Below are 55757 nucleotides of genomic sequence, written 5' to 3' on the forward strand. Positions count from 1 at the left end.
ATGGGTTGCCGCCTGCCCGGCGGCAGCACCACCCCGGAGGCGTTCTGGGAGTTCCTGCGCGCGGGGGGCGACGGTGCCGTCGAGGTGCCCGCCGACCGCTGGTCGATCGACGAGCTGTACGACCCGTCCGGCGATGTCCCCGGCACGGTCTACGTGCGGGAGGCCGGGTTCCTGACCGAGGACGTCGGTGCGTTCGACCCGCACTTCTTCGGCATCTCGCCGCGCGAGGCGATGGAGATGGATCCCCAGCAGCGGCTGGCGCTGGAGGTCTGCTGGGAGGCGCTGGAACGCGCGGGCATCGCACCCGACCGGATTCGGGGCAGCCGGACCGGCGTGTTCTTCGGGCAGATCGGCTCGGAGTACGCGAACCTGCCCAGGGAGCGCAAGCACGGCAACCCCTACACGCTGACCGGCACGATGTCGAACATCACCTCCGGTCGGATCTCGTACGTGCTCGGCCTGACCGGGCCGTCGATCTCGATCGACACAGCGTGCTCGTCGTCGCTGGTGGCGGTGCACCTGGCGTGCGAGAGCCTGCTGCGCGGCGAGTCGGAGACCGCCCTGGCGGGCGGCGTCAACCTGCTGCTGACCCCGGAGGGGTTCACCTCCCTGTGCGACATGGGCGCTCTGTCCCGGGACGGGCGCTGCAAGTCGTTCGACGAGGGCGGCGACGGTTACGGCCGGGGTGAGGGCTGCGGCGTCGTGCTGCTCAAGAGGCTGTCCGACGCGCAGCGCGACGGGGACCCGGTGCTGGCGGTGGTCCGGGGGACGGGTGTGAACCAGGACGGTGGCGGCAGCGGGTTGACCGTGCCCAACGGCTCCGCGCAGCGCGCGCTGATCCGCCGCACGTTGGAGGAGGCCGAGGTCGCGCCCGCCGACATCGGGTACTTCGAGGCGCACGGGACAGGCACCGCATTGGGCGACCCGATCGAGTTCCAGGCGCTCGTGGACGTCTTCGGCGGTGACCCCGATCGGGAAGCGCCGCTGCACCTGGGCTCGGTCAAGAGCAACATCGGGCACCTGGAGGCGGCCGCGGGCATCGCGGGCCTGATCAAGCTGGTGCTGTGCCTGCGGAACCGGGAGATTCCGCCGAGCCTGCACCTGGACAACGTCAACCCGAAGATCCGGCTGGCGGCCGTCCCGGCGGTCGTGCCGAAGGCGGTCGTGCCGTGGGAGTCGGCGGACCGGCCCAGGACCGCCGCGATCAGCTCGTTCGGGTTCAGCGGGACCAACGCGCACGCGATCGTCGCGGAAGCGCCGCCCGGCCCGGCCCCCCGCGGGCTGCCCGCCGGTGTACCGACCGCCGACCGGCCGGTACACGTGCTGGCGCTGTCCGCGCGGAGCACCGGTGCGCTGCGCGACCTCGCGGCGACCTACGAGAGGCTGCTGCTGTCCGCGGACGCGCCGCGACTCGGAGACGTCTGCCACACCGCGGGCGCGGGCCGCAGCCACTTCGCCCACAGGCTGGCGTTCGTCGCCGCGGACGCCGCGGGGATGGCCCGGCGGATCGCGGAGCACGCGCGGGACGCGTTCGGTGCGCCGGACGGGGGCGCGGTCGCAGCGCGCCGCAGCGCACCGAAGCTCGCGTTCGTCCTCGGCGGCGCGTCGGATCTGCGGCAGGCCCTGCTGCTGCGCGACACCCAGCCCGCGTTCCGGGATGCGGTGGACGAGTGCGAGACCGCGTTGATCGAGCTGACCGGCCGGGGCGTGGTCGACGGGTGGTCGACCGGCGCCGCGCCGACGGAGGTCGACCAGTTCTGCGTGCAACACGGCCTCCTCTCGATGTGGGCGAGTTGGGGTGTCCGGCCGCGTGCGGTGTTGGCCGCGGGCGCGGCTGAACTCGCCGCGGCCTGCTCGGCGGGCGTTCTCCACGTCAGGGCGGCTCTGGAACTGCTGACCGGCGTGGTGCCGATCCCCGACGGGAGCCACCTGACCGCCCCGAGGCTGCGGCTGGTGTCGGCGGCCACCGGCGGGCCGGTGAGCAGGGCCGAGGCGTTGTCGGCCGAGCACTGGGCCGGTGTGCGCACCGCCCGGCCGCTGCTCGACCAAGCGGTCGACGCGCTGCTCGGCCAGGGGTGTGACGCCTACCTGGCACTTGCGCCCGGTGACGCCGCCACCGCCGTCGCCGCGCGGGTGCGCGCCGCGACCGGGCACCTCCTGCCCCCGCCGTCCCCGGAAGACCTGTGGCACGGGCTCGCCACCGCGGTCGCGGAACTCTACGAGGCGGGCGTGGACGTCGACTGGGCCGGGTTCGACGCGGGTCCACCGCGGACCCGGGTCGTGTTGCCGACCTACCCCTTCCAACGCAAGCGGTACTGGACCGAGACAGCGGACCGGACCGCGCCCGCGCAGGTCGGTCCGGTTCCACCGCGGGCCGGGATCGACGCGGACCGAGGCGACCCGCTGGACGGCCGGGTTGTGCTGTCACCGGTCAGCACCAGGCAGATCGAGTTCGTGCTGCCGCTCGACGCCGTGCCGGACGTGCGCGCCACGCACGGCGTGCTGCACACCGGCTACTACCTGGAGATGCTCAGCCGCGCCGCACGGCAGGTCCTCGACTCCGCGGTCGAGGTCGAGGACCTGCTGTTCACCAGCGCGCTGGTCCTGCGCGAGGACCGGGAGAACCGGATCGTGCTCACCCTCGACCGACTGCCCCAGGGCGATGTCGCCTTCGCGTTCCACCTGCGCGCAGCGGACGGGGAGTGGACCGGCCACGCGAACGGCCGGGCTCGCCTGGTCCCGGCGGGCGCCGCGCGCAGCGGGGACCGCACCCGCCCGTTGGACGCACGGGGACGCGCCCTGGTGGAGCGGAGCACCGGTGTCGAGTTCTACCGGTACATGGCCGACACCAAGCGGATCGCGCTCGGCGAGGGCGTCCAGTGGGTCGCGGAGGTGCGGACCGGGCCGGGGGAAGCGCTGGGCAGGCTCACCCCACCCACCTCGGTGGGCGCCGGTGCGCCGTTCGGACTCGGCGTGCATCCGGGCGCACTCGACGCCTGCGCGCAGTTGTTCCACGCCGCGCTGCCCGGCACCGTCGAGACCGATGTCCGGTTCATGGTGACGCGGTGGCGGGACATCACCTGGTCGGGGGAGGGAATTGCGCCCGACGAGCTGTGGTGTCACGCCACCGTCACCGGGTACGACCGCCGCGCGGGAGAGTTGAAGGGCGGCTTCGAGCTGCTCGACGGCGACGGGCGGGTGCTCGTGAGCGTCGCCGACGGCGTCATGAAGGGCATCAGCGCCCGGACGGAGGAGGCGTTCCGGGAGCTGGCCATGGGCCCGTCCGAGCAGTCCGGGACCGTGGCCGCCTCCCAGGTCGTCCGATCGCTGTCCGAGGCGCCCGAGGAGCAGCGGCACGCGTTGCTCGAGGACTACCTGCGCGCCTGCTTCGCCGACTTGCTGAAGATCGATGTCGACGAGTTGGACGTCGGGGAGTCGCTGGCCGAGCTGGGTCTGGACTCACTGGTCGGCGTTACCGCGAAGAAGATCATCGAAGACGAGCTGAGGGTCTCCCTGGCCATCGAGACCCTGATCGAGGGTCCCAGCGTGCGCGAGCTGACCGAGGCGGTCCTCGGTCGGGTCGAGCTCGTGCCCGCCGAACCGCGGCGGTCCGCGACCGGCAGAGCGGACAACTCGCGCTGGTTCGGTCACCGCAAGCGCAATCCCGCGGCCGAGGTCAAGCTGTTCTGCCTGCCGTACGGGCGGGGGCGCGGCGCGTCGGTGTTCCGGGGCTGGCAGCAACTGCTGCCGGACGCGGTGGAGGTCTGCCCCATCCAGCTCCCCGGCAAGGAGACCCGGATCAAGGAGCGGTCCTTCGAGCACATCGACACGGCGATCGACGCGCTGACCGAAGCGGTGCTTCCCGAGCTGGACCGGCCCTACGCCTTCTACGGCCACAGCGCGGGTGGCCTGTTGGCCTACCGCTTGGCCCACCGGTTGTGGGAGGTCGCCGACCGCAAACCGCGCCACCTGTTCATCGGTGCCTACTCGGCGCCGCCGGTGCACCCCAACCCGATGATCGCGCTGACCCGGAACCTGTTCCGGGAGATCGGCCTGGACGACATCCCGTCGCCGGACGAGTTGGCGAGCGCTTCGCCCGAGCTGCGGGAGGCGATCCTGGGCGTCATCACCTCCGAGGCCGACCTGAGCGACGAGCTGGCCAGGGTGCTGCTGCCCTCGCGGCTGGCGGAGCTGAAGCTCGTGCAGAGCTACCGGCCCGACGGCAGCCGGTTCGACGTGCCGATCACCGCCTTCCACGGCCTGCGGGACGACCGGGTGGACGAGGCGCACATGAAGGCGTGGTCAGAGGTCACCGACGGCGAGTTCACCCTGCACCTGCTGTCGGGTGACCACCTGTTCCTGCGCGAGGATCAGGACCAGCGCCTGCTGCTGCACCACATCGCCCGAGGACTGGGGTGGTGAGGTCGCGGTGAGCGCCGACCGCAGGGCAAGACCGACCACTTTCCGAGCTTGAGAAATGAGCAGGGCAACGATGTCTTCACTGTCGCTGAAGTACGGCACCAACCCGCACCAGGACCCGGCGGAGGTCCTGGTCGAGGGAGGGGAATTCCCGTTCACCGTGGTCAACGGACGACCCGGTTACATCAACTTTCTCGACGCGCTGAACGCGTGGCAGCTCGTCCACGAGCTGCGCGCGGTGCTGGACCTGCCCGCCGCCGCTTCGTTCAAGCACGTCAGCCCCGCGGGCGCGGGCGTGGCGGTGCCGCTGGACGAGGCGTTGCGGCAGGCGTACCGGGTGGGTGACAAGGAGCTGTCCCCGCTCGCCCAGGCGTACGCCAGGGCACGCGGTGCCGACCGGCTCTCGTCGTTCGGCGACTTCATCGCGCTCAGCGACGTGGTCGACGCGCAGACCGCGGCCTTGATCGCGCCGGAGGTCTCCGACGGCGTGGTGGCGCCCGGCTTCAGCGACGAGGCGTTGGAGGTGCTGCGGCGGAAGAAGAAGGGCGGGTACATCCTGCTCGCGATGGACCCCGACCACGAGCCGCCGCTGGTGGAGAGCCGAACCGTGTTCGGTGTGACCATGCGGCAGCGGCGCAATGACCGGGTGATCGACCCCGGTATGCTCGAAGACCGGGTCACCCGGCGCACCGACCTGCCCGACGAGGCGCGACGCGACCTGCTCCTGGCGCTGGTCACCCTCAAGTACACCCAGTCGAACTCGGTGTGCTTCGCCCGGGACGGTCAGGTGATCGGCAACGGCGCAGGGCAGCAGTCCCGAGTGCACTGCACCCGGCTGGCGGGCGCCAAGGCGGACCGGTGGTACCTGCGGCAGCACCCGGCGGTGCTCGGCCTGCGCTTCCGCGGCGGCGTGCCGCGCGCCGAGCGGGACAACGTGGTCGACCAGTTCCTCGACGACGACACCACCGAGCGGGAGCGAGCGGGCTGGGACGGCGTGCTGGAGGTCGTCCCGGAGCGGCTGACAGCTGTCGAGCGCCGCGAGTGGCTGGACACCCTGACGGGCGTTTCGCTCGGCTCGGACGCGTACTTCCCGTTCGACGACAGCATCCACCGCGCTGCGGCGACCGGCGTCGAGTACGTCGTCCAGCCGGGCGGCTCCGTCCGGGACGACGCGGTGATCGAGGCGTGCGACCACTACGGGATGGTCATGGCCTTCTCCCGCACCCGGCTGTTCCACCACTGACCCGCGCGGCGCCCGGCCGAACGGACCACGACACGAGAGGGGAGCGGTGGACACCTTCCTGGACCTGCGGCGGTACGGCGACGCGCCTGCCGTCGTGGACGACGAGGGCGTCGTGTACTCCTACGAGCGGTTGCACCGGCTCGTGTCGTGGTTCGGCGGCCTGCTGCCGACCGGGCGGCGGAGCCTGGTGCTCGTGCGCACCGCCAACCGGATCGAGTCCGTGATCGGGTTCCTGGGCACGATCGCGGCCGGGCACGTCGTGCTGCCGGTCGACCACTCGGTCGACCGGCAGCAGGTGCGTCGGTTGGTGGACGCCTACCGCCCCGACCACGTCTGGTCCGAGGACACCGCACCGGACGGGGCGCCCGCCCTGGGCCCGTACGCGCTGGTACCGACCGGCCACCGGGCCGAGCCGGAGCCCCACCCGGCCCTGAGCGCGGTGCTGCTCACCTCGGGCAGCACCGGTTCGCCCAAGGGCGTCCGCCTGACCAAGGACAACTTCCTGGCGAACGCGGCCTCGATCGCCGGGTACCTGGAGCTGGAACAGGGCGAGCGCGCTGTCACCAGCCTGCCGATGAGCTACTCCTACGGCTTGTCGGTGATCACCAGCCACCTGCACGCGGGCGCCACCGTCCTGCTGACCGACCGGTCACTGGTCAGCCGCGGCTTCTGGGACTTCTTCCGGGAGCACGGCGCGACGTCGTTCGCCGGTGTGCCCTACACCTACGAGATGCTGGACGCGCTCAGGTTCACCAACCTGGAGCTGCCCAGCCTGCGTTCCTTCACCCAGGCGGGCGGGCGGCTCGCGCCGGATGCGGTGCGGCGCTACGCGGCCGAGGCGTGTCGTCGCTCAGCGCGGTTCTACGTGATGTACGGCCAGACCGAGGCCACGGCCCGCATCTCCTACTGGCGGGCAGACCTGCACCCGGACCGCGGCGAGGGCATCGGCACGGCGATCCCCGGCGGCGAGCTGTGGCTCACCGACGCGCGGGGTCGGCCGGTGACCACCCCCGGCGAGGTGGGCCACCTGCACTACGCGGGGCCCAACGTGATGCTCGGCCACGCCGCGGGCCGCGCCGACCTCGCGCGGGGCGACGAACTGCGCGGCGAGCTGGACACCGGTGACCTCGCCCGGGTCGACGAGGAGGGGCACTACGTGGTCGTCGGCCGGGCCGGGCGGTTCCTGAAGCTGTCCGGGGTGCGCGTCGACCTCGACGAGGTCGAGCGGCGGCTCGCCGAGCAGGGGTTCCGGTGCGCGGTGGCGGGGCGGGACGAGGAACTCGCGGTGGCGGTCGAGGACGGTGGTGCGCCCGGCCGCGGCGCGCTCGACACCGCGGTCAGGAAGTACCTGAGGCAGGCGTTCCACATCGACCCCGCGCAAGTGCGGCTGGTCGCGGTGGAGCGGATCAGCCGGGCGACCAACGGGAAGGTCGCGTACGGGCAAATCTTCGGTTCCGAGAGCGAGGGATGGGTGTGGACGCCAACGCCGTGATCGTCGAGCAGTTCGACCGGGGCGCCGCGTGGTTCGACACGTGGTCGGTCACCGGGGACGAGCGGATGCTCGAAGGGCTGGCCGAGTTCTGCGGGCTCACCGAGGACGACGACGTGTTGGACGTCGCGTGCGGCACCGGCGCGTTCGCGCTGCACGCGGCGGGCCGCGTGCGCTCGGTGACCGGGGTGGACATCTCGACCGGGATGATCGGGGTGGCCCGGGACAAGGCCGTCGCGCTCGGCCTGGGCAACGTCGAGTTCGTGCGGTCCGACGTGGCGCGGCTGGACCTGGGGGCGGACCGCTTCTCACCGGTGGTGTCCCGCTCCGCGTTCCACCACATGCCACTGGTGGCCGAGGTGTTCGCGGGCATGGTGCGCTGTGCCCGCCCCGGTGGCGTGGTGTGCGTGCAGGACGTCATGGCCTACGGCGACGAGAAGGTGGACGCCTTCTTCGAGCGCTTGGAAGCGGTGGTCGACCGCAGCCACCACCGCTCCCTCGGCAAACGGGAGTTCTTCGACCTGTACCGCGCCAACGGTGTGGCGCTGGAGGCGCTGTTCGAGTCGGAGTCGCTGTTGGACGTCGCCCACTACATCGAGCACGTCGAGCAGACGGAGGAGAACCGCGCCCAGGTCGATCGGCTGGTTCGCGAGGGGCTGGGCGACCCGGACATCGCCCCCTGGTTCGTCCAGGACGGCGACCGCCTGCGCTGGCGCAGGCGGGTGTGCACGATCAAGGGCCGCAAGGCCGAGGCGGACCAGAACCACCGGATTGGGTGACGATGACGGAACGCGTTGCGGATGCGGTCAGGACCGCGGTCCGCGAATTCTTCGAGCGGGAACTGCTGGTGACCTTCGACGACGAGGTCAAACCGGACACCGATCTGTTCAAAGCGGGGATCATCCGGTCCCGCGACTACCTGAGGATCCTCGTTTTCCTGCAGCGGGACCTCGGCGTGGTGATGACCGATGAGGAGTTGTTCGCCAACGTGTTGGTGTCGCTGGACGGCGTCGCCGAGTTCGTCGAGCGCAAGCAGGCCGCGTAGCGGTCCGGTCGGAACCAGGGAGGGCGTTGTGGACAGCGGATCGGTGGGCGGCGGCATCGCGGTCGTGGGAGTGGGGCTCCGGTTCCCCGAGGTGGAGTCGATGGACCAGCTCTGGAGCCTGCTCGCAGGCGAGCGGTGCGTCGTGGGTGAGTTGCCCGCCCGGCGGCGGGAGACCGATCCCGGCTACCGGGAAACCGGTGGTGAACCGATCCGTGGTGCCTTCGTGGGCGACGCCGACGCGTTCGACGCCGCCTTCTTCGGGATCACCCCGCGCGAGGCGGCGTTCGTGGACCCGCAGCAGCGGTTCGCGCTCGAACTGTCCTGGCACGCGGTGGAGGACGCGGGCTATCGGCCGGACGCGCTGCGCGGCACGCGCGCCGGGGTGTTCATGGGCGTGGCCAACTCCGACTACACCGAGCTGATCGAGGTCGCCGGTGGCGAACCGGACTCGTACGTGCCCACCGGCACTTCGGCGGCGTTGATCGCCAACCGGGTCTCCCACTGGTTCGACCTGACCGGGCCGAGCATGACCGTGGACACCGCGTGCGCCAGTTCGCTGGTGGCCCTGCACCAGGCGGTGCGCGCCATCGAGGCCGGTGACTGCGACATCGCGCTGGCGGGCGCGGTGAACCTGTGCTGGTCGGCGCGGCGGTTCGCGGCGCTGCGGCGCAACGGGATGTTGTCCGACACGGGTGTGTGCCGGGCGTTCGACGCCGACGCCGACGGGTACGTGCGCGCCGAAGGCGGTGCGGTCGTGCTGCTCAAGCCGCTGGCCAGGGCGGTTGCCGACGGAGATGCCGTGCACGCGGTCGTCATCGGCAGCGGCACCAACCACGGTGGCCGCACCGGGTCGCTGACCATCACCAACCCCCGGGCGCACGCCCGGTTGATCGCCGACGTGCACGAGCGGGCAGGCGTGCGGCCGGGCGAGGTCGGCTACATCGAGGCACACGGGCCGGGCACACCACTCGGGGATCCCATCGAGGTGCACGGTCTGAAGGCGGCCTTCGAGCACCTCGCCGAGAGCTGGGGGGAGCCTGCGCGGGCGGCCTCGTGCGGGTTGGGCTCGGTGAAGACCAATCTCGGGCACCTGGAGTCGGCGGCGGGCATGGCGGGCCTGCTGAAGGTGATCGCGGCGATGCGGCACCGCACGCTGCCCGCGACCCTGCATCTGGAGCGGCCCAACCCCATGGTCGACCTGCGTGGCGGGCCGTTCTACCTGGTGGGCGACACCCGCCCGTGGACGCCCTCGCACGGTGTGGACGGCGAGGAGCTGCCGCTGGTGGCGGGGGTCAGCTCCTTCGGGTTCGGCGGCAGCAACGCGCACGTGCTCGTGCGCGAACACGTGGCCGCGCGGGCCGCGGCCACAGAGGGGCCTGTGCTCGTGCCGCTGTCGGCCCGCAGCGAGGGGGCTCTGCGCGCGTGCGCGGCGCGGTTGCTGGAGCACGTGCGGAACGCGGCGGAGGTCGACCTGGTGGCGATCGCCCGGACCCTCCAGGAGGGCAGGGCGGAGATGGCGCACCGGGCCGTGCTGCTCGTGGCGAACGGCGCCGAGCTGGTCGACAGGCTGACCCGACTGGCTCGGGGCGACGAGGCCGTCGAGGGAACCTGGCGCGGTCTGGTCGCGGACTCGGACCCGCGGGTGGAACTGCTCGTGGACGACGAGGACGCGGCGGTGATGGTGCGCAACTGGTCGGTGAAGGGGAAGCTCGCCAAAGTCGCGGAACTGTGGGTGATGGGGTGGGTGGTCGCCTGGTCGGAGCTGTACCCGGATGGCCCGCCGCGTCGGGTGCACCTGCCCACCTACCCGTTCGAACGCGAGCGGCACTGGCTGCCCGAGACCGGCACGGCGGTGATCGGGACCGCGGATCGGGGGGGCGCGGGATCGGGGGTCGCTGAGGCGGAGGTCGTGGCGGCAACCGTGGACCCGAGTGGACCGGGGCTTGGGTCCACCGCCGCCAAACCCACCGGTGTCCGCCTGCTGCCGCTCGACGCCGTCGTGCCCACCGGGGTGCGGGCGGGAACCGTGGGCGATCCCGTCGGCCCGGTGGCGGACGCGGCCCCTCCCGCGACCGGAGCGCCCGCGACCTCCCGGGATGTCCCCGACCACGCGGCTCTGGAGCAATTGCTGGTGAGCACTCTCGCCGATGCCCTCTACCTGCCCGCGGACACCCTGGACGCCGGAACGCCGTTCGTGGACATGGGCCTGGACTCGATCATTGTGGTCGAGTGGGTGGGTGCGGTGAACGCGCGTTTCAGCGGTGCTGGGCTGGTCGCGGCGGACGTGTACGACTTCCCGACCGCGCGTGGACTCGCTGTCGAACTCCTGCGTCGGTCGGGGGGGACGGCACCCGCACCCGCCGCCGACTCCCCGCCCGCGCGACCGGTGGAGCGGTTCGCGCCGGAGAGCGGGCCCACCACCTCAGCGGGGCTGGGATCCGTGCTGGAGGAGGAACTCGCCACCAGCCTGGCGGAAGTGCTGTACCTGCCGCGCGCGGACATCGTGGTGGACCGCAAGTTCGTCGACATCGGCCTGGACTCGATCATCGCGGTCGAGTGGGCGCGGTTGATCAACAGCAGGCACCGGACCCGGTTGACCGCCACGGCCGTGTACGAGCACCCCACCGTGCGTGAACTGGCGGCCCACTTGGCGGATCAGGTGGGCGAGGTGGATGTCGACGAGGTGCTGCGCCAGGTCCAGGCCGGGACCATCGACGTCGACCGGGCTGAGCAGATGCTTGAGCTGGCCGGGCGGCTGTCGTGAGCCCACCCGGAGTGGGCCCGTGGCTGCGGCGGTTCCACCGGGCGCCGGGGGCGGGGACGAGGTTGGTGTGCCTGCCGCACGCCGGTGGCTCGGCCACCGCCTACTTCGCGCTGTCCGCCGCGTTGTCGCCCCGGGTGGAGGTGCTGGCCGCGCAGTACCCCGGCAGGCCGGGGCACCCCGACACGGGTGATGCCGAGTCGATCGACGAGCTGGCCGACCGGATCACCACGGCCACCCTCGCCCACGCCGACAGCCCGATCGCCCTGTTCGGCCACAGCATGGGTGCGACCCTGGCGTTCGAGGTGGCGCGGCGACTGGAGGCGCAGGGGGTGCCGCCGGTGGCGCTGTTCGCCTCGGGGCGGCGGGCGCCATCGGTGCACCGGCCCGGCTCGGTCCACCTCTACAACGACGAGGAACTGCTGGCCGAGCTCAAGGAGGTGGGTGGCCCGGACACCGGGCCGCCGGTCGACGAGGAAGTCCTGCGCGCGTTCCTCCCGGCGATCCGCCGCGACTACCGCGCGATCGAGACGTACACGTACCGCCCGGGTCCCGGACTCCGGTGCCCGATCGTGGCACTGACCGGGGACCGCGATCCGCGGGTCGGCGTCGATGACATGCGGTCGTGGCGATCGCACACCACCGCCGCCTTCGACCTGGCCGTGTTCCCCGGCGGCCACTTCTACTTGGTCGAGCAGGTGGAGGCGGTGGCCCGCGCCATCCGTGGCGGACCCGCCCAGCAGTTGCGTGGGGTGGTGGCAACCGGGGACGTGGGGTGAGCAGCGCTGTCTGCCTCACCTGCTTCCGCGCAGTCCACCGGGAGCGTCACCTGATCGGTTGGTCATCCGGGTGAGCCGCTGTGGCGGCATGGCTGGGGGCGTCGGGGTCCGGAACTATCGGCGTGTGGTGGACAAGATCGCGGTCGTGGGTGTGTCGTGTCGTTTTCCCGGTGGGGTTGATGGGCTGGAGGGGTTGTGGTCGCTGCTGTCCGAGGGGCGGGAGGCAGTGGGGGCGCCACCTTCGGGGCGGTTCGACATCGGGCGGTACTGGGACTCGAACCAGGTTCGGCCGGGCAAGACCTACACGTTCGCGGGGGGCTACCTGGATGACATCGCCGGGTTCGACGCGGACTTCTTCGGGATCAGTCCGCGTGAGGCCGTGTGCATCGACCCGCAGCAGCGGTTGGTGCTCGAACTGGCGGTCGAGGCGCTCGACGACGCCGGGATCGACCCGCGGGCGCTGTCGGGTACGGATGCCGCTGTCTTCGTCGGGGTGTCCGCCCTGGACTACGGCGCGCAGCAGATGGTGTTGCGGACCTCGATCGGGCCGTACACGAACTCCGGTTCCGCGCTGTCCAACACCGCGAACCGGTTGTCCTACCACCTGGACGTGCACGGGCCGAGCCTCAAGGTGGACACCGCCTGCGCCTCGTCCCTGAACGCGGTCCACCTGGCCTGTGAGCACCTGCGCCACGGCGGCGGGCGGGTGGCGTTCGCGGCGGGGGTGAACCTGCTGCTCAACCCCATGACCTACGTCGGGTTCGCCAAGGCCGGGTTCCTCTCGCCCACGGGGCACTGCCGCCCGTTCTCCGCCGACGCGGACGGGTACGTGCGCGCCGAGGGTGGGGGCGTGCTCGTGCTCAAGCGGTTGGCGGATGCGGTCGCGGACGGGGATCGCGTGCACGCGGTGGTGGCCGGATCGGGGACGAACAGCGACGGGCGCACCAGTGGGTTGGTGCTGCCCAGCGGCGACGCGCAGGAGGCGTTGCTGCGCCAGGTCTACGACGGTTTCGGGTTGGACCCCGATGACCTCGCGTACCTGGAGGCGCACGGGACCGGCACCCCGGTCGGCGACCCGGTGGAGTGCCGGGCGATCGGGCAGGCGCTCGGGGTCCGCCGCTCCGGTGGGCCGCTGCCGATCGGGTCCGTCAAGGGCAACCTCGGGCACCTCGAACCGGCGTCGGGCATGGCGGGGCTGTGCAAGGCGATCCTGGTGCTGCGGCACGACCTCGTCCCGGCGACCCCCTACGCCGAACCGCGCAGTACCGGGATCGACTTCGACGGCCTCGCCCTGACCCCGGTGGCGCAGCCGAGGCCCGCGACCGGCAGGCTGGTGGGGGTCAACTCGTTCGGGTTCGGTGGTGCGAACGTGCACGTGGTCTTGGAGAAGCCGCCCGCGCCCCCGCGGCCCACGCCGGGCACCGGTTCCGTGGTGCCGGTCGTCGTCTCCGCGCACACCGAGGCGGCTCTGGCCGAGGCGTTGTCCCGCATGGACGAGCGGCTGGCGGACTGCCCCGACTTCACCGACGTCGCCTACACCTCCCACCAGCGGCGCGGTCACCACGCCCACCGCCGGGTGGTGCTCGCCGCCACCGCGGAGGAGGCGCGGCAGCGGCTGGCCCAGCAGGTCGGGCCGCAGCGGGCCACCGAGCGGGGGCGGGTGGCCTTCGCCTTCTCCGGGCACGGCGCCCAGTGGCCGGGCATGGCCGTCGACCTGCTGGACGCCGATCCGGGGTTCGCGCGGGTCATCGCCGAGGTCGACGCCGCCCTGGTTCCCCGCGTCGGCTGGGCGGTGGCCGACGAACTGCGCTCGGCCGAGCCGAGGTTGCACGACACCGCTGTGATCCAGCCGCTGCTGTTCGCCGTGCAGGTGGGCATCGTGGCGGTGTTGGCCGAGGCCGGTCTGCACCCGGAGGCCGTGTACGGGCACAGCGTCGGTGAGGTCGCCGCCGCGTTCGCCGCCGGGGTCTACGACCTGGACCAGGCCGTGGAGTTGGTGGTGGCGCGCAGCGCGGCCCAGGCGGGCACTGCGGGCTCGGGCGGCATGGCGGCCGTCAACCTCGCGCCGGGGGAAGCGGAGGGCGTTCTCGCGCGCTACGGCGGGCGGGTCGAGGTCGCCGGGATCAACAGCGCCGGTGACATCACGGTCGCCGGGCCCAAACCGGACCTGCTCGACCTCGCGGACCGGTTGGCCGAGGACGAGGTCTTCTGCCGCGTGCTGGACCTCGACTACCCGTTCCACAGTTCGGCCATGGACCCGCTGCGCGCGTCGCTGTCGACGGCGTTGGCGGAGCTCGCGCCCAAACCGGCCACGGTCGAGTTCGTCTCCACCGTCACCGGTGAGCCGCTGGCAGGCGAGGAACTCGACGCCGAGTACTGGTGGCGCAACGTCCGCGAGCCGGTGCTGTTCGCCGCCGCCACCGACCACCTCGTGGCGGCGGGCTTCGACACGGTCATCGAGATCGGGCCGAAGCCGGTGCTCCAGACCTACCTCAAGCGGGCCGCGAAGGACGGCGTGCTCGCCGTGCTGCCCACCCTGACCAGGTCCGAACCCGGGTCGGCCGCCCTGCGGGCGACGGTGGAGTCCGCGCTCGCCGCCGGTGTGCGCATCGACGGGTACTTCCCGCAGCCGGGGGCGGTCGTGCCGTTGCCCGCGTACCCGTGGCAGCGCGAGCGGTTCTGGATGGGCAGCCAGTACACCTGGAGCGACACCGGGGCATCGCCGGACCACGTGCTGCTCGGTGACCGGGCCCCGGTCTCCGACCCCACCTGGCAGTCCACGGTGGACCCGGCGAGGCTGCCGTGGCTCGCCGGGCACCGCGCGGACGGGATGCCGATCATGCCCGCGGCCGGGTACCTGGAAATGGGCTGGGCGGCCGGGCGGCTGGTCTTCGACGGGCCAGCGGAGGTGTGCGAACTGCACATCACCAAGCCGATGATCGCCCCCGACGACGAATCCGCGCTGCCGCGCACACAGGTCTCCTTGTCCGAAGAGGACGGTGTCTTCCGGGTGGCGACCCGCTCGGTCGAGGGGCAGCCGTGGCTCACCCACGCGCGGGGCCGGGTGCGCCGCAGGGTGGCCGCGCCCCCGCCGCCGCTGGACCTCGCGGCCCTGCGCGCCCGGTTCGCCGAGCGCGGCGGGCACGTCGACCGCGACACGCTGTACGCGGACGGCGAGCGCCTCGGGCTGGGCTACGGCGCGGACTTCCTCGTCCTGTCGGGGCTGTGGGTGGACGGCGCGGAGGTCCTGGGGGACTACGACTGCACCCACCTGGACGTCACCGGGTTCCACGCGCACCCGGCGTGGACCGACGTGGCCTTGCAGGTCGGGATCGAACTCGGTCGGATCCGCCACGGCCACGTCGCCGACGAGGACTCCTACATGCCGGTGGCCATCGGCGCCGCGCGCCTGTGGGGTACGCCGACCGGGACGGGTGCGGTGCACTTCCGCTGCCGCACGGTCTCCGAGAGCTGGGCGTCGGCGGACATCGTGCTCACCGACCCGGCCGGGGCGGTGCTGCTGGAGCTGGTCGACTGCCGGTTCCTCCGCGTCAAGCTGCCCAGCCGCCGCCCGGTCCTGCGCCAGCACACCGAACTCCGCGCCGCACCGCGCGGGCTTCCGGCCGCCTCAGAGGTGGTGTGGGAGCCGCCTGCGGTCGACGCGCCCCCGGCCACCGGCCACGCGGAGTTCCGGCGACGACGGCTCGCGACCACGGCCGCCTACGCGGTGCGCGCCTTCGGCACCCTGCTCGACGGCGCGGAGGTGTTCTTCACCGAGGACCTGCCGGCAGCCGGGGTGCGGCCGGAGTTCTCCCGCCTGCTCGACCTGCTCACCGGGCTGGCTGCCGACCACGGGCACCTGGACTGGCTCGGTGAGTTCCAGGGCCGGACCCGCTGGCGGTTCCGCGCCGCGGACGTCGACCCCGGGTTCGCCGAGCTGGTCGCCGACTTCCCCGAGCACACCCCGGAACTGACCCTGGTCGGCCGCTGCGGGATGCACCTGGTCGAGCTGCTGCGCGGTGACCGGGACGCGCTCGACATCCTCTCGCCCGCGCACGGCAGCGACACGCTCGCCCACTACCACGACCTGTCTCCGGGGCTGCTCGCGGGCAACCAGGCAGCCGCCGAGGTGCTGCGGTCCCTGGTGGAGGAGTGGCCCGCCGACCGCCCGCTGCGGGTCCTGGAGGTCGGCGGCGGCACCGGCGCCCTGACCGCGGCGCTGCTGCCCGTCCTCCCACCGGACCGCACCCGTTACGTGTTCACCGACGTCTCGCCGGTCTTCCTCGCCCCGGCCGAGGCGCGGTTCGCCCGCTACGACTTCGTGGAGTACCGGACCCTCGACCTCGACGCACCCGAGGTCGAGCCCGGTGCTTTCGACGTCGTGGTCGCCGGGCACGCCCTGCGCGAGGCCGAGGACCTGCGTTCGGCGCTGCGCGCGGTGTCGGAGGTGCTGGCAGACCACGGTCGGCTGGTGTTCACCGAGGTGCACGACCCGCTGCTGCTCGCGCTGCCGTTCGGCCTGGTGCCGGGGTTCTGGTCGATGTCCGACTTCGACCTGCGCCCCGCCTCGCCGGTGCTGCCCGCGCGGCAGTGGCGGGAACTGGTGCGGGAGAACGGCTTCCTCGATGTGCACACCGTCGTGGAAGACGACCTGTGCTCGGTGACGACGGCGAGCCTGGCACCACGCGACGCGGCGCTGCCGAAGGCCCCGACCACCGAAGCCACCCCTCACGTCGTGGTCGTCACCGAGGACGGCGCGAAGGCGGACCTGGCCACCGCGCTCGCCTCAAGCCTGGCAGGACTGGGCGCCGGTGCCGTGGCGACGACGACCGAGGCGGACCCGGGCACCTGGCTCACCTCACCTCGGACCGACGTCGTGTTCGTGCTCGACGGGTCCGACCCGGATCCGGCGGCTGCCGTCGACACCGCCACCAGGCGGTTCGAGTTCGTGCGCGGGCTGGTGCTCGCCGCGGCCGAGCTGCCCGCGGGCGCGGTGACCCGGCTGTGGCTGGTCAGCGGTTCCCCGGGGGTGAACCCCGCGCCGGAACGGGCGGACGACCCGGCCGCCGCCGCCCTCTGGGGTGCCACCCGCGCGGTCGCCGCCGAGGACAGCCTGGTGCAGGTCCGGCGCGTCTCGGTCGGGCGGGGCGTGTCGGTCGACCGCGTCGCCCGCGAACTGCTCGACCCCACCGACGAGGACGAGGTGGTGCTCACCGCGGCCGGTCGGTTCGTGCCCCGCCTGCGCGACCTGCCACCGCCCCCGGCCGAGGACGGCTCCACGCCCTACCGGCTCGTCGCCCGCGACGCGGGACCGTCCTACGAGCTGGCGTGGGTGGCGATGGACATGCCGGAACCCGCCGCGGACGAGGTGCTCATCGAGGTGCGCGCGGCGGGCATCAACTACCGCGACGCGCTGCTCGCGGTCGGGATGCTGCCCGGCTGGGTGGTCGAGGCGGGCATGACCGGCATGCGGCTGGGCGGCGAGTGCGCGGGTGTGGTCACCGCGGTCGGCTCGGGAGTGACCCGGGTCCGCCCGGGTGACGAGGTGTTCGGGTCCGCCCCGGGTGCGTTCGCCTCGCACGTGCTGACCCACGAAACCCTGGTCACCCGGGTGCCGTCCACGATCGGCATGGCCGCCGCCGCGACGATGCCGGTGGCGCTGCTGAGCGCGAGCCACGGCCTGCTGCACCTGGCCGAGCTCGCCGCGGGCGAGACGGTGCTCGTGCACGGCGCGGCCGGGGGAGTGGGCCTGGCCGCGCTCCAGTGCGCCCGGCACGCGGGGGCGACGGTGATCGCCACCGCCGGGACCGAGGAGAAGCGGGACTTCCTGCGGCTGCTCGGCGTCGAGCACGTCTTCGACTCGCGCAGCCTCAGCTTCGTCACCGACGTGCTCGCCGCCACCGGCGGGCAGGGCGTCGACGTCGTGCTCAACTCCCTGGGCGGGGAATTCATCGGCCGCAGCATGGAGCTGCTGCGGATCGGCGGGCGGTTCGTCGAGCTGGGCAAGCGCGACCTCTACAGCGACCGCAACGTCTCCCTGTTCCCGCTGCGCAACAACATCAGCTACTTCGCGGTCGACGTCGACCAGCTCAGCGGCCTGCGCCGCCGGGACATGGCCGAGTGGCACGACAAGGACGCCGAGCACCTCGAAGCGGGGGCGGTGCGCCCGATCCCGTACCGGGCGTTCCCGGCGGCCAGGGCGGCGGAGGCGTTCCGATCGTTGCAGCACTCCCGGCACATCGGCAAGCTGGTCCTCACCTTCGACCAGCGGCCCCCGGTCGAGCAGGTCGCGCCGGAAAGCGGGTTCACGCCCGACCCGGCGGGCACCTACCTCATCACCGGTGGCGCGGGCGGGCTCGGCGCGGAGGTGGCGCGCTGGCTGGCCGAACGCGGCGCCCGGCACCTGGCGCTGGTCAACCGGCGGGGCGTGGCCGCGCCGGAAGCCCACGACCTCGTCGCCGAGCTGACCGCGCTGGGTGCGCGGGTGTCCGTGCACGCCGCCGACGCCACGGACGAGGCCGCGATGCGCGCTGTCGTCGAGTCCACCGACGCGCCGCTGCGCGGGGTCGTGCACGCGGCGATGGTGCTCGACGACGTGATGACCGCGGACCTGACCGCCGACCGGTTCCGCGCCGTGCTCGCGCCGAAGGTGGCCGGGGCGATGGTCCTCGACCGCGTCACCGAGGGCCACGAACTCGACCTGTTCCTGGTGTTCTCCTCGGCAGCGGCCGTGGTGGGCAACGCCGGTCAGGCGGCCTACTGCGCGGGGAACCTGTTCCTGGAGGCCCTGGCCAGGGCCCGGCGGCAGCGGGGGCTGGCCGGGCAGGCGATCGCCTGGGGTGCCCTCGGGGAGGTCGGCTACGTGGCCCGCAACGCGGCCACCGCCCGGACCGTCACCCGCGCGGGTCTGGGCCTGCTGTCGCTGCGCCACGTGCGCCGGGCGCTGGACGACCTGGTGGGCGGGCCGGAGGTCGCGGTGGTGTGGCGGCACGACGGGGAGTTCCTGGGCAGGCTGTACCCGCACCTGAGCACGCCGCGCCTGGGGCAGCTCAGCGCGGGCGGGCACGCGGCGACCGCCGAGGACGACGACCTGCGCGACCGGGTCCGGGAGGCGTCGGTGGAGGAGGCGGCCGAGTTGGTCGCCGACAGCATCGTGAAGACGCTCGCCGAGGTCCTGGGCGTCGCACCCGAGCGCATCGACCGCAACCGCCCGCTCGACCAGTTGGGCGTGGACTCGCTGATGGCCGCGGAGCTGGTCACGAAGATGCGGCGCCGGTTCGGCAGCGAGATCTCGATCATGCGCTTCGCCGCCAGCAGCGGGATCGACGACCTGTCCCGCTCGCTCGTCACCCACTTCAAAGCCGAGGACGACAAGTGACCAAGACTGCGGTCCGGCACTTCCCGCTCTACATCGGCGGCGAACGGGTCGACACCGACGAACGCGCGTACGGCATGAGCGTCCGCACCGTCCTGGACCCGGGCGGGACCGACGCGGCGACGCTGTTCCGGCTGCTGCGAGAGGGCACCGAGGAGGAGTTGCACGCCCACCCGCACATCCTCTGCTCCGTGGCGCTGTCCACCCCCGAACAGGGGCGGGCCGCGCTGCGGGCGGCGGCCGACGCCGCGCCGCGGGTGCGCGCGGTGCCCCTGGCCGACTGGATCACCTGCGTCGGCGACCTGTTCGCGGCCTTCCAGGAGCACCGCGAGGAGCTGTCCCGGATCCTGCGCATGGAGGGGTGCCCGCGCGTGCTGGCCGAGGCGCAGATGAACGTGGTGCTCGACCTGGTCCGGCCGGAGAGCCTGGAACTGGCGCGGTCCCTGCTGCGGCAGGAGATCACCACGCCCCACCACCGGATCGTGCTCCAGCGCAGGCCCGACGGGGTGGTCTGCATCGACCCGCCCGCCAACGCGCCGCTGTTCGGGTTGATCGCCTCGCTCGTGCTGCTGGCGGGCAACAGCGTGGTGATCCGCGTTCCCCGTAGCTGTGCCAGTTCGCTGAGCTACGCCCTGCACACCATCGTCATCCCCGTGCTCGAAGCGCACGGGGCACCCGCCGGGACGCTCAACGTGGTCTGCGCCGACTACGAGGTCACCATGCGGCAGTGGCTGGACAGCCCGCTGGTCGACACCGTCTACTACTTCGGCTCCAGCGAGAACGGGCTGGACCTGGAACGCCGGTGCGTCGAGCGGGGCAAGCGGGCCATCCTGGAACTGTCCGGCAAGGACGGGGTGCTCGTGTGGTCCGACGCCGACCTCCCGCACGCCACCGCCGCGCTGCTGGAGGCGTTCTACGCGTCGGGCCAGACTTGCTTCAGCCCCAAGTACGCCATCGTCCACCCTGCCGTCGCCGAGCGACTGCTGGCGCGGCTGCGCGAGGCGGCGTCCGCCCTCCGGCCGGGCGACCCGGAGGACTCCGACACGGTGCTCAGCCCCGTCCTGCGCGCCACCGCCTTCCGGCGCACCCTCGACGAAGCGCTGCGCGCGGGCGCCACGAAGGTCTGCGGCGGCACGCAGGTCGATCTGCGCGGCGAACCCGACCCCCACGGCGTGTTCCTCGAACCGACGGTCCTGCGCGTCGACGGGTTCGGGCTGGCCGAGACCATCGCCGCCGTGCGCGAGGAGTCCTTCTTCCCACTGCTGACGGTCGTCGTTCCCGAGGACGGCCCGGACCTGCTCGACCGCTGCGTGGCCTTCCTCAACGGCAACCGGTTCGGCCTGCGGAACTCCCTGTGGGCGGAGGACCCGCAGGTCATCGAGCGGTTCACCGGCGCGGTCACCAACGGGGGCGTGCTCAAGGTCAACGACTCGCACATGGCGCACGCCCCGCACCTGCCCGGCCTCGGCGGCACGGGCCGCAGCGGCGGCACCCACGGCGAGGCCGCCTACCCCTTCCTGCGGGCCAGCCGCCTCCAGGCCGTGGCCATCGCCACGACCAGGAGGCACCCGGGGGAGGCGGTCCTCGGCGCGGGCTGACGGTCAGGCGGGCAGGTTCGGCAACGGCCACGCCCGGCCGGTGCCCGACGCCGTGAACACCTGGTCGGTCACGGCGAACAGCGCCACCCCGAAGGCCTCGGTGAAGGCGTCCACGCCCTCCTGGGTGGGGGTGATCGGGATGCCGCTGCCCTTGAGCGTGGTCGGCTTGCCCGGCGCCCCCGGCTCCACGGACAACCGCACCGCGCCGGGGTCGGCGGCGTACAGCGGCTGCTCACCGATCCACTCGTCGTCCACCTTCAGGAAGGCGGAGATGCGACCCTCCGGCATCGAACCCCGGATACTGGTGATCTCCATCCGCGCCTTCGAGTTCTGCAACGCCACCCCGCCCGACACCCGCGCGGAACCCTTCGTGGGCTGACCGAGCGGGCTGACGGTGCCGGTGGCGTACTCGGGCGGCAGCGTCACGCCCACGACGGTCGTCCCGTCGGCCCCCACCAGCGCGGTGGCCGGGGCGACCGCCTGGACCTCGATCTCCTCCTCCGCCAACCGGCTCAGCGCCAACTCGGTCAGCCGGATCTCGCCCAACCCGTCGAGCAGGCTGAACGTCGTGTCGAGGGGGGCGCTCGCGGTCGCGGACGCCGCCCCACCGAGCTGCGCGAGGAACGGTGCCGCCATGGCACCGCTGACAAAAACACGTCGGGTGACCGTCATGGGCCCAAGTCTCGCGTACCCCACCGGGGACCTGGCGGCAATTAACTCGAAAGAAGGAGAGTCGCATGGGGACACCGAGCACGGCAGCGTGCGGGGTGGCCATTCCGCGTGTTCGAGCACGGCACAGTCGATCCGACTTCCGCGCTGGTGGCGGTTTCTGAGAACCTGATCACGACCCGTCCCGGGTCGACGTCGTCCGAGCGCACCGATGGGGGAGCCGCTGTGACCACGACACCGCAACCCGCGGACTGGAACTGGCTGGGACCGCTGCTCGACTTCGGCGGGTGCCTGACCTTCGCCTGCGGGGCGAACTCCGACCAGGTGCTGGGCGCCTTCGACATCGACCCCGACACCGCCGTCGAGCGCACCCTGCAGCAGACCATGAGCGATCCAGCGGTGAAGGCTTTCCGCGAGCCCCCGTTCTGGGTGCGGGTGGCGGACCTCGGTGAGTGGGCGGTGGCCGTGGAGGTGGCGCAGGCCAAGGGCTACCTCGATCAGATCGAGCTCGACCTGTCCGTGGACTTCGACGTCCTCACGATGGTGTTCTCCGTGGTGGACCCGCCCATCCTGCGGCTGCTCGGGCAGTACGGGGTCATCACCGCCATGTCCTTGAGCGAGGGCTACGACACCAGGTGGGGCTCCGACCCGCACGGGCTGGACCCGGCGCTGGAGAGCGCCGGTCTGCTCGACTTCACCGCGCACCCGCCGCGCGGTACCGCCTTCAGCCGGGCAGCGGCGGCGGTGGCCGCCCAGCTCGACATCGAACTGGACGCCGACACCTTCACCGGCCCACTGCTCACCGGGTCCCGCGACCACCCGTACATGTACGCCCCCGGCCCCCGGGGGCCGCAAGTCAGCCCGTGACGTGAGCCGGACAACCCCGGCTCAGGCGTCGAGCAGTTCGACCACCGTCTGGTCAGGGTCGATCGCCACGCCCAGCGCGGCCAGGTTGCCGCTCATCAGCGACCAGATGGAGACCGTCAGGAACTCGGCCAGCCGGGCGCTGCTCAGCGGGCGGCGCTTGTCGGCCAGCCAGCGGTTGACCGTCGCGTCGACGAAGCCGACCACCCCGACCGCGAGTGAGGGGGCGAGGTCGGGGTCCTTGCCGAACCGGGTCAGGACGGCGGCGAACAGCTTGCCCGCCTCGACCGCGATGGCCGTCTTGGTGCTCGCCACGACCCGGGAGCCACCGGTCGCCTCGCGGGTGTGCGCGCCGAGGAAGGCGTGCAGGTGGGGGTGCCGGTCGATCCAGCCGAGGTAGGTGTCGACGGCCCGGCGGATGGCCTCGGTGACCGTGCCGTCCGGGCGCAGGGTGGGTGCCAGCTCGGCCATGAGCGATCCGATGACGTGCGCCCGGATCTGTTCGTCGAGGTCGGCGCGGTCCTGGAAGTGCCGGTAGATGACCGGGCGCGGCACGCCGACGCGGTCGGCGATCTGCTTGACGCCGATGTCGGGGCCGTGCTGCTCGATCACCGCGAGGGCCGCGTCGAGCACCTGGAGGCGGCGCTGGGCCTTGTGCGCGTCCCAACGGGTCGAGCGCCCGTCGACTTCGGGGGCGGGCTCGTTCGCGGTGGGCATGGCGGGAGTCTACTTCTCGGAAAAGTAACTGATACATCTTGTCACGCGTATCTGTCTGATACACACTGTCTCAGGCAGACGGCGGACGACCGAGGAGGCCCGGTGAGTGGCAAGGCGTATGTGATCGGCGTCGGCATGACGAAGTTCGAGAAGCCCGGCAGCAGGGACTGGGACTACCCCGACATGGCGCGCGAGGCGGGCCGCAACGCGCTCGCCGACGCCGGGATCGAGTACCCGCTGGTCGAGCAGGCCTACGTGGGCTACGTCTACGGCGAGTCGACCTCGGGTCAGCGCGCGGTCTACGAGCTGGGCCTCACCGGCATCCCGGTGATCAACGTGAACAACAACTGCTCGACCGGGTCGACGGCGCTGTTCCTGGCCGCGCAGGCCGTGCGCGGCGGGATCGCGGACTGCGCGCTGGCGCTGGGCTTCGAGAAGATGCAGCCGGGCTCGCTCGGCTCCACCTTCGACGACCGCGAGCAGCCGATGATGAAGCACCTGCTCGCCCTGGCGGAGTTGCAGGACTTCGCGATGCCGCCCGCGCCGTACATGTTCGGCGCCGCGGGCCGCGAGCACATGCAGCGCTACGGCACCACCGCCGAGCAGTTCGCCAAGATCGGCGTGAAGAACCACCGGCACTCGGTGAACAACCCGTACGCGCAGTTCCGCGACGAGTACACCCTCGACGAGGTGCTCGCCGCCAAGACCGTCTACGACCCGCTCACCAAGTTGCAGTGCTCGCCGACCTCGGACGGCTCCGGCGCGGTGGTCATCGCCAGTGAGGCGTTCGTGGAACGCCACGGGCTGGCCGGGCAGGCGGTCGAGATCGTCGGCCAGGCGATGGTCACCGACCTGGAGAGCACCTTCGCCGACAAGAGCGCGATCAGCCTGGTCGGGGCGGACATGACCCGCACCGCGGCGCGCGCGGTCTACGCGCAGGCCGGGATCGAGCCGTCCGACGTGGACGTGATCGAGCTGCACGACTGCTTCTCCACCAACGAGCTGATCACCTACGAGGCGCTGGGCCTGTGCGCCGAGGGTGAGGGCGGCAAGCTCGTCGACGCGGGCGACACCACCTACGGGGGCCGCTGGGTGGTCAACCCCTCCGGTGGGCTGATCTCCAAGGGCCACCCGCTCGGCGCGACCGGGCTCGCCCAGTGCTCCGAGCTGACCTGGCAACTGCGCGGCACGGCCGACAAGCGCCAGGTCGACGGCGCGCGGATCGCCCTGCAGCACAACATCGGGCTCGGCGGCGCGGTCGTGGTGACCGCCTACCGGCCCGCCGAACGCTGAACACCCCTCCACAACGACAACCGAGGAGAACAACCATGACCAAGGTCAACGTCACCGTCGCCCTGCCGAGCACGCCCGAGAAGACCTGGGCCACCATCTCGGACCTGAGCCGCTTCGAGGAGTGGCTGACCATCCACCAGAAGTGGAGCGGTGAGCTGCCCTCGGAGATCGGGGTGGGCTCGAAGGTCACCGAGGTCCTCGCGGTGATGGGGATGGCCAACAAGATCGAGTGGACGGTCGACGAGTACGACGCGCCGCGCTCGCTGAAGATCAGCGGCACCGGCATGGCCGGGGTCAAGGTCTCCTTCACCCTGTCGGTCAAGCCGGAGGGCGCGGGCAGCCGGGCCGACATCGACGCCGAGTTCACCGGCCAGATGATCGTCGGCCCGATCGGCGCGGCCGTCGGCAAGAACACCAAGGGCGAGCTGGAGAAGTCCGTCGCCAAGCTCGCCGAACTGGTGGGCTGAGGGTGACCGCGCCCGCTTTCGACGAGGCCGGGATCGGGCAGTGGACCGAGCCGGACACCTTCGAGGTCACCGCCGAGCGGATCGCGCAGTACGCCGAGGCCACCAACGACCCGATCGCCCGGCACCGCGCGGGCGAGGTCGCGCCGCCGGTGTTCGCGGTGGTGCCGGTGTTCAACTCCCTGGTCCCGGCCGCGCTGTCGGTCGCGCCGGTGGAACTGCTGTCGAAGCTCGTGCACGGTGAGCAGGACTTCCGGTTCCACCGCCCGATCCGGCCCGGTGACGTGCTGACCTCGCGGGCCCGCCCCGTCGGGTTCACCGGCAAGCCGAACGGCACCGCCGTGGTGGTGCGGACCGAGACGGTCGACGCCGGGGGCGCGCTGGTCAACGAGCAGTGGATGACCGCGTTCTTCCGCAGGGTCGACGCGGGCCGCAGCGCAGGCGAACCGGCGCCCCCGCACACCTCCGACGAGGCCCTGCGCGCGGCCGACCCGGTGGCGCGGGTCGTCGCGCGCGTCGACGAGGACCAGACCTTCCGGTACGCGCCCGCCTCCGGTGACCCGATGCCCATCCACCTCGACGACGAGCTGGCCAGGCTGTCCGGGCTGCCGGGGATCATCGCGCACGGCCTGTGCACGATGGCGTTCACCTCGTGGGCCCTGCTCACCGAGGTGGGCGGGTCGCGGGTGGAGTACCTGCGCCGCCTCGCCGTCCGGTTCGCCAAACCGGTGCTGCCCGGCCAGGAGCTGACCACCCGCGTCTGGCCCGCCGCGCCGGGGACCTACGCCTACGAGACCACTGTGGACGGCGAGCCGGTCATCACCGACGGCCTGGCCGAGTTCACCCGCTGACCGAACGCCCGACCGGCAAGGAGATCGACACACCATGGGAACACTCGACGGGCGGGTCGCCGTCATCACCGGCGCGGGCCGGGGGATCGGCCGCGAGCACGCGCTGCTGTTCGCGGCGGAGGGCGCGTCGGTCGTCGTCAACGACCTCGGCGGGGCCAACGACGGCGCGGGAGCGGACGCCGGTCCCGCGCAGGAGGTCGTCGACGAAATCACCGCCGCGGGCGGCAAGGCCGTGGCCAACACCGACAACGTCGCCGACTGGGCCGGGGCCAAGGCCCTGGTCGAGCAGGCCGTCTCGGAGTTCGGCGGGCTGGACGTCCTGGTGAACAACGCGGGCATCCTGCGCGACGCGTTCATCGCCGGGATGGACGAGGCGCAGTGGGACGCCGTCATCGCCGTGCACCTCAAGGGGCACTTCGCCCCGCTGCGGCACGCGGCCGAGTACTGGAAGGGGCGGACCAAGGCGGGGGAGACCGTGCGCGCGTCGGTGATCAACACCGCGTCCGCCTCGGGCACCTTCATGCCCAACGCGGGCCAGTCGAACTACGGCGCCGCCAAAGCGGGCATCGCCGCGCTGACCCTGGTCGCCGCCGACGAACTCGAACGCTACGGGGTCCGGGTCAACGCCATCGCCCCGATCGCCCGCACCCGGCTCACGCTGGCGACCCCGGGCATGGGCGCGCTGTTCGCCCAGGAGGTCGAGGAAGGCGAGTTCGACGCCTTCGACCCGGCCAACATCGCCCCGATGGTGGCCTACCTCGGAACGGAGAAGTGCCCGTTCACCGGCAAGGTGTTCTCGGTCCAGGGCGGTGCGATCTCCGAGCTGCGCGGCTGGCGGGGCGAGCGGACCGTCGAGACCGACGGCCCGTGGACGGTGGCGGGGATCGACGAGCAACTGGCCGACTGGGCCTGAGGGGAACACCATGACCACCGCCCACGAGCTGGGCCTCGGCCTGACCGGGGAACACACCGCGCTCGCCGACTCCGTGCGCGGCTTCGCCGCCCGCCACCTCGGCGCGGACGTCCTGCGCGCCGCCGTCGACGCCGACCGCGAGAGCCTGCCGCCGTTCTGGGGTGCGCTGGGCGCCCAGGGCCTGCTCGGCCTGCACGTGCCCGAGGAGCACGGCGGCGCGGGCGCCGGGCTGTTGGAACTGGCGGTCGTCCTCGAAGCGCTCGGCCGGGCCGCGCAGCCCGGCCCCCTGCTGCCGACCACGCTCGCCTCCGCGCTGCTGGTCGCCTCCGCCGCCAAGGTGCGGGGTGACCTGCTGCCCGGCCTGGCGGACGGCTCGACCACCGCCGCGGTCGGCCTGGCCGAACCGCTGGCGGCGACCACCGGCCCGGACGGGGTGACCATCACCGGCTCCACCACCGGCGTGCTCGGGGGAGCGGTGGCCGACGTCCTCGTGCTGCCCGCGCGGATCGACGACGAGCTCCGGTGGGTTGTCCTCGACCGGGCGGACCTCGACGTCCGCGAGCGCGACAGCCTCGACGTCATCCGCCGATCCGCCCTGGTCGCCACGCGGGAGCCGGTGCCGGTGCCCGAGGACCGGGTGCTGCACGACCTGGGCGCCGAGCGGGTCCGCTCCATCGCCGCCGTCCTGCTCGGCGCCGAAGCGGTCGGTGTGGCGTCCTGGTGCACCACGACCGCCGCCGAGTACGCGAAGGTCCGGGTCCAGTTCGGACGCCCCATCGGGCAGTTCCAGGGCGTCAAGCACAAGTGCGCCGCCATGGGCGTCGAACTCGAACGGGCCCGCGCGAGCGTCTGGGACGCCGCCCGGGCACTGGACGCGGGCGACGACACCGCGGACTTCGCCGCCGCCGTGGCCGCGGTGGTCGCCCCCGACGCCGCCGTGCGCTGCGGAGCCGACTGCGTCCAGGTCCTCGGCGGCATCGGGTTCACCTGGGAACACGACGCCCACCTGTACTACCGGCGCGCGCTGACGCTGCGCGGCCTGCTCGGCGGGAGCGCGCAGTGGTCCGCGGAGGTCGCCCGGCACGCACTGGGCGGCGGCTCCCGCCAGGTCCGCATCGACCTGCCCGACGGCGCCGAGGCGATCCGCGAGGCGGTGCGCGGGGAACTGGCCGCGATCGCCGCACTCGGCCCGGACGAGCAGTTGGTCGCACTCGGCGACGGCGGCTGGGTCCAACCGCACCTGCCCCGCCCCCACGGCCGCGCCGCGGACCCGCTGGAACAGGTCGTCATCAGCGAGGAGCTCAAGCACGCGGGTATCCCGCTGCCGGAACTGCTGATGGGCGGCTGGGCGGTCCCGCCGATCGTCGCCTTCGGCACCGAGGAGCAGAAGCAGCGCGTGGTGGTGCCGACCCTGCGCGGTGAAGTCGTGTGGTGCCAACTGTTCTCCGAGCCCGGCGCCGGTTCCGACCTCGCCTCCCTCACCACCAGGGCCACGCGGGTGGAGGGCGGATGGAAGGTCAACGGCCAGAAGATCTGGACCACGGTCGCCCAATTCTCCGACTGGGCCATGCTGATCGCCCGCACCGACCCGGACGCGCCCAAGCACGAGGGCATCACCTACTTCATCCTCGACATGTCCACCCCCGGCATCACCGTGCGCCCCCTCCGTGAGGCGACCGGCTCCCAGCTGTTCAACGAGGTCTTCCTCGATGACGTGTTCATTCCTGACAACTGCGTTGTCGGGGAACCCGGTCAGGGGTGGGCAGTCGCCCGCGCGACCCTGTCCAGCGAACGCGTAGCCTTGGGTCGTGGCAACGCTTCTTATCCCACGCTGGCGGACCTGCTGAAGTTCGCCGACGGCCGTGACCTCGACGCGACAGCGCTGAACCGGGTCGGTGAGTTCGCCTGCGAGAACCATGTCCTTGACCTGCTCGGCGCCCGCACGGTGCTCAAGCAGCTTTCCGGGGTGGACGTGAGCACGACGTCGAGCGTCGGCAAGCTGCTCAGCATGCGGTTCGGGCAGCAGATCGCCGAGTTCTGCGTGTCTCAGCTCGGTGTTGCCGGGGTGGTGGCGGTCGCGGGAGAACCGAGTGACCGGTGGATGGACCAGGTCGTGGCCTGCCGCGCGATGACGATCTACGGCGGGACCACCGAGGTGCAGCTCAACGTCATCGGCGAACGCATGCTCGGCCTGCCTCGCGACGCCGCTTGACGGGTTTTGTGTGGGGGTGCCCGGCTGGGCCGCGTCCTTCGGCCGCCGAGAGTTTGGTGGGGGTGCCCGGCTGGGTGGATGTGCTTGGCCGGGGCCCCTACGGCGATCATGTGGCCCAGCGTGCCAGGGTGGGGCTGAAGGGATGCCCCACAGCCCGGGCAGGCTTGCACATGATCGCCACCCCCACCCAAACACATCCACCCACCCGGGCATTTTCGTAGCCGGGCCTGCGGTTTCCGGGGCGGCCGGTTGGTCGCTGCGCCTGCGGGGTTCGGGTGGCTGGTTGTCGCTGCGCTGGCGGGGGGTTCGGGGTGGCTGGGGTGGCGGTGTGTGGGGTGGCTGAGCGGCTGTGGGGGTAGGCCCTAGGCTGTCGGCGACGGGTGCGGGAATCCGGTGGGAATCCGGAGCGGTCGCGCCACTGTGATCGGTCGTCCTCAGCGACGACCGGCAGCCAGACCCCTCCCCGTCGCTGGTGTTCCCAGGCCGCGCAAGCCACGAGGAGGTCGCGATGACGGACGACGACGAGGGGAACCGCACCCGGTCCGGGCGCGGGTGAGGCTCCGCGTCGGCACCACCGCCTCCGTGCTCGTGGTGGTGCTCGGGCTCAGCCTCGTCCTGTCCACGGCGTTCGGCGCCGAGCCGCTGGCGCTGTCCGAGGTGGGCCGCGCGCTGTGGGGGCGGCTGCACGGCGGGATCGCGGTGGACCTCGCCACCGACACGATCGTCTGGCAGTTCCGGGTGCCCAGGGTGCTGCTCGCCGCCCTGGTGGGCGCCGGGTTGGCCGTGGCGGGCGTCGGGATGCAGACCCTGGTGCGCAACCCGCTGGCCGACCCCTACCTGCTCGGGGTGTCCTCCGGGGCGGGGGTGGGCGCCACGGCGGTGATCACGACGGGTCTGTTCGCCTCGGCCGGGATCTTCGCGCTGACCGCGGGGGCGCTGGTGGGTGCGCTGGCGGCGGCGCTGATCGTGTTCGGGGTCGCCACCGCGCAGGGCGGGCTGACCCCGCTGCGACTGGTGCTGACCGGGACCGTCCTCGGGTCGGCGTTCTCCGCGCTCGCCAGCTACCTGGTCTTCCGCAGCCCGGACCCCGCCGCCGCCCAGTCGGTCCTGTTCTGGCTGCTGGGGAGCCTGGCCGGGGCGACCTGGCAGCAGTTGCTGCTGCCCGCCGCGGTGGTGCCCGCGGCGGTGGTGTTGCTGCTGTCGGGCAGCCGGTGGTTGGACGCGCTGCTCGTCGGACCGGACACCGCGGCGGCGGTCGGGGTGCCGGTGCGCCGGGTGCGGGTCGGGCTGTTCGTGGCGCTCGGCGTCCTGGTGGGTGTCCTGGTCGCCGTCTCGGGTGGCATCGGGTTCGCCGGGCTCGTCGTCCCGCACGCCGCGCGGCTGCTGGTGGGCCCGAGGCACCGGGCGGTGCTGCCGGTCGCGGCCCTGTGCGGGGCGCTGTTCCTGGTGTGGGTCGACGTGGTGACCCGGGTCGCCGTGCGGCCCACCGAAATCCCGCTGAGCGTCGTGTCGGGGCTCATCGGCGCACCGGCGTTCCTGGCCCTGCTGGGCAGGCGCCGCTACCGGTTCGGCGCATGAGCGCGCTGAGCGCGGTGGGCCTGACCTGCGCGGTGGGCCGCCGGGCGGTGCTGGTCGACGTGGCGTTCGACATCGAGCCCGGGCAGGTCGTCGGCGTGGTCGGGCCCAACGGCAGCGGCAAGTCCACCCTGCTGCGGGCGCTGGCGGGGATCACCCGACCGCCCCGGGGGCGGGTGCTCGTCGACGGGGAGGACCTGCACCGGCTGCCCGCGCGGGCCAGGGCCCGGCGGGTCGCGTTCGTCGGCCAGGACGAAGACCTCCCCTCGGGGCTGCTGGTGCGCGAAGCGGTCGCGCTCGGCCGCGTGCCCTACGCCGCGCCGTGGGACACCGACGACGCCGACCGGCCGATCGTGCTGTCGGCCCTGGCCGAAGTCGGCCTCGCCGACCTGGCGCGGCGCCCGGTCGAGGACCTCTCCGGCGGCGAGCGGCGCCGGGTGTCCCTGGCGCGCGGCCTCGCCCAGCGGGCCCCGGTGCTGGTCCTCGACGAACCGACCAACCACCTCGACGTCGGCCACCAGCTACGCCTGGTCGAACTGCTGCGCGGCCTGGACCGCACCGTCGTCGTCGCCCTGCACGACCTTTCGCTGGCCGCAGCCACCTGCGACCGCCTGGTCGTCGTCCACGGTGGACGGACCGCACCCGCGCTCCCGCCTGCGGAGGCCCTCACCTCCGAGGTGGTCCGCGCCGCCTTCGGCGTCCGCACGACCCCCGTGACCGACCCGCACACCGGACGCACCCACCTGCTGATGTCCCTGGAGGACTCGTGAACCGCACTCCCGTCGTGCTCGCCTGCGCGCTCGCGCTCACCGCGTGCGGCAGCGCGCCAGAACAACCGCGGGGCGGCGGCACCGCCACGGTGACCAACTGCGGCACGGCGGGGGAGTTCCCCGCGCCCGCGCAACGCCTGTTCGTCAACGACGGCAACATGATCGCCATGGTGCTGGCCCTCGGCGCCCAGGACCGCGTCGCCGCCGTGTCCAGCCTCCAGCGCGACACCGCCACCCTGCGCGCGCACTACGGCCCGGCCGTGGACGCGCTCAACCAGGTCGCCCCGCAGTACCCGTCGAAGGAAACCATCATCGCCCAACGGCCCGACGTGGTGGTGGCGGGGTGGAACTACGGCTACAGCGAGGAAAAGGGCCTGACCCCCGACTCGCTGCGAGCCCAGGGCATCGCCCCGTACATCCTGACCGAGAGCTGCAGGCAGCAGGACGGCCAACGCGCCCGGGGGATCGTCGACCCCTGGCAGGCGCTGCGCGAGGACCTGACCAACCTCGGCACCATCACCGGCCGCGCTCCCCAGGCCGCGGACGTGCGCACCGACCTGGACACCCGCCTGGCCGCACTCCGCGCGGCACCGCAAGCGCCCACCCCGCCGACGGTGTTCCTCTTCGACAGCGCCAGCGACACGGTGTTCTCCAGCGGCCGCTTCGGCGCCCCGCAGGCCATCCTCGACGCCGCGGGCGCCCGCAACGCCCTCGCCGACCTCGACGACACCTGGACTGCGGTCTCCTGGGAACGCGTCGCCGCCGCCGACCCCGCCGCCTTCCTGTTCGTCGACTACCCGCCGCAGACCTTCCAGCAGAAGATCGACCTGCTGACCGCCCGCCCCGGCATCGCCGACCTCCCCGCGGTCAAGCAGCGCCGCTTCCTCAACCTCCCCTACGCGCTCTGGACCAGCAGCCCGCTCAACATCGACGCCGCCGAGCAGGTCCGGTCCGCGCTGGAGGAGTGGGGCCTCGTCCCTGTCTCGGGCCTCAAGCCCCGCGCCGACGACGAGGTCGCCGCGGGCTGAGGCGGCCGGGGTGCGCTACGCCGCCGCGCAGGGCGAGGGGGTCGAGGCGGCCAGTGCGACGGCCGCGGTGGTCGGGGTGGGCACGACCGTCGTGGTGGTGGGCGGTTCCTCGGTGATCGGCGGGCCCTGCGACGCCGGGCGCGTGCCGGAGCACAGGCCGGTTTCGACGACCCGGTCGCTCGCGTCACCGGAGGCGAAGACCAGGTAGGTTTCCCAGACGTTGAGGGAGATGCCGCAGGTGGCGCCCGAAATCGAGGTGTCGACGTTCACCAGGATCGGCGGCTGCCCCTTGTAGGTCTGCAACCGGAGGACCCGGTAGCGGATCACGTCGTCCTGCGTGTTGTCCGGGTCGGTGCCCGTGAGGGTTTCCTTGCCCAGGACCAGGCCGGTGAAGACGTGGTCCGCCCGGGCGTAACGCGAGCCCTCGCCGTCGGGGAAGCACGAGCACGCGCTGGCTGAGGTCACGAACACCCCGACGAGCATCACCAGGGCCGCCAGGACCACCGCGAGCACACGCCCGAACCGCCGCTTGCGCGTCGTGCGAAAAGGGGACACGTCGTTCCTCCAGACCCTGCGCCGCATTCCTGCGGTCAGCCTAGGGAGCCGCCGCACGGCGTAGCACCGCCAATCGCAGCAGCGATCGAACGCCCTGCCTCTGGGGACGGGCATGACACAAGTCACTTTACCAGTGCATTACTTTGCTTTACGGGATCTTTGTGTAACGTCGAGGTCGCCCGGAGTCATGACCAGTCCGCCCGAGTCGAGGGGAACTGATCACCTTGGAGGACCTGCCCGTTCTCGCCGCCCAGGCGGGAATCTGGTTCGCCGAGCAGGCCGCTCCGGACTCCTCCTACCTCTGGGAGGGGTACGCCGACATGGGGGCGCCGGTGTTCCGCGTGCACTCCCCGTCCGGCATCAGCGGGCTCTACGCCGGGCTGCTCGGCCACATCGACAGCACCCACCCGGTCTACGGCATCGACGCCGACGACCCGCGCACCCACACCGGCCCCGGCTCCATCGAGGAGCCGGCGGAGTCCTACGTGGAGGAACTGCTCGCCCGCTCCCCGGACGGGCCCTACCACTTGCTCGGCTGGTCCTTCGGCGGGCTCGTGTCGCACGCCATGGCCATCCGGCTGCGCGCCCGCGGTGCGGAGGTGCTCACCGCCGCGGGCCACCGCGACGACGAGTACCCGCCGGAGCGGCTGACCCACCCCGAGGTGTCCGCGCTGCTGCGGTGCGAGGGCAGCCTGCTCGCCACGTTCACCGAGGACGACGTCGACCGCCTGGTGGCCATGTCCCGCCGCCACGCCCGGCTGATGTCCGGGCACCGGCCCGAGCCCTACCCCGGCGACGCCGTCCACCTGGCCACCACCGGCCCGACCGCGGTGCCGGACTGGGCCGACTGGTGCCCGCTCATCGGCGGCCACCTCACCGAACACCTCCTCGACATCGCCCACCACCGCGCCGTGCTGGGAAACACCGCCAAGACCGCCGAGCTGCACGACATCACCCCCGACCGCCCGCACGGCACCTGCCTGCCGCTGTACCACTGCAACGCACTCGTGTTGTCGCTGCTCGGCACGCACACCACCGGCAGTCCGCTGGTCCTGCACACCACGTTCGACCCCGCGGGCCACCTCGCCGACCTCGATCGCGGCGGGGCGCGCACCGCCGCGATCGTGCCCGCCCCGCCGTGGCCGGACGCGCTGGACTACCTGGTCACCGCCGCCGCCCCGCTCCCGCGCGCCCTCGCCGCCTGCTTCCACCGGCTCTACGGCGACCGGCTGCGGCAGGGGTACGGGCTCACCGGGGCGGTGAACTCCAGCCTCACCACGCCCCGCCTCACCGGGGCCGACTTCCGCGCCGCCTACCTCGACGCCCACCCGCCGGTCGGTGTCCCGCTGCCGGGGACGGAGGTGCGGATCGAAGCCGGGGAGGTGTGGCTGCGCACCCCCGACCTGGTGGACGGCTACTGGGACGACCCGGCCGCCACCGCCGCCGCGGTCACCGAGGACGGCTGGCTGCGCACCGGCGACCTCGGCGAGTGGCGCGACGGGCTCCTGGTGCTGCGCGGCAGGCGCACCGAGCGCATCGACCGCGGCGGGGAGAAGCACCACCCGGTCGACTTGGAACGCGACTGGGCGCTGCCCGGGGTGTACGCCGCGGTCGCCGTGCCCGAACCCGCCCTCGGCCACGACGTCGGGCTGGTGGCCACCGACCAGTCGATCGACGCCGTCCGCGCGGTCGTCGAACGGGCCGCGGTCCGCCCCTCGGTGCTGGCCTTCGGCGGGTACCGGGCCACCGCCACCGGCAAGCCGATGCGCACCGCGATGGGCCGCGCACTGGTGACCAGGCGCATCTCCCCGAGCCGCTACGAACGGCTCCTCGGCCACGCCGCCGCCTGCGCGGAGGAGATCGACACCGGCCCGCTGGCCGCCCTGGTCCCGCGCTGCCCACCCGTGCGGGCCGACGACGACCCGGTGTGCGCCGCGTTCGACCGGTGGGCGTGGCAGGCGGCGCGCTCCGGCCCGCGCGGCGCCGCCGTCCTGCGGGCCGGGCGGCACGACCTCGGCGGTCTGCTGTGGACCGACCGGACGACCACCCCAGCGAAGTGAGGTGCACCCGATGACCCGGATGAAGCGCTCCCCGGACCACGAGGACGAACACATCGACCTCGCCACGCACACCGACCCCGACCGCAACCGGCTCACCCCGCTGCTGCGGCTGCCGCCCGAACCGGCGCTGGCCGTGGTGACCGCGTTGGCCGGGGTGGTGCGCGAGGCGCACGCCCGCGAGCGCGAGTCGCCGACCCCACCGGGAGCCCTCAAGCGCGCCCAGGAGTTCGAGGAGGGCGACGTGTACATGGCGGAGGCCCCCTTCGAGGGCTTCTTCGCCGACCGCTACCTGATGGACTTCTACGACGTGCGCGAACGCGGCGTCTGCTCCCGCATGCACCTGCACACCGGCCTCCGGTTCGTGCGGATGATGACCGGCCCCGCCACCACCATCCGCGTCTCCAGCCTGGTCCCCATCACCGTCCTCGACGCCCACTGGCCCGGCGCCCCCCTCCGGACCTTCGTCGACGCCCTGCCCGACGCCCCGGTGCCCAGGGACCGGCACACCGTGGTGGTGCCGGAGAACTCCTGGGTGGACATGCAGATCCCACGCGGTGTCTCCCACCAGTTCAACGCCGTCGGCCCGCACGCGGTCATCGACTCCGTGCACCCGGAGGAGTCGATCGAAACCCTGCGCGAGGGCATGTCCGGCTACCGGATGATGGCCCAGACGATCTTCCTCGCCGACCGGCGCAGCACCTCGGACGCCTGCACCGAACCGTGACCCGCGCCGTCGAGCGCCTCCCGCGCTGCTGGAGCGTGGACCAGGTTCTCGTCGGACCCGGGCGCACCTCAACTCGGCCGCGCAGGGGTTCCGCGCGCGACCAAGGACAAGCGTTCGAGCGCTGCATCCTGGTAGGGTTCAAGGCCCGGTCAAGCGTTCAGCCCTGGGGTGTGACGGTGTCTCTCGAGTCCGCGATGCTGCGCACCATCACGGGTGTCGGCGAAAAGCTGTTCGGAAAAATTTCCCAGAAGCGCCGCATTGCCAAGTCCCATCATGAGTCCCGTCCCACGGTTGCAACTCTGGTTGTCGACTCATTGGTCGGTGAATTGACCAACGAAGAAGTCTCCCGACTTCACAACTACCTCACGTCGGCCGAGTTCGAGGAAGTGGTATTCCAATACGTCTTGGGTGTGAGCCACAACAAACCTCGATATGAAGAACTTCGGGTCGAGGTGCGTCAGCAGATCAGGTACGGTCTGCGGAACAACGTCCGGCTCCGCGCTGAACTGGTGATCACTGCCACCGATGTGATCACAGAGGCTTTCAGCGTGGCGACGCGGAGTATCATCGACACCCATTTCGCGGGTCGACGCATAAGTCCGACCACGGCCGCGTCGGCAGCGCACCTTGTCGGAGCTGCGACGGCGAACTCGCGGCTCCTGCAAGAGGTGATCAAGCTCGACGAGATCTACGCCTTCGCGGAGAACCTGCGGCGGCAGGTGCGGGCACAGGACACATTGCGCCTGCCGCACCTCGGGGTGACCCAGCCGGTCGCCTACGACCAGCTCTTCGTCTCGCCGAAGATAGATTTCCACGCTCACCCCGAAGAGCTGGACATCGAATCGGTCATCCTCCCCGGGTGCCGCTCGGTGATCCTGGGCAACCCGGGTGCGGGCAAGTCCACCTTCGCGGCGAAGCTCGCGTTCGACATCGCGTCCGACAACGTGCGGGGCTCAGAGGGGAGAACGCCGTTCCTGCTCGAGGTGCGGGACCTCACCAGCGAACTCAGCAGCGACAGGAAGACTCTGGTCCACTACGTCGAGCAGGCGTGCCGCGACCCCTACAACCTGCAACCACCCGCCAACGCCGTGGAGTACCTCCTGCGGAACGGGCGTGCGGTGCTCATCCTCGACGGGATCGACGAACTGACCGACACCGCCCTGCGGAAGCGTTTCGTGCGGCTCGTCGAGAACTTCAGCCGACTGTTCCCCTCGGTCCCGATCGTGGTCACCGCCCGCATCGTCGGGTACGACGAAGCCCCGCTGGACAGCGGGGTGTTCGCCGTGGGCACTGTGCTGGACTGGGACACCGCCAGGGTCGAGGAGTACATCGACAAGTGGTTCGCCCTGGACAGTGGCGCCAAGGCGATCGAGCAGGCGCGTCTCGCCGCGGCGCTCAAGAAAGAAAGCATCATGGTCTTCGAACTCCGGAGAAACCCCTTGATGCTCGCCCTGATCTGCACGATGTACTCCGCAGACCGGTTCATCCCGGAGAACTTGGCCCAAGTCTACGAGCGTTGCGCGAGCATGCTCTTCGACAAGTGGGACAACATCAGGGGAATCCCCATGCCCATGCAGTTCCGCGGCCACGTCAGGTCCGCGATCCAGTACCTCGCGTGGTTCATGGTCGAGAGCAACAAGAACGAGCAGACCCTCTCCAGGCAGCGGGTGGTCCACATCTTGGCAACCCAGTTGATAGCGAAGAACTTCGAGAAGGATGAAGCCTTTTTCACGGCAGAGGGGTTCGTCGCTTTCTGCACGGGGCGCATCTGGATACTCACGGACGTCGGAGCATCGTCGTTCGAGCCCTTGTACGGCTTCACCCACCGGACGTTCATGGAGTACTTCGCGGCGGAGCACCTGACGAGGACGCACCCGGATGCGGCGCAGCTCTGGGAGGCGCTCCGGCGAAAGGTGCTGACCGGCGGGTGGGACGTGATCGCGCAGGTCGCCCTGCAGCAACTCGATCGCAACCAGGACGCGGGGGTGGACAACTTCCTGCGGGCCTTGGCCGCCTCCGCCCGGGAAGACCCGTCGAACTTCTGGAACTATCACAGGTTCGCCGCCCAGGTCCTTGGCTACACCTACCCCGACCACGGACTCATACGCGCATTCGTCAGGGCCATGCTGGAAAAGATCTTCGACCTGATCGATGCGAAGCCGGTGTTCCGCGCACACGCACCGGAATTGGCCGAGAGGGCCAGCGCCGAACACGCCTTCTCGGTGCTCCTGAACAACTGCTCGGAGGCCAACCGCCTCGTCGTGCGCCGGACGCTCGTCGACGCCCTCAGCGCCGGGATCTCCCAGGGCCGCGATTCCGCCTTGTTGATCGGACAGGCGCTGCAGCGGCGGTTCGTCGATCGGGATGGAACGGCGACCGGGGCGTTGGCTGAGATGAGCAGTCACATCGTCCAGCGGAACCGGGACGCGTATGACGAGTGGAGGAGGATCGCACCGCGGGCCATGGTGGCCGACGACGGGAGGTTGAGCGTCCTGGTGCTGCGCCACGGACCGCAGCACCTCTACGTCCGCAACATCAGGGCGGGCAATAGTGGGGCAACGCTGCTCGACTACTTCATCCAGCGTGCGAAGGACGGAATGCGCTTTTCCGGCGAGGAGGAGGAGATGCTGTTCCAAGCGCTCCTCCAAGCGCCGACTCCGTGGATCGAAGACCCGAAACAATGGTCGGCCAAATCCAATCCAGAATCTTTCCTGGATGAGTATTCGCGGGCCTATCAAGGACTTTTGAAAATCGGTAGAGATCTGAGATCGCTGTTACTCCTGCCTTTTGTGGAGCATGTTGCGGACGGTCAAGGGTGGTTGCCGAAGACCTCTTCCGCCTCGCTGCCGCTGAGGCACCTGATCGACGGGCGCCGCAGCGGTGTTGACGCACCGAAGACCGATCCGTTGGCTGGCGAAACCCCAAAGGCAGATGTGACCGCGTACCTGGGAGCCTGGCAGCGCAAGGAATTCTCGATCATCGCCCAGAGCTGACCCTGGATCGCCTCAGGCCACCAGGAGGACAGCCGCCTACTCCTGCGGGCGGTGAAAGTTGCGCCGGCGCCGGTGTCCGGAAGCGTCGCTCGCGCAACTCCTGTTGCGCCTTGCGGAACGGAGCGCACCGGTTCGGTCGCGCAATCAGTCCTCGTGGTAGCCCCGAACGGAATGGTCCCGTTCACGCAGGGGTGTTGTACTGGATGGGGATCTGCCGCGCTTGGCGGATTCCGGATGCGGGGAAGTGAACCCGAAGGGGGCCCGCACGGTCGCGTGCCGCCGGACACCGTCCGGATCCGTGCGAGAATCTCGATCATGGCCCACCCCGAGGAACTCGCAACCCTGGACCTGTACTCGGTCTGGACGACGGCGGAAGACCTGGGGACGGCGTTCGACCCGTTCCGCTTCGAGCAGCGGATGGCCGCCTACCGGCTGATGATCCAGAGCACCAACCCGGCGGACAGGTTCGGTGCCGACAACCGGCACAACCCCCTGTGGGGTCTGATGTTCCAGCACCAGTGGCAGTTCCGCACCGGCAGGCTCGGCGCGGGCACCCGGCAGGACGGGCGGATCGACCCGGACTCGCCGTGGGGCTACGGCAACTACACGCTCAGCGTCATCCCGTGGCTGGGGGCGGAGGCCGCCGGGGTGGTGCCCGCCCTGCCGGTGGCCGACCCGCCGACCCGCTCGCGGTTCCGGTACGTCACCGGCGGGGTCGTGCCGGAGGAGTTGGCCGCCGGGGTGGCCGACTGGAGCGCCTACTTCACCCTGGTGCGCGAGGGCGGAGCGACGGACCAGGAACCGGCGCGCACGGCCCTGTGGAAGGCGCACAAGACGTGCCTGGACGTGGTGGTCGGCGCGCTCGCCGAGGTCGACACCAGTCCGTGGCCGGAGCAGGAGGTCACGTTCCTGCGCGGCTGGTGCCGGATGGTCGACTACCTGTGGGCGGCGGCCTGGCCGACCGACTTCGCCTTCATGACCGCGCACGGCCTCGACGTGCTGCCCGAGACGCTGCTCACCACGCCGGAGGACGTCCGGGCGCTGCCGGGCAAGGCCCGCGGCAACGTCGTCAACGTGCTCAAGCTGGCGACCATGCCGAAGTGGCGCTACGACCTCAACCTGTGGCTCTGGAAGCGGGTCATGCGGACCCGCGAGGCCCGCGCCCGGGTGCTGCCGCTGCTCGACGCGGTGTTCAACCCGCGGCCGGAGAACGCCGCCGAGCGCCGCAGGCTGCTCGGCTACCTGCTGCGCCCCTGACCCCTCCCCGGTCACCCAGGAGTCGTGGCGCGGGAGTTTCGGTGTCCCTCGCCGCAGCCCGCGCCGGTCACCTGCCCGCGTCGGCCGCAGCGCGCTGCCGCCGACGCGGGTCAGCCGTTGTCCCGGAGGAAGCCGATCAACGCGTCGGCCATCAGGGTCGCCTCCGCCACCGACAGGCCGAGGGTGGTGCCGTGGGCGACGCACTTGCGGTGGAACTCGTCGAGCTTGGCCGCGGGGACTTCGAGGACCGCCGACTTCAGTTGGCCCTTGGGCTTGCGGCGCCACCACTTGCGGCGTTGCAGGCCCACGAAGCCCGCCGCGCCGACGACCTGGGCGACGGTGCTGGTCAGGAGGGGGTACACGACGTCGCTGAGGACCTGGGGGTCGATGTTCGAGCCGACCGAGCCGCCGGTCCAGCCCGCCGAGCCGCGGCCCGGGAGGACGCCCTCGTCCCAGGCGTCGGTGACCTGGGCGAAGTGGGGGAGTTGGGTCGGCGCCGCCGCGGTGACCATCGCGCGGGCGGCGTCGACCGCGGGGACCCGCAGGACGTCCGAGCCGCGTTCGCCGGTGGCTCCCGGTCGCGCCATGCCTGTCATCCGACCATCCGATCGTGGTTGCGGGTCTTGCCTGGTCATCGTCGTGCGACCGGGGGGCATTACGGTTCCGGACGATCATGTTCGTTACCCGTGGTCGACCGTAACGCGATGCCACCTCGGGTCGACCCCGGGGCATGGTGACTTTGCGGCGAGCGGGCGTACCGCGGCGGTTGTGGTGGGTCCACCTGCTCGTCCTGCTGATGCTCGCCAGTGCGGGTGCCGGGGCCGCGCAGGCGTTCTTCGAGGTCAACAACTTCGGTGGCAACGCCGTCGCGCTGGCCTGCCTGGCCGGGACCGGGGTCGTACCGGGGGATGACCCGGTCGGGTGGCAGAGCATTCCCCTCCACCTGAAGGACACGCTCGCGGCGTGCACGGCGGACTACACCGCGCAACACGGAACGGCCGCACTGGTCGGCGCGCTGGTGCTCCCCGCGGTGGCCCTGCTCCTCATGCTGGTCGGCGGGTTCGCCGACCGCCGCAGGCTCCACCGCCGGGAGGTCGCGGTGGCGGCGCTCGCCGAGCGGTTCGGAGTCCTGTGCGACAGCCAGGGGCTGCTGGGGCGCTCCCGGCCCAGGCTGGTGCTCGTGCCACCGGCCTCCGGCGTGCGCACCGCCTACACGACGGGTCTGCCCTTCCGATCGCCCTGGGTGGTGGTGCCCTCGGCGTACGAGCACGCGCCGGTCACCGCGTTCGACGTGGTGGTCCTGCACGAATTCGGGCACATCCGGTCGCGGGACCTGCTGTGGGCCTCGGCGGTCTGGTGGACGGGGTGGCTGCTCGTGCCCGCGTTCGTGCTGAGCGTGGCGTCGAGCCTGAAGTTCTCCCTGGTCCTCCGGTACTACAACGGGTCCGTGATCACGGCGGTCGTCGCGGCGGTCGCCGCCCTGCTGCTGCGCGCCGCGTTGCTCAGGCGCCGCGAGCTGGTGGCGGACGAGTACGCGGCGGAGGCCCTGGGCGATCGCGAAGCCGTTCGGACAGCGGTTTCCCCGGCCGGGGAACCGGTCTCCCGGCTGCGCCAGGTCTTCGCCGTGCACCCGACCCCGGAGGAACGGCAGGAGGTCGGCAAGGCCCGGCTATGGGAGAGCGGGTTCCTGTTCAGCGCGGCAGCGGGGTTGGCGGCCATGTTCGCCTACCAGTTCGCCCTCCAGCTATCGCAGGACACCTTCGGCTCGCTGTTCGACGAGCAGCGGTGGCCGCTCACGATCTCGGCCGGTCTGGGCGCACTGGTGTGGGCGGTCATCGTGGTGCCCGCTTGGACGCGTCGCGCCGCGGGGGAGGCGGGGTGGGTGTCGCCGTGGGTGGGGTCGATGTGCGGGCTGGTGCTGGGGTTCCTCGCGCACCCGCCCGGTGCGGACTCCCGGATCGCGAGTACGGTGGGGCCGCGGTGGCCGGTCCTGCTGCTGTTCCTGGTCGTCGTGAGCTTCGCGGCCACCGCCTTCGCGATCGGCTGCGCCCAGGCGTCCGGCGCCCGTGCCTCGCGGCTCGCCCGGGTGGGTGCGGTGGTCGCCGTGGCCGCGGTGCTCGGGGGCGCGATCACCGCCGTGACCTACAGCATGATCGGTTACACCATGTTCGACGACCTCGCCGCGGTGCGGTTCCACCTGGCGACGGTGGGGTTCGACCTCTGGGGCCACACCCTGTGGGTGGTGCTGGCGGGGGTGCTCCTGGTCGTGTGGGGGAATCGGCCCGCGGGGTGGTCGGTCGTGCGCCAGTGCTCGGGGATCGCCCTGCTCACCGGCACGGTGGGTGGTGTGGCCGCGGGCCTGTCGCTGGTCCTGCGCCACAGCGACGACGTGGACCGGCGGATGTTCCTCGTCATCCAGATGGGGTGGGTCAGCGCACTGGTCGGGGTCGTGGCCCTGCTCACCGCGCTGGTGGTCGGCAGGTCGGTGCCGACCGCGGTGGCCACCTCGGTGTCCGCTGTGCTGTGGGCGGGTTCGGTCCAGTACGCGGTGACCTTCGCCGATGACATCGGTCGCAACTGGACCATGGTGTGGATGGCCGTGCGGAACCCCACCTGGTCGTTGTTCGTGGCGCTCCTGGTGTGCGCGCCGGTCGCGCTCGTCGTGATCGCCGTGACCAGGCGCTCCGCTCGCGGACCCCGCGCGTTCGCGTGGGGCCCGCTCGCGTGCCTGGCCACCGCCGGTCTGGCTCTGCTCCTGGTCGGCGGGTTCCTGACCCCGGTGACCGTGCGGGAAGGCGACACCCGGTTCAGCCTGGCCGCCTCGCCCCACCAGGTCCCGGAGCCGCTTCCCGCCGTCCCGGGGACGGCCGATCCCGGTCGGCCGCTGGACAGCACGACAGCGACCGCGGCGCTCTCCGGTCTGCCCGCGCTGATGCCCCGACCGTTCGAGGCGGAAGAGCCGTTGCCGCCCGCCACCGGGGTGACCTTCCAACCGAAGTCGTGCGATGACGTGATCAGGGAGGTGGCGGCAGCGGAGGCGGCCTCAGCGCCTGCGGTGGAACTGGAGAGGGCGTACAGCGTCACCGCCGAAGGCACGGTCAGCGGCATGGACGTCGCCGTGTCCCTGGAGTCCCACACCGATCCCCAGGACCTCTCCGGCATCGACCGGGAGGTCGCGGCTTGTCCGGAGTTCCGGCTCCCGGCGGAGGACTTCGACACCCCGTTCTGGGACGGGACCATGCGGATCCTGTCGAACACCGGACAGCCCCACCCGAGCAGGGTCGTGTCCGTCACCCAGACCGCCGTGAAGAGCGGCAGGACGGCGGTTTTCGTGTTCCGGCAGAACGCCATCGCGGTCGGGCACAACGTCCTCCGGATCGCCATCAGCTACGGGTACGTCGAAACCCCGCCCGCCGCCGCCGTCCGGACCACGGAGACCCTGATGACCTCGATCACGACCGACGTCCTGCGGCGACTGGGGCGCTGAACCGCGGCTCGAAGAACTGGTCGACCGCCGAGGGGAGGTGCCGCCGAGCGGTCACGTCGTGTGCGCGGCCTGGCCGGATGAGTGCGAGGACGCGGTGAGCAGGTCCCGCACGCTTCGCGGCGGACGTCCGAGCAAGTCCCGCAGCGTCGGGTCGACGACCGCGAACTCCCCGCGGCGCGACGCGAGGAAGACCCCGAGCATGGCCCGGGCGTGGGGCTCCGGCATCCCGTGCCCCACCAGGTCGGCCACGTAGTCCTCGTCGTCGACCGTGACCCGGCGGATCGCACGCCCGGCCGACTCGGAGAGGATCGCGGCGACGTCGGCGAGGTCGAGCGCCTGCCCGGCCGTCAGCGGCGGGGTCGGCCCGTCGAAGCGCCCCGGCTCGGCGAGCACGATCGCGGCCGCTTCGGCCAGGTCGTCGTGGGTGGTCCAGGACACCGGGCCGTCCTCGGGGGCGCGCAGCTCTCCGGTCTCCCGGGCCCGCCCCACCAACTGCTGCACGGTGGACGCGTAGAAGCCGTTGCGCAGCGACGTCCACGGCACACCCGCCTCGGCCAAGACCTCCTCGGTGGCCGCGTGGTCGGGCATCGCCGCGAACAGCGAGTCCGCGGCGGCCCCCTGGTGGCTGGTGTAGAGGACGCGCCCCACCCCGGCCCGGACCGCAGCCGACACCGCGGCGCGGTGCAGGCGAAGCGCTTCCTCGCCGAACCTGTCGCTGGACACCAGCAACGCCTGTTCGGCATCGGCGAAAGCCCCGGGCAGCGTCGCGGGCTCGGCGAAGTCCCCCCGGCGGACCTGGACCCCGCGGTCGGCGAGGTGCCGCGCCTTCGCGGGCTCGCGCACGCTGACGCCGACCTGGTCCGCGGGAAGTCGTTCGAGCAGCCGCTCGACGACGCGGCGGCCGAGTCGCCCCGTCGCTCCGGTCACGATGATCATGACAGCCTCGTTTCCATTGGAATCATTCGCAAGCTATCAGTGATATCACGCTGTTAGCAACGATCCGCTATCGTTGGAACCATGGTGGCCGCCGCGCAGAACCGGACCCAGCTGATCGAGGTCGCGATGGACCTGCTGACCGCACACGGACCGGACGCGGTCACGACGCGGGCCGTCGCCGCGGCTGCCGGTCTGCAACCACCCGCGATCTACCGGCTGTTCGGGGACAAGGACGGCCTGCTCGATGCGGTCGCCGAGCACGCGTACGCCGCGTACGCGGGGCACAAGGCCGTCGACCACGGCGCCGACCCGCTGGAGGACTTCCGCACCGGCTGGGACCTGCACATCGGTTTCGGTCTCGCCAACCCCGCCGTCTACGCCCTCGTGGTCGACCCGCGCCGAACGTCCACCTCACCCGCCACCCGGGCGGGGCGCGAGGTCCTGCTGGCCCGCATCAGGCGCATCGCGGCCACCGGTCGCCTGCGCGTCGGCGAACAGCTCGCCGCGGACCTGACCCACGCGGTCGGCACGGGCACCATCCTCGCCCTGATCGCCGAAGCCCCCGACCGCCGAAACCCCGCCTTGGCCGACACCGCGTACCAAGCGCTGCTCAACGCGATCCTCACCGAGGCGCGGACGCCGCCCACCAACGGAGCGACCGCGGCGGCGGCAGCCCTGCGCACCGCAGTGCCGGACCTCGACGTGCTCAGCCCCGCCGAGCGCCGACTGCTCACCGAGTGGTTGGACCGGATCACGACCGGACCGCCCTCCAGGTGACGCCCGGAACCCTGAGGTCGCGGGGTTCGTCTTCAAGCGAGGGTCGGTCGTCGTGTTCGTGTGGGTGTGGGCAGTGCGAGGGCAGGTGAGAGGGTGCTTCGGTGGGGTGAAGGAACGGGTCGGTCGCCGTGGGGTGCGGTGGAAGCGAAGGAGCTACTGATGGGGATGTTCAACGTGGTCCTCAGTTCCGAGGAAGTCGAATGCTCTCGCTGTCACCACAGGAGCTCTCGGTGGGTGCAGTACCAGTTCGCCGAAGTCGGGCTCCACAAGTACCACGTCGGCGACTCGGTGGTGTGGGATGGTCCAGACCAGGCCGAAGGGGAACCGGGCCACCACCTGATCGGCGTGCAGGGCGACAGCGCCCAGTCGTGTCCGCATTGCCGCTACGACGACGAAGACCTCGAATTCGACATCGTGATCCGCGACGATGTGATCGAATCGGTGATCCCCTCCCGAGGGGAGATCGACTACCTGTCGCAGGGGCACCACTACTGGGTGGACCTGGAGGCGCCCTGGAAGCGAAAAGCACCTTGATGTGGAGTGCGGGGCGCGCAGAGGTCGGTGCCGTCGCGGCCACCCTGGACGAGGGCGGCCCGGCCGCTGACGAACCTGCTGGGGGGAGGTGCCGCCGGAACGACGTCGGCCGGTGGTGCGGACGTCGTTCCTGCGGCACGACCGCCTACCAGGCCACCGGGGGTTCGGCGACACCCCCGCCCAGCTGGGGGTCGCTGGTCATGGGGATGTCGTCGATCGGGACCGCGAGGCGGTAGTGGGGGACGCGGGCGAACAGGGCGGCCGTGCGCACCTCGACGACCGGGCCGTTCACCAGGCGAGGACGAGCCGGTCCATCGTGGAGCCGAGCCTGGCCTGGTCCTTGGCGCCCGGGCGCTCCGCCACGTCGGGCAGGCACAGCGTCGGGAACCGGGCCAGCAGCGCCCGGACCGCGATGGCCAGCTCCATCCGGGCCAGCGGCGCGCCGAGGCAGTGCCAGACGCCGTGCGCGAACGCCAGGTGCGGGTTGGACTGCCTGGTGAAGTCGATCTCGTCGGGGTTGTCGAAGGCCCGCTCGTCGAAGTTCGCCAGTGCGAAGTCGGGCAGCACGAGGTCCCCGGCGCGGATGGTCACCCCGGCGATCTCGATGTCCTGGGCGGCGTAGTGCGGGTGCGCGCCGCCGCCGTAGGTGGCGGTGCGCAGCAGTTCCTCCACAGCGGCTGGGACGAGGTCGGTGTCCTCGATCAGCGCGTCCCGCAGGCGCGGGTTCGCCGCCAGCCTGCCGAGGGCGTAGCCGACGCTGTTGGACACGCTGTCGCCGCCCGCGAAGATGAGCATGGTGCCCAGCCGCGCCACCTCGTCGTCGGACAGGCCTGACCCGATCAGCCCGGACAGCACGTCCGCGCCCGGTTCCGCGCGCTTGCGGGTGAGCAGTTCCCGCAGGTACTGGCCCACCTTGGTGGTGTACCGGGTGGCGTGATCCCCGTCGGCGTCGATGGTGGCCATCTCGTAGAGCATGCCGTGCAGCGCCGCCCAGTCCTCGTCCGGGACGCCGACGAACGCGCACAGCACCCGCATCCCCATCGGAACGGAGAACTGCTCCTGCACCTCCACCGGGGGTGTGCGGGCGGCCAGCGCCTCCACCAGCTCGTCCACGATCGACACCACGACCGGTTCCATCCGCCGCATCGAGGCACGGGAGAAGAACGGGGTGAGCACGGCGCGGAAGTCGGCGTGGTCGATCGGCTCCGACCGGACCATGTCGAAGATGGGGCTGCGCACGTACTGCGCCGCGTTGTCCGGGTCGGGGTGCGAGCGCACCAGCTTGCGGTCCACCAGCAGCGCGCGGATCTCCGCGTGCCGCACCACCAGCCACGCCTCGTCGCCCGCGAGGGTGCGGACCTTCCAGATCGGTTTTCCCGCCTGGAGTTCCCGGAGGTAGTCGTTGCGCCCGAACAGGGGCGAGAACATCTCGGTCATCTTCGGCAGCTCATCGGCTGAGGTCACGGTCGTTCCTCTCGACGGTCGCGGGACGAGGGCCAGTGTCGAGGCGCGACCGACCGAAAATCCCTAGGGCTGGGGTGTTGCGCCCCCCGCGGGCGGGTCGTCACGGGGTGGCGGCGAACTGGGAGTTGACCAGGGCGGTGTAGGCCCCGCCCGCGGCGAGGAGTTCCTCGTGGGTGCCGCGTTCGACGATGCTGCCGCCGCGCATCACCAGGATCAGGTCGGCGTCGCGGACGGTGGAGAGCCGGTGCGCGATCACGAAGCTGGTCCGGCCCCGGCGCAGGTCGGCCATGGCCCGCTGCACCAGCAGTTCGCTGCGGGTGTCCACGGAACTGGTCGCCTCGTCCAAGACCAGCACCGACGGGCCCGCCAGGAAGGCCCGCGCCACGGTGATGAGCTGCTTCTCGCCCGCGCTGATGCCCGTCGTCTCGTCGAGCACCGTGTCGTAGCCCGAGGGCAGCGTCCGGACGAAGTGGTCCACCCGCATGGCTTTCGCCGCGGCCACGACCTCCTCCCGGCTCGCGCCGGGGCGGCCGTAGGCGATGTTCTCGGCCACGGTTCCCTCGAACAGCCAGGTGTCCTGGGGCACCAGGCCCATCCGGGACCGCAGGTCCGCCCGCCGCATCGACGCGATGTCCACGCCATCGAGCAGGATCCGCCCGGAGTCGGGCTCGCAGAAGCGCATCAGCAGGTTGCCCAGGGTGGTCTTGCCCGCACCGGTGGGGCCCACGATCGCCACCGTCGCACCCGGGGGGACCGACAGCGACAGGCCCTCGATCAGCGGGCGGTCCGGGGTGTAGCGGAAACCCACGTCCTCGAACTCCACCCGGCCGGTGGTGGTGGCGGGCGTCGCGGGCGAGGCCGGGTCGGCGGGCTCCTCCTCGGCGTCGAGCAGCGCGAACACGCGCTCGGCCGAGACCAGGCCGGACTGGAACTTCCCCACGGCGGCACCGACCTGGCCCACCTGGTTGCTGAAGACGTTGGCGTACTGCATGAACGCCTGCACGTCGCCGATCGACAGGGCCCCCGCGGCCACCCGCAGCGCGCCGACGACCGCGACGACGACGTAGTTCAGGTTCGTCACGAACAGCAGCGCGGGTTCGATCGTCTCGGCCAGGAACTGCGCCGAGGAGCCCGCCCGGTACGCCGCGTCGTTGTGCGCGTCGAACTCCGCCTCGCCGCGGGCCCGCCGCCCGAACGCACGCACCAGCGCGTGCCCGGTGTACGTGTCCTCGACGTGCGCGGCCAGGGCGCCGGTGGCGGCCCACTGCTCGTCGAAGCGCGGCCGGGCCCTGGCGCTGAGCAGCGTGGCCACCACCGTGCACACCGGGACGCTCACCAGCAGCGAGATCGCCAGGATCGGGGAGATGACGAACATCAGCGCGATCAGGGAGACCGAGTACAGCACGGCAGAGAAGAGTTGGCCCAGGGTTTGCTGGAGCACCTGTTGGAGGTTGTCCACGTCGTTGGTGATCCGGCCCAGCAGTTCACCCCGGGAGTGTGCGTCGAAGTAGGACAGCGGCAGCCGCGACAGCTTCGCCTCCACCCGTTCCCGCAGGTCCCTGGCCACCTCCTGCACCACGTTCGCCGCGACCCGCTCCTGCACGAAACCGCAGGCGGACCCGACCGTGAACAGCAGCAGCGCGAGGAGCAGCACCGACCCCACCGCGCCGAAGTCGATCCCGGTGCCGGGCACCACGTCCACCGTCGCGTACACCGAGGCGAGCGTGTCGTTGCCGTCCGCGCGCAACTGGGCCAGCGCCTGGTCCTTGGACAGCCCCGGTTGCAGGCCGGCCCCCGCCACCCCGGCCAGCACGAGGTCGGTGGCCCGCCCGAGCACCAGCGGGGCGGTGGTGTTCACCACGATCCCGGCCAGGCTGACCAGCAGCCCGGTGATGAGCACCAGGCGGTGCGGGCGCAGCAGCCGCGCGACCGCGCGCAGCGTCCCCCCGCGGTCGGACACCCCGTCCTGCCCGCTCACGCGACCTCCTCCTCGCGGGTGAGCTGGGAGCGCACGATCTCCTGGTAGGTGCGGTTGCCCGCCACCAGCTCCCCGTGCGTGCCGCGGCCCACGACGCGGCCCTCCTCCAGCACCACGATCTCGTCGGCGCCGCGGATGGTGCTCACCCGCTGGGCGACGACCACCACCGCGGCGTCGGTCACCTCCGGTGCCAGCGCCGCCCGCAGCCGGGCCTCGGTGCCGTAGTCGAGACCGGAGAAGCAGTCGTCGAACAGGTAGACCCCGGGGCGCCGCACCAGGGCCCGCGCCAGGGCCAACCGCTGCCGCTGCCCGCCGGAGACGTTGGAACCGCCCTGGGTGATCTCCGCGCGCAGCCCGCCCGGCATCGCGGCCACGAAGTCGCGCGCCTGCGCCACCTCCAGCGCGTGCCACAGCTCGGCCTCGGTGGCCGCGTCGTCGCCCCAGCGCAGGTTGGACTCGACGGTCCCGGCGAACAGGTACGGCTGCTGCGGGACCAACCCGACCGCGCGGCTGCGCGCCTCGTCGGTCAGGTCGCGCACGTCCACCCCGTTGACCAGCACGGTCCCGGTGGTCGCGTCGAACGCGCGCACCACCAGGTTCAGCAGCGTCGTCTTGCCGCTGCCGGTGCCGCCGATGACGGCCAGTGTCCGGCCCGGCCGGGCGGTGAGGTCGATGTCGCGCAGGAACGCCTCCTCCGCGCCGGGGTAGCGGAAGCCCACCCCGCGCAGGTCGAGGTGGGCCCGCCGCGGCTGCTCGACGGCCGGGTCGGCGGGTCGGGTCAGCTCCGGTCGGGTGTCGAGCACCTGGCTGACGCGCCGGGCGGCGGCCCGCGCCCTGGGCACGGTGAGCGTGACGTAGATGGCGATCACCATCGCGGTGAGCACCAGCACGACGTAGCCGATGAAGGCGCTCAGCGCGCCCAGCCGCAGTTCGCCGGAGCCGATCCGCCCGGCCCCGATCCACACCACGAGCACGGTGGTCCCGTTGCCCATCAGCAGCACCAGCGGGAAGACGGCGGCGGCGAGCCTGCGCGCCCGGCGGGTGAGCAGGAAGGTGTCGGTGTTGGCCTCGGCGAAGCGCTGCCGCTCGTGATCGTGCCGGACGAACGCGCGCACCACCCGGACCCCGGTGACCTGCTCCCGCAGAAGCTGGTTCATCCGGTCCACGCCCACCTGGATGCGGCTGTAGAGGCTGGTCATCCTGGCCAGGAGCAGCACGACCACCACGGCGGTGGCGGGCACCAGCACGACCAGCACCAGCGCCAGCGGCACGTCCTGCTGCAAGGCGAGCACCACGCTCATCACGCACATGATCGGTGCGGCGATGATGCTGTTGAGACCGTCCGCGGTGACCGCCTGGACCTGCTGCACGTCGTTGAGCGTCCGGGTGCTCAGCGAGGACGTGCCGAACCGGCCGATCTCGTGCGCGGAGAACCGCTGCACCCGGCGGTAGACCGCCGAGCGCAGGTCGCGGCCGACCGCGGCGGCAGTGCGGGCGCCGAAGTACTGCGCCCCCAGCCGGGCCGCGAGCTGCACGGCGGCGACCACCACCATGACGCCGCCCAGCCGCCAGATGGTGGGAACCGAGCCCGCCAGCAGGCCCCGGTCGATGATCCACGCGTTGAGGGTCGGCAGCAGCAGGAACGCCACCGTCTGCACGACCTGCAACGCGACGACCAGCGCGACCGCGCCGCGGTAGGGGCGCAGTGCGGTCCTGAGCAGTCGGAGAAGCACACGGCACTCCCGGGTCCGGGGTTCGGCGGTCCGGGGACAGCGGGCCGCCCGCGCGCCGCTGTCCCCGGTGCGGCGCGCTCGCGCAGCGTGTCGCGGCCACAGCACGCAATTCCCTAGGTTTCGCCGCGTTTTCCCGGCCCGGTCCTAGGAAATTTTCCGGCGTTCGGGATCAACACTGCTCGGCGGCGCCCACTGGTGAACGGAACCGAAATGGATGGTGCGATGGACAACGAGCAGCGCCTTCGGGACTACCTGAAGCGGGCGACGGTCGACCTCCGGCGCACCCGCCAACGGGTCCAGGAGCTGGAGGACTCGGCGGCCGAGCCGCTGGCCGTCGTCGGCATGGGCTGCCGCTACCCCGGCGACGTGCGCAGCCCGGAGGACCTGTGGGACATGCTGGCCCGCGGCGGGCACGGCATCACCGGCTTCCCGACCGACCGCGGCTGGGACCCCGAAGCACTGGGCACCTCCGCCACCCTCTCCGGTGGCTTCCTGCACGACGCGACCACCTTCGACGCCGACTTCTTCGGCATCTCCCCGCGCGAGGCCCTGTCCATGGACCCGCAGCAGCGGGTGCTGTTGGAGACCGCCTGGGACGCGGTCGAGCGGGCGGGCATCGACCCGCTGGCGCTCAAGGGCAGCCGGACCGGTGTGTTCGTCGGCGCGATGCCGCAGGAGTACCGGGTCGGCGCGGGTGACAACGTCGACGGCTTCCGGCTGACCGGCAACACCTCCAGCGTGGTGTCCGGGCGGCTGGCGTACTTCCTGGGCCTGGTCGGCCCCGCCATCACCGTGGACACCGCGTGCTCGTCGTCGCTGGTGTCGCTGCACCTGGCCGCGCACGCGCTGCGGGCGGGGGAGTGCGACCTGGCGCTGGTCGGCGGGGTGACCGTGATGGCCAGCCCGATCACGTTCGTGGAGTTCTCCAAGCAGGGCGGTCTGGCCACCGACGGGCACTGCCGCTCCTTCGCCGACTCCGCCTCGGGCACCGGCTGGGCCGAGGGCGCGGGCGTGCTGGTGCTGGAGAAGCTGTCCGACGCGCGGCGCAACGGCCACCACGTGCTCGCCGTGGTGCGCGGTTCCGCGGTCAACCAGGACGGCGCGAGCAACGGCCTCACCGCGCCCAACGGCCCGTCCCAGGTCCGCGTCATCGAGCAGGCGCTGCTCAACGCCCGGCTGTCGGCCGACCAGGTCGACGTGGTGGAGGCGCACGGCACCGGCACCACGCTGGGCGACCCGGTGGAGGCCGAGGCGCTGCTGGCCACCTACGGCCGCAACCGGCCCGCCGGTCGCCCGCTGCTGCTGGGTTCGGTGAAGTCCAACATCAGCCACACCCAGGCCGCCGCCGGTGTCGCGGGCGTCATCAAGGTGGTGCTGGCCCTGCGGCACGGTTTGCTGCCCAAGACCCTGCACGCGGACGAGCCGACGTCCCACGTGGACTGGTCGGCCGGGACCGTCGCACTGGCCACCGAGCACACGCCGTGGCCCGCCGACGCGGACCGCCCGCGCCGCGCCGGTGTGTCGTCGTTCGGCCTGAGCGGCACCAACGCGCACGCCATCATCGAGGAGGCGCCCGCCGTCGAGGAGTCGGCGCCCACCGCGGCGGTCGAGGCGGGCCCGGTGCCGCTGGTGCTCTCCGGCCGCACCCGGGAGGCGCTGGCCGCGCAGGCCGGGCGCCTGTTGTCCACTGTGGACGAGCACGGCGTGGTCGACACCGCGCTGTCGCTGGCCACCACCCGCTCCGGGTTCGAGCACCGCGCGACCGTGGTGGCCGCCGACGCCGAGCAGGCCAGGGCCGGGCTGACCGCCTTGGCCGCTGGCGAGGCACCGGCGGGCCGCCCCACCCGGGGCAGGCCCAAGCTCGCCGTGCTCTTCACCGGGCAGGGCGCGCAGCGCGCGGGCATGGGCCGCGAGCTGTACGACCGGTTCCCGGTGTTCGCGAACGCCCTGGACGAGGTGTGCGCCGCGCTGGAACCGCACCTGGAGCGCGGGCTGCGCGAGGTGATGTGGGCCAAGACCGCGCACACCCTCAACCGCACCGAGTACGCCCAGCCCGCGCTGTTCGCCGTCGAGGTGGCGCTGTACCGGCTGGTCGAGTCCTGGGGTGTGCAACCCGACTACCTCGCGGGCCACTCCATCGGCGAGCTGTCCGCCGCGCACGTCGCCGGGGTGCTGGACCTGGCCGAGGCGGCGGCGCTGGTCGCCGCCCGCGGTCGGCTCATGCAGGCCCTGCCCGCAGGCGGGGTCATGACCTCCGTGCGGGCGCCGGAGTCCGTGGTGGCACCCCTGGTCGAACCGCACGCCGACCGCGTGTCCCTCGCGGCGGTCAACGGGCCGGACGCGGTGGTCGTGGCGGGCGAGGCCGAGGCAGTCGCCGGGATCGAAGGGCTGCTGGCCGAGCTGGGGCACAAGACCAGGCGGCTGCGGGTCTCGCACGCCTTCCACTCGCCGCTGGTGGACCCGGTGCTCGACGAGTTCCGCGCGGTCGCCGCCGGGCTGTCCTTCCACGAGCCGCTGCTGCCCGTGGTGACCGCGGTGACCGGCCTGCGCGGCGGGGTCGAGCAGCTCACCAGCGCCGACCACTGGACCGAGCACGTGCGCGCGGCGGTGCGCTTCCACGACAGCCTCACCTGGCTGCACGAGCACGGCGTCACGGCATTCCTGGAACTGGGCCCCGACGGCGTGCTCAGCGCCCTGGTGCGCGAAGCCCTGCCCGAGGCCGACGCCGTCGCCTCGCTGCGCGGGGCGCAGCCCGAGGGCGCGGCGATGGCCGCCGCCGCTGCCGGGCTGCACGCACTGGGCGTGCCGTTGCGCTGGGCCGACTACTTCGCGGGCACCGGTGCCCGCCGCGTCGACCTGCCCACCTACCCCTTCCAACGGCGCCGCTTCTGGCCGCGCGACGGCTACGCCGCCTCCGGCGACCTGCGCGCCGCCGGGCTCGGCGCGGCCAACCACCCGCTGCTGGCCGCCGCCGCGTCGCTGGCGGACTCCGACGGCGCGCTGCTCACCGGCAGGCTGTCGCTGGCCGCGCAGCCGTGGCTGGCCGACCACACCGTCCGCGGCACCACCGTGCTGCCCGGCACCGCGCTGCTGGAACTGGCCGTCCGCGCCGGTGACGAGGTCGGCTGCGGCCGGGTCGCCGAGCTGACCCTGACCGCACCGCTGGTGCTGCCCGAGCAGGGCGGCGTGCAGGTGCAGCTCTGGATCGGCGGCCCCGACGCCGACGGGCGCCGCACCCTCACCGCCTACTCGCGCCCCGACGCGGGCGAGGCCACCGACTCGGCCGAGGACCGGCCGTGGACCCGGCACGCCGACGGTGTGCTGGCCCCGGGTGAGCAGCCGAGCGACTTCGACGCCACCGCCTGGCCGCCCGCGGGCGCCGAACCGGTGGACCTGGACGGCTTCTACGACCGCACCGCCGAGGCGGGCCTGGCGTACGGACCCGCGTTCCGCGGCCTGGCCGCGGCCTGGCTGGCCCCGGACGGCGCCGTGTTCGCCGAGGTCGCGCTGCCCGAGCACGTCGCGGCCGACGCCGCGGCCTTCGGCGTGCACCCGGCCCTGCTCGACGCGGCCCTGCACGCCGTGGGGTTCACCGCCGCGGGCGACGGCGGCGTGGCGCTGCCGTTCTCCTGGGAGGGTGTGCGCCTGCACGCCACCGGCGCGGCCGCGGCCAGGGTGCGCCTGGTGCCCCGGGGCGGGTCGGCGGTGTCGGTCGAGGTCGCGGACTCGGCGGGCGCCCCGCTGGTGTCGGTGGACTCGCTGGCCCTGCGCCCGCTGGCCGACGCGCCGGTGGTCGCCGCACCGGGCCGCGACGCCCTGTTCCGCGTGGACTGGGTTCCGGTGCCCGGTGGTGCGGCACCCGCGTCCGTCGCCGTCCTGGGGCCGGACGTGCCCGCGCTGCCGGGGCTGGAGGTGCTGGTCGCCGCCGGGATCGCCGACCTGCCGGGTGCGGTGCCGCCGGTCGTGCTGGCGCCCGTGCCCGCCGGGTCCGGGAACCCGGTCGCCGACGCGCACGCCGCCACCGCGTGGGCCCTGGGCCTCGCGCGGGAGTGGCTGGCCGAGGAGCGCTGCGCGGGGTCGCGGCTGGTGTTCACGACCCGCGGCGGCGCGTCCACGCGGCCCGGCGAGTCGGTGGACCCGGCGCAGGCCGCCGTGTGGGGCTTCGCGCGGGCGGTCGAGGTGGAGAACCCCGGCCGGTTCGGTGCCCTGGACGCCGAGGCCGATGCGGTGGTGGCGCTCGGCACCGGCGAACCGCAGGTCGCGGTGCGCGACGGGGTGGCGCTGGCCGCCCGGCTGGCGCGCGTGACCCCGCCCGCGGAACCCACCGCCGTCTCCTGGGGCGACGGCGCGGTGCTGGTCACCGGTGGCACCAGCGGCATCGGCGCGCTGGCGGCGCGGCACCTCGCCGAGCACCACGGCGTGCGCGACCTGCTGCTGGCCAGCAGGCGCGGCGCCGACGCCGACGGCGTGGCCGACCTGGTCACCGCGATCGCCGGGCTGGGCGCGCGGGTGCGCGTGGTCGCCGTCGACGTGGCCGACCGGGACGCGCTGGCCGCCGTGCTCGCGGCGGCCGAGCCGCCGGTGACCGGCGTCCTGCACGCGGCCGGCGTCCTGGACGACGGTGTGCTGGCGTCGCTGACCCCGGAGCGGGTCGCGGCCGTGCTGCGCCCCAAGGTCGACGCGGCCTGGCACCTGCATGAGCTGGCCGGGGGCCTGTCGGCCTTCGTGGTGTTCTCCTCGGCGGCGGGCGTGCTGGGCGCGGCCGGGCAGTCCGGTTACGCGGCGGGCAATGCCTTCCTCGACGCCCTGGTGGCCCGGCGCCGGGCGGCGGGCCTGCCGGGCGCGTCCCTGGCCTGGGGGCCGTGGGACCGCGACGCGGGCATGACCGGTTCCCTCGGCGAGTCCGGCATGCTGCGGCTGGCCCGCACCGGCGCCCTGCCGCTGTCCGCGGCGGACGGCCTCGCCCTGTTCGACGCGGCCCTGGCCGGACCGGACGCCCTGGCCGTGCCGGTGCGCCTGGACCTGCCCGGGCTGCGCGCCCGCGACGAGGTCCCGGCCGTGCTGCGCGGCCTGATCCGGCCCCGGGCCCGCCGCGGCACCGCGACCGCCGCCGCGGCGGTCGGCCTCGCGCGGCGGCTGGCCGGGATGGGCACCGCCGAGCGCGCCGACGTGGTGCTGGAGCTGGTGCTCAGCC

General features: G+C 72.5%; 35 protein-coding genes and 1 riboswitch (1 of these 36 only partly in view). Of the genes, 26 read left to right on the top strand and 9 right to left on the bottom strand.

Annotated elements, in window-relative coordinates; all coding sequences use genetic code 11:
• From L6E12_RS05580 to L6E12_RS05620, 9 genes are all read left to right on the top strand, one after another.
• Window positions 1-4422: the 3' portion of a beta-ketoacyl synthase N-terminal-like domain-containing protein gene (locus tag L6E12_RS05580; protein ID WP_236226799.1), read on the top strand. Its footprint begins 126 nt before the window's first position; 4422 of the gene's 4548 nt are visible here — the last part of the coding sequence; its start codon lies beyond the left edge, outside the window; it ends in the stop codon at window positions 4420-4422.
• 70 nt (window positions 4423-4492) lie between these two features.
• Complete coding sequence (locus tag L6E12_RS05585; protein ID WP_236226800.1) at window positions 4493-5662, top strand: phosphoribosylaminoimidazolecarboxamide formyltransferase; 1170 nt, start codon at window positions 4493-4495, stop codon at window positions 5660-5662.
• A gap of 46 nt (window positions 5663-5708) precedes the next feature.
• Window positions 5709-7154, top strand: a complete 1446-nt coding sequence (locus L6E12_RS05590; protein ID WP_236226801.1) for an AMP-binding protein — start codon at window positions 5709-5711, stop codon at window positions 7152-7154.
• Window positions 7136-7930 (top strand): class I SAM-dependent methyltransferase, encoded by a 795-nt coding sequence (locus tag L6E12_RS05595; RefSeq protein WP_236226802.1) that lies wholly within the window; start codon window positions 7136-7138, stop codon window positions 7928-7930. The genes L6E12_RS05590 and L6E12_RS05595 overlap by 19 nt, the downstream gene beginning before the upstream one ends.
• A gap of 2 nt (window positions 7931-7932) precedes the next feature.
• Window positions 7933-8196 (top strand): hypothetical protein, encoded by a 264-nt coding sequence (locus L6E12_RS05600; RefSeq protein WP_236226803.1) that lies wholly within the window; start codon window positions 7933-7935, stop codon window positions 8194-8196.
• Window positions 8197-8224: 28 nt separating this feature from the next.
• The gene (locus L6E12_RS05605; protein WP_236226804.1) at window positions 8225-10960 is read left to right on the top strand and encodes a beta-ketoacyl synthase N-terminal-like domain-containing protein; all 2736 of its coding nucleotides are present in this window, start codon (window positions 8225-8227) and stop codon (window positions 10958-10960) included.
• Complete coding sequence (locus L6E12_RS05610) at window positions 10957-11736, top strand: alpha/beta fold hydrolase (protein WP_308074205.1); 780 nt, start codon at window positions 10957-10959, stop codon at window positions 11734-11736. Before L6E12_RS05605 ends, L6E12_RS05610 begins: the two co-directional genes overlap by 4 nt.
• 127 nt (window positions 11737-11863) lie before the next feature.
• The gene (locus L6E12_RS05615; RefSeq protein WP_236226805.1) at window positions 11864-19114 is read left to right on the top strand and encodes a type I polyketide synthase; all 7251 of its coding nucleotides are present in this window, start codon (window positions 11864-11866) and stop codon (window positions 19112-19114) included.
• Window positions 19111-20709 carry an aldehyde dehydrogenase family protein gene (locus L6E12_RS05620; RefSeq protein ID WP_236226806.1) on the top strand — a complete coding sequence of 533 codons (1599 nt, stop codon included), beginning with the start codon at window positions 19111-19113 and terminating at the stop codon, window positions 20707-20709. The genes L6E12_RS05615 and L6E12_RS05620 overlap by 4 nt, the downstream gene beginning before the upstream one ends.
• 3 nt (window positions 20710-20712) lie before the next feature.
• Here the strand turns inward: L6E12_RS05620 and L6E12_RS05625 are convergent, their stop codons facing one another.
• A complete protein-coding gene (locus L6E12_RS05625; protein WP_236226807.1) occupies window positions 20713-21381 on the bottom strand; it encodes a hypothetical protein in 669 nt (222 codons plus the stop codon).
• Between the two features lie 222 nt (window positions 21382-21603).
• Here L6E12_RS05625 and L6E12_RS05630 point away from each other — a divergent pair, with 222 nt between their 5' ends.
• Window positions 21604-22245, top strand: coding sequence for a hypothetical protein (locus tag L6E12_RS05630; protein ID WP_236226808.1), 642 nt, complete (start codon window positions 21604-21606; stop codon window positions 22243-22245).
• Window positions 22246-22266: 21 nt separating this feature from the next.
• Here L6E12_RS05630 and L6E12_RS05635 read toward each other — a convergent pair whose 3' ends face one another.
• Window positions 22267-22959 carry a TetR/AcrR family transcriptional regulator gene (locus L6E12_RS05635; RefSeq protein ID WP_236226809.1) on the bottom strand — a complete coding sequence of 231 codons (693 nt, stop codon included), beginning with the start codon at window positions 22957-22959 and terminating at the stop codon, window positions 22267-22269.
• A 102-nt stretch (window positions 22960-23061) separates the two neighbouring features.
• Between L6E12_RS05635 and L6E12_RS05640 the strand changes: the two genes are divergently transcribed.
• From L6E12_RS05640 to L6E12_RS05675, 8 genes are all read left to right on the top strand, one after another.
• Window positions 23062-24252 carry a lipid-transfer protein gene (locus L6E12_RS05640; protein ID WP_236226810.1) on the top strand — a complete coding sequence of 397 codons (1191 nt, stop codon included), beginning with the start codon at window positions 23062-23064 and terminating at the stop codon, window positions 24250-24252.
• Window positions 24253-24287: 35 nt separating this feature from the next.
• Window positions 24288-24719, top strand: a complete 432-nt coding sequence (locus L6E12_RS05645) for an SRPBCC family protein (RefSeq protein ID WP_236226811.1) — start codon at window positions 24288-24290, stop codon at window positions 24717-24719.
• Between the two features lie 2 nt (window positions 24720-24721).
• Window positions 24722-25567, top strand: coding sequence for a MaoC/PaaZ C-terminal domain-containing protein (locus tag L6E12_RS05650; RefSeq protein WP_236226812.1), 846 nt, complete (start codon window positions 24722-24724; stop codon window positions 25565-25567).
• A 34-nt stretch (window positions 25568-25601) separates the two neighbouring features.
• On the top strand, window positions 25602-26480 hold the full coding sequence (locus L6E12_RS05655) for an SDR family oxidoreductase (protein WP_236226813.1): 879 nt from the start codon (window positions 25602-25604) through the stop codon (window positions 26478-26480).
• A gap of 10 nt (window positions 26481-26490) precedes the next feature.
• Window positions 26491-28692: an acyl-CoA dehydrogenase gene (locus L6E12_RS05660; protein WP_236226814.1), complete on the top strand. Its 2202-nt coding sequence runs from the start codon at window positions 26491-26493 to the stop codon at window positions 28690-28692.
• A gap of 384 nt (window positions 28693-29076) precedes the next feature.
• Window positions 29077-29150, top strand: a riboswitch (cobalamin riboswitch).
• Window positions 29151-29244: 94 nt separating this feature from the next.
• The gene (locus L6E12_RS05665) at window positions 29245-30270 is read left to right on the top strand and encodes an iron ABC transporter permease (protein WP_236226815.1); all 1026 of its coding nucleotides are present in this window, start codon (window positions 29245-29247) and stop codon (window positions 30268-30270) included.
• A complete protein-coding gene (locus L6E12_RS05670) occupies window positions 30267-31037 on the top strand; it encodes an ABC transporter ATP-binding protein (protein WP_236226816.1) in 771 nt (256 codons plus the stop codon). Before L6E12_RS05665 ends, L6E12_RS05670 begins: the two co-directional genes overlap by 4 nt.
• Complete coding sequence (locus L6E12_RS05675; RefSeq protein WP_236226817.1) at window positions 31034-32065, top strand: ABC transporter substrate-binding protein; 1032 nt, start codon at window positions 31034-31036, stop codon at window positions 32063-32065. Before L6E12_RS05670 ends, L6E12_RS05675 begins: the two co-directional genes overlap by 4 nt.
• Window positions 32066-32080: 15 nt before the next feature.
• Here the strand turns inward: L6E12_RS05675 and L6E12_RS05680 are convergent, their stop codons facing one another.
• Window positions 32081-32620: a hypothetical protein gene (locus L6E12_RS05680; RefSeq protein WP_236226818.1), complete on the bottom strand. Its 540-nt coding sequence runs from the start codon at window positions 32618-32620 to the stop codon at window positions 32081-32083.
• A gap of 224 nt (window positions 32621-32844) precedes the next feature.
• Between L6E12_RS05680 and L6E12_RS05685 the strand changes: the two genes are divergently transcribed.
• The 4 genes from L6E12_RS05685 to L6E12_RS05700 all read left to right on the top strand — a co-directional run bounded on the left by L6E12_RS05685 (window position 32845) and on the right by L6E12_RS05700 (window position 39654).
• A complete protein-coding gene (locus L6E12_RS05685) occupies window positions 32845-34680 on the top strand; it encodes a thioesterase domain-containing protein (protein WP_236226819.1) in 1836 nt (611 codons plus the stop codon).
• Between the two features lie 10 nt (window positions 34681-34690).
• Complete coding sequence (locus tag L6E12_RS05690; protein ID WP_236226820.1) at window positions 34691-35404, top strand: hypothetical protein; 714 nt, start codon at window positions 34691-34693, stop codon at window positions 35402-35404.
• A 35-nt stretch (window positions 35405-35439) separates the two neighbouring features.
• Window positions 35440-38397 (top strand): NACHT domain-containing NTPase, encoded by a 2958-nt coding sequence (locus L6E12_RS05695; protein WP_236226821.1) that lies wholly within the window; start codon window positions 35440-35442, stop codon window positions 38395-38397.
• A 315-nt stretch (window positions 38398-38712) separates the two neighbouring features.
• Window positions 38713-39654 (top strand): Leg1-related protein, encoded by a 942-nt coding sequence (locus tag L6E12_RS05700; protein WP_236226822.1) that lies wholly within the window; start codon window positions 38713-38715, stop codon window positions 39652-39654.
• 110 nt (window positions 39655-39764) lie between these two features.
• Here the strand turns inward: L6E12_RS05700 and L6E12_RS05705 are convergent, their stop codons facing one another.
• The gene (locus L6E12_RS05705; RefSeq protein WP_236226823.1) at window positions 39765-40241 is read right to left on the bottom strand and encodes a hypothetical protein; all 477 of its coding nucleotides are present in this window, start codon (window positions 40239-40241) and stop codon (window positions 39765-39767) included.
• Between the two features lie 143 nt (window positions 40242-40384).
• Here L6E12_RS05705 and L6E12_RS05710 point away from each other — a divergent pair, with 143 nt between their 5' ends.
• Entirely contained in the window at window positions 40385-43141 is a 2757-nt protein-coding gene (locus L6E12_RS05710; RefSeq protein ID WP_236226824.1) for a M48 family metalloprotease, read from the top strand.
• 51 nt (window positions 43142-43192) lie between these two features.
• On the opposite strand, the gene L6E12_RS05715 is transcribed toward L6E12_RS05710, so the two are convergent.
• Window positions 43193-44077 carry an SDR family oxidoreductase gene (locus L6E12_RS05715; RefSeq protein WP_236226825.1) on the bottom strand — a complete coding sequence of 295 codons (885 nt, stop codon included), beginning with the start codon at window positions 44075-44077 and terminating at the stop codon, window positions 43193-43195.
• Between the two features lie 81 nt (window positions 44078-44158).
• Here L6E12_RS05715 and L6E12_RS05720 point away from each other — a divergent pair, with 81 nt between their 5' ends.
• Together L6E12_RS05720 and L6E12_RS05725 are read left to right on the top strand one after the other, a co-directional pair.
• Window positions 44159-44854 (top strand): TetR/AcrR family transcriptional regulator, encoded by a 696-nt coding sequence (locus L6E12_RS05720; RefSeq protein ID WP_236226826.1) that lies wholly within the window; start codon window positions 44159-44161, stop codon window positions 44852-44854.
• Window positions 44855-45088: 234 nt separating this feature from the next.
• The gene (locus L6E12_RS05725; protein ID WP_236226827.1) at window positions 45089-45388 is read left to right on the top strand and encodes a hypothetical protein; all 300 of its coding nucleotides are present in this window, start codon (window positions 45089-45091) and stop codon (window positions 45386-45388) included.
• Window positions 45389-45533: 145 nt separating this feature from the next.
• Here the strand turns inward: L6E12_RS05725 and L6E12_RS05730 are convergent, their stop codons facing one another.
• The 4 genes from L6E12_RS05730 to L6E12_RS05745 form a co-directional block, all read right to left on the bottom strand.
• A complete protein-coding gene (locus tag L6E12_RS05730) occupies window positions 45534-45680 on the bottom strand; it encodes a hypothetical protein (protein ID WP_236226828.1) in 147 nt (48 codons plus the stop codon).
• Window positions 45677-46852: a cytochrome P450 gene (locus L6E12_RS35300; protein WP_236226829.1), complete on the bottom strand. Its 1176-nt coding sequence runs from the start codon at window positions 46850-46852 to the stop codon at window positions 45677-45679. The genes L6E12_RS05730 and L6E12_RS35300 overlap by 4 nt, the downstream gene beginning before the upstream one ends.
• Before the next feature lie 100 nt (window positions 46853-46952).
• Window positions 46953-48830, bottom strand: a complete 1878-nt coding sequence (locus L6E12_RS05740; RefSeq protein ID WP_236226830.1) for an ABC transporter ATP-binding protein — start codon at window positions 48828-48830, stop codon at window positions 46953-46955.
• The gene (locus tag L6E12_RS05745; protein WP_236226831.1) at window positions 48827-50563 is read right to left on the bottom strand and encodes an ABC transporter ATP-binding protein; all 1737 of its coding nucleotides are present in this window, start codon (window positions 50561-50563) and stop codon (window positions 48827-48829) included. The genes L6E12_RS05740 and L6E12_RS05745 overlap by 4 nt, the downstream gene beginning before the upstream one ends.
• A gap of 222 nt (window positions 50564-50785) precedes the next feature.
• On the opposite strand from L6E12_RS05745, the gene L6E12_RS05750 reads away from it, so the two are divergent.
• Window positions 50786-55757 (top strand): type I polyketide synthase (locus tag L6E12_RS05750; protein WP_236226832.1); only part of this gene is annotated, 4972 nt, incomplete at its 3' end.

It is taken from the genome of Actinokineospora sp. PR83, from assembly GCF_021056305.1.
Lineage (GTDB): Bacteria > Actinomycetota > Actinomycetes > Mycobacteriales > Pseudonocardiaceae > Actinokineospora > Actinokineospora spheciospongiae.

What these genes read in the sequence shown, in the direction of transcription:
- L6E12_RS05585 (WP_236226800.1), top strand. Translation starts at nt 4,493, where the DNA reads ATGTCTTCACTGTCGCTGAAGTACGGCACCAACCCGCACCAGGACCCG.
- L6E12_RS05690 (WP_236226820.1), top strand. Translation starts at nt 34,691, where the DNA reads ATGACCCGGATGAAGCGCTCCCCGGACCACGAGGACGAACACATCGAC.
- L6E12_RS05600 (WP_236226803.1), top strand. Translation starts at nt 7,933, where the DNA reads ATGACGGAACGCGTTGCGGATGCGGTCAGGACCGCGGTCCGCGAATTC.
- L6E12_RS05670 (WP_236226816.1), top strand. Translation starts at nt 30,267, where the DNA reads ATGAGCGCGCTGAGCGCGGTGGGCCTGACCTGCGCGGTGGGCCGCCGG.
- L6E12_RS05635 (WP_236226809.1), bottom strand. Translation starts at nt 22,959, where the DNA reads ATGCCCACCGCGAACGAGCCCGCCCCCGAAGTCGACGGGCGCTCGACC.
- L6E12_RS05700 (WP_236226822.1), top strand. Translation starts at nt 38,713, where the DNA reads ATGGCCCACCCCGAGGAACTCGCAACCCTGGACCTGTACTCGGTCTGG.
- L6E12_RS05645 (WP_236226811.1), top strand. Translation starts at nt 24,288, where the DNA reads ATGACCAAGGTCAACGTCACCGTCGCCCTGCCGAGCACGCCCGAGAAG.
- L6E12_RS05710 (WP_236226824.1), top strand. Translation starts at nt 40,385, where the DNA reads ATGGTGACTTTGCGGCGAGCGGGCGTACCGCGGCGGTTGTGGTGGGTC.
- L6E12_RS05655 (WP_236226813.1), top strand. Translation starts at nt 25,602, where the DNA reads ATGGGAACACTCGACGGGCGGGTCGCCGTCATCACCGGCGCGGGCCGG.
- L6E12_RS05715 (WP_236226825.1), bottom strand. Translation starts at nt 44,077, where the DNA reads ATGATCATCGTGACCGGAGCGACGGGGCGACTCGGCCGCCGCGTCGTC.
- L6E12_RS05720 (WP_236226826.1), top strand. Translation starts at nt 44,159, where the DNA reads ATGGTGGCCGCCGCGCAGAACCGGACCCAGCTGATCGAGGTCGCGATG.
- L6E12_RS05625 (WP_236226807.1), bottom strand. Translation starts at nt 21,381, where the DNA reads ATGACGGTCACCCGACGTGTTTTTGTCAGCGGTGCCATGGCGGCACCG.
- L6E12_RS05705 (WP_236226823.1), bottom strand. Translation starts at nt 40,241, where the DNA reads ATGGCGCGACCGGGAGCCACCGGCGAACGCGGCTCGGACGTCCTGCGG.
- L6E12_RS05660 (WP_236226814.1), top strand. Translation starts at nt 26,491, where the DNA reads ATGACCACCGCCCACGAGCTGGGCCTCGGCCTGACCGGGGAACACACC.